At 33.0% G+C, this 57,671-nt stretch carries 51 protein-coding genes and 2 pseudogenes (2 of these 53 only partly in view); 37 read left to right on the forward strand and 16 right to left on the reverse strand.

What is annotated here, in order from left to right; all coding sequences use genetic code 11:
* Positions 1–744, reverse strand: the 5' portion of a protein-coding gene (locus P700755_RS17275) for an HD domain-containing protein (RefSeq protein WP_015025903.1). 3 nt of this gene lie to the left of the window's left edge; only the first 744 of its 747 coding nucleotides appear in the window; its start codon is at positions 742–744; its stop codon lies off the left edge, out of view.
* Between the two features lie 819 nt (positions 745–1,563).
* On the opposite strand from P700755_RS17275, the gene P700755_RS17280 reads away from it, so the two are divergent.
* The 6 genes from P700755_RS17280 (at position 1,564) to P700755_RS17305 (ending at position 7,202) form a co-directional block, all read left to right on the forward strand.
* A complete protein-coding gene (locus P700755_RS17280) occupies positions 1,564–3,573 on the forward strand; it encodes a M13 family metallopeptidase (RefSeq protein WP_015025904.1) in 2,010 nt (669 codons plus the stop codon).
* A gap of 332 nt (positions 3,574–3,905) precedes the next feature.
* Positions 3,906–4,175: a DUF6922 domain-containing protein gene (locus P700755_RS17285; RefSeq protein WP_425357623.1), complete on the forward strand. Its 270-nt coding sequence runs from the start codon at positions 3,906–3,908 to the stop codon at positions 4,173–4,175.
* Positions 4,168–4,758 carry a nucleotidyl transferase AbiEii/AbiGii toxin family protein gene (locus tag P700755_RS17290; RefSeq protein ID WP_015025906.1) on the forward strand — a complete coding sequence of 197 codons (591 nt, stop codon included), beginning with the start codon at positions 4,168–4,170 and terminating at the stop codon, positions 4,756–4,758. Before P700755_RS17285 ends, P700755_RS17290 begins: the two co-directional genes overlap by 8 nt.
* A gap of 482 nt (positions 4,759–5,240) precedes the next feature.
* Positions 5,241–6,272 carry a DUF2235 domain-containing protein gene (locus P700755_RS17295; protein ID WP_015025907.1) on the forward strand — a complete coding sequence of 344 codons (1,032 nt, stop codon included), beginning with the start codon at positions 5,241–5,243 and terminating at the stop codon, positions 6,270–6,272.
* Between the two features lie 22 nt (positions 6,273–6,294).
* Positions 6,295–6,903: a hypothetical protein gene (locus P700755_RS17300; protein ID WP_157609333.1), complete on the forward strand. Its 609-nt coding sequence runs from the start codon at positions 6,295–6,297 to the stop codon at positions 6,901–6,903.
* 5 nt (positions 6,904–6,908) lie between these two features.
* Entirely contained in the window at positions 6,909–7,202 is a 294-nt protein-coding gene (locus P700755_RS17305) for a hypothetical protein (RefSeq protein ID WP_015025909.1), read from the forward strand.
* Between the two features lie 215 nt (positions 7,203–7,417).
* On the opposite strand, the gene P700755_RS17310 is transcribed toward P700755_RS17305, so the two are convergent.
* On the reverse strand, positions 7,418–8,512 hold the full coding sequence (locus P700755_RS17310) for an IS4 family transposase (RefSeq protein WP_041758497.1): 1,095 nt from the start codon (positions 8,510–8,512) through the stop codon (positions 7,418–7,420).
* Between the two features lie 493 nt (positions 8,513–9,005).
* Between P700755_RS17310 and tnpA the strand changes: the two genes are divergently transcribed.
* The 6 genes and pseudogenes from tnpA to P700755_RS17345 all read left to right on the forward strand — a co-directional run bounded on the left by tnpA (position 9,006) and on the right by P700755_RS17345 (position 13,545).
* The gene (tnpA, locus tag P700755_RS17320; RefSeq protein WP_015024194.1) at positions 9,006–9,284 is read left to right on the forward strand and encodes an IS66 family insertion sequence element accessory protein TnpA; all 279 of its coding nucleotides are present in this window, start codon (positions 9,006–9,008) and stop codon (positions 9,282–9,284) included.
* Positions 9,284–9,625, forward strand: coding sequence for an IS66 family insertion sequence element accessory protein TnpB (gene tnpB / locus P700755_RS21410; protein ID WP_015024193.1), 342 nt, complete (start codon positions 9,284–9,286; stop codon positions 9,623–9,625). Before tnpA ends, tnpB begins: the two co-directional genes overlap by 1 nt.
* 75 nt (positions 9,626–9,700) lie before the next feature.
* Positions 9,701–11,209 (forward strand): IS66-like element ISPto8 family transposase, encoded by a 1,509-nt coding sequence (locus P700755_RS17325; protein ID WP_015024343.1) that lies wholly within the window; start codon positions 9,701–9,703, stop codon positions 11,207–11,209.
* Between the two features lie 848 nt (positions 11,210–12,057).
* Positions 12,058–12,531, forward strand: coding sequence for a hypothetical protein (locus P700755_RS17335; RefSeq protein WP_157609334.1), 474 nt, complete (start codon positions 12,058–12,060; stop codon positions 12,529–12,531).
* Between the two features lie 162 nt (positions 12,532–12,693).
* Positions 12,694–13,248 (forward strand): annotated as a pseudogene (locus tag P700755_RS20920) (DUF3732 domain-containing protein).
* A gap of 12 nt (positions 13,249–13,260) precedes the next feature.
* Complete coding sequence (locus P700755_RS17345) at positions 13,261–13,545, forward strand: hypothetical protein (protein ID WP_041758500.1); 285 nt, start codon at positions 13,261–13,263, stop codon at positions 13,543–13,545.
* A gap of 363 nt (positions 13,546–13,908) precedes the next feature.
* Here P700755_RS17345 and P700755_RS21415 read toward each other — a convergent pair.
* Positions 13,909–14,067 (reverse strand): annotated as a pseudogene (locus P700755_RS21415) (IS30 family transposase); the annotation flags it as partial.
* A gap of 1,780 nt (positions 14,068–15,847) precedes the next feature.
* Between P700755_RS21415 and P700755_RS17350 the strand changes: the two are divergent.
* Together P700755_RS17350 and P700755_RS17360 are read left to right on the forward strand one after the other, a co-directional pair.
* Positions 15,848–16,285: a nucleotidyl transferase AbiEii/AbiGii toxin family protein gene (locus tag P700755_RS17350; protein ID WP_245535964.1), complete on the forward strand. Its 438-nt coding sequence runs from the start codon at positions 15,848–15,850 to the stop codon at positions 16,283–16,285.
* 407 nt (positions 16,286–16,692) lie between these two features.
* The gene (locus P700755_RS17360) at positions 16,693–17,271 is read left to right on the forward strand and encodes a hypothetical protein (protein ID WP_041758504.1); all 579 of its coding nucleotides are present in this window, start codon (positions 16,693–16,695) and stop codon (positions 17,269–17,271) included.
* A gap of 1,316 nt (positions 17,272–18,587) precedes the next feature.
* On the opposite strand, the gene P700755_RS17365 is transcribed toward P700755_RS17360, so the two are convergent.
* Positions 18,588–19,100 (reverse strand): YceI family protein, encoded by a 513-nt coding sequence (locus tag P700755_RS17365; protein ID WP_041758506.1) that lies wholly within the window; start codon positions 19,098–19,100, stop codon positions 18,588–18,590.
* Between the two features lie 703 nt (positions 19,101–19,803).
* On the reverse strand, positions 19,804–20,373 hold the full coding sequence (locus P700755_RS17370; RefSeq protein WP_015025919.1) for a Crp/Fnr family transcriptional regulator: 570 nt from the start codon (positions 20,371–20,373) through the stop codon (positions 19,804–19,806).
* Positions 20,374–20,488: 115 nt separating this feature from the next.
* Between P700755_RS17370 and P700755_RS17375 the strand changes: the two genes are divergently transcribed.
* The 7 genes from P700755_RS17375 (at position 20,489) to P700755_RS17405 (ending at position 30,099) form a co-directional block, all read left to right on the forward strand.
* A complete protein-coding gene (locus P700755_RS17375; RefSeq protein ID WP_015025920.1) occupies positions 20,489–20,941 on the forward strand; it encodes a hypothetical protein in 453 nt (150 codons plus the stop codon).
* Positions 20,942–21,141: 200 nt separating this feature from the next.
* On the forward strand, positions 21,142–23,295 hold the full coding sequence (locus P700755_RS17380) for a TolC family protein (protein ID WP_169314470.1): 2,154 nt from the start codon (positions 21,142–21,144) through the stop codon (positions 23,293–23,295).
* Positions 23,296–23,318: 23 nt separating this feature from the next.
* Positions 23,319–24,404, forward strand: coding sequence for an efflux RND transporter periplasmic adaptor subunit (locus P700755_RS17385; protein WP_015025922.1), 1,086 nt, complete (start codon positions 23,319–23,321; stop codon positions 24,402–24,404).
* Positions 24,405–24,421: 17 nt separating this feature from the next.
* On the forward strand, positions 24,422–27,535 hold the full coding sequence (locus P700755_RS17390) for an efflux RND transporter permease subunit (RefSeq protein ID WP_015025923.1): 3,114 nt from the start codon (positions 24,422–24,424) through the stop codon (positions 27,533–27,535).
* A gap of 147 nt (positions 27,536–27,682) precedes the next feature.
* A complete protein-coding gene (locus tag P700755_RS17395) occupies positions 27,683–28,633 on the forward strand; it encodes a lipid A deacylase LpxR family protein (RefSeq protein WP_015025924.1) in 951 nt (316 codons plus the stop codon).
* Positions 28,634–28,677: 44 nt separating this feature from the next.
* Positions 28,678–29,769, forward strand: a complete 1,092-nt coding sequence (locus P700755_RS17400; RefSeq protein WP_015025925.1) for an adenylate/guanylate cyclase domain-containing protein — start codon at positions 28,678–28,680, stop codon at positions 29,767–29,769.
* 24 nt (positions 29,770–29,793) lie between these two features.
* On the forward strand, positions 29,794–30,099 hold the full coding sequence (locus P700755_RS17405; RefSeq protein ID WP_157609335.1) for a transposase: 306 nt from the start codon (positions 29,794–29,796) through the stop codon (positions 30,097–30,099).
* 464 nt (positions 30,100–30,563) lie between these two features.
* On the opposite strand, the gene P700755_RS17410 is transcribed toward P700755_RS17405, so the two are convergent.
* Positions 30,564–31,139, reverse strand: coding sequence for a DUF4251 domain-containing protein (locus P700755_RS17410; RefSeq protein WP_015025926.1), 576 nt, complete (start codon positions 31,137–31,139; stop codon positions 30,564–30,566).
* A 56-nt stretch (positions 31,140–31,195) separates the two neighbouring features.
* Positions 31,196–32,440, reverse strand: a complete 1,245-nt coding sequence (locus tag P700755_RS17415; RefSeq protein ID WP_015025927.1) for an NAD(P)/FAD-dependent oxidoreductase — start codon at positions 32,438–32,440, stop codon at positions 31,196–31,198.
* A gap of 65 nt (positions 32,441–32,505) precedes the next feature.
* Between P700755_RS17415 and P700755_RS17420 the strand changes: the two genes are divergently transcribed.
* Positions 32,506–32,973: an arsenate reductase family protein gene (locus P700755_RS17420; protein ID WP_015025928.1), complete on the forward strand. Its 468-nt coding sequence runs from the start codon at positions 32,506–32,508 to the stop codon at positions 32,971–32,973.
* A 133-nt stretch (positions 32,974–33,106) separates the two neighbouring features.
* Positions 33,107–34,201: an IS4 family transposase gene (locus P700755_RS17425; RefSeq protein ID WP_041758497.1), complete on the forward strand. Its 1,095-nt coding sequence runs from the start codon at positions 33,107–33,109 to the stop codon at positions 34,199–34,201.
* Positions 34,202–34,265: 64 nt separating this feature from the next.
* On the opposite strand, the gene P700755_RS17430 is transcribed toward P700755_RS17425, so the two are convergent.
* Positions 34,266–36,230, reverse strand: coding sequence for an aconitate hydratase (locus P700755_RS17430; RefSeq protein ID WP_015025929.1), 1,965 nt, complete (start codon positions 36,228–36,230; stop codon positions 34,266–34,268).
* Positions 36,231–36,367: 137 nt separating this feature from the next.
* Here P700755_RS17430 and upp point away from each other — a divergent pair, with 137 nt between their 5' ends.
* Positions 36,368–37,021 (forward strand): uracil phosphoribosyltransferase, encoded by a 654-nt coding sequence (upp, locus tag P700755_RS17435; protein ID WP_015025930.1) that lies wholly within the window; start codon positions 36,368–36,370, stop codon positions 37,019–37,021.
* A 907-nt stretch (positions 37,022–37,928) separates the two neighbouring features.
* Here upp and P700755_RS17440 read toward each other — a convergent pair.
* On the reverse strand, positions 37,929–38,363 hold the full coding sequence (locus P700755_RS17440) for a DUF2452 domain-containing protein (protein ID WP_015025931.1): 435 nt from the start codon (positions 38,361–38,363) through the stop codon (positions 37,929–37,931).
* Positions 38,364–38,552: 189 nt separating this feature from the next.
* On the opposite strand from P700755_RS17440, the gene P700755_RS17445 reads away from it, so the two are divergent.
* The 5 genes from P700755_RS17445 (at position 38,553) to P700755_RS17465 (ending at position 41,557) form a co-directional block, all read left to right on the forward strand.
* A complete protein-coding gene (locus tag P700755_RS17445; RefSeq protein ID WP_015025932.1) occupies positions 38,553–38,987 on the forward strand; it encodes an FKBP-type peptidyl-prolyl cis-trans isomerase in 435 nt (144 codons plus the stop codon).
* A 103-nt stretch (positions 38,988–39,090) separates the two neighbouring features.
* Positions 39,091–39,636 carry a carboxymuconolactone decarboxylase family protein gene (locus P700755_RS17450; protein WP_015025933.1) on the forward strand — a complete coding sequence of 182 codons (546 nt, stop codon included), beginning with the start codon at positions 39,091–39,093 and terminating at the stop codon, positions 39,634–39,636.
* A gap of 119 nt (positions 39,637–39,755) precedes the next feature.
* The gene (locus P700755_RS17455; protein WP_015025934.1) at positions 39,756–40,142 is read left to right on the forward strand and encodes a hypothetical protein; all 387 of its coding nucleotides are present in this window, start codon (positions 39,756–39,758) and stop codon (positions 40,140–40,142) included.
* Positions 40,143–40,571: a hypothetical protein gene (locus P700755_RS17460; RefSeq protein ID WP_245535965.1), complete on the forward strand. Its 429-nt coding sequence runs from the start codon at positions 40,143–40,145 to the stop codon at positions 40,569–40,571. It abuts the gene before it with no gap.
* A gap of 119 nt (positions 40,572–40,690) precedes the next feature.
* A complete protein-coding gene (locus P700755_RS17465) occupies positions 40,691–41,557 on the forward strand; it encodes a sigma-70 family RNA polymerase sigma factor (protein WP_015025936.1) in 867 nt (288 codons plus the stop codon).
* 71 nt (positions 41,558–41,628) lie between these two features.
* Here the strand turns inward: P700755_RS17465 and P700755_RS17470 are convergent, their stop codons facing one another.
* A complete protein-coding gene (locus P700755_RS17470; protein WP_015025937.1) occupies positions 41,629–42,342 on the reverse strand; it encodes an SDR family oxidoreductase in 714 nt (237 codons plus the stop codon).
* Positions 42,343–42,466: 124 nt separating this feature from the next.
* On the opposite strand from P700755_RS17470, the gene P700755_RS17475 reads away from it, so the two are divergent.
* On the forward strand, positions 42,467–44,770 hold the full coding sequence (locus tag P700755_RS17475; protein ID WP_015025938.1) for a transglycosylase domain-containing protein: 2,304 nt from the start codon (positions 42,467–42,469) through the stop codon (positions 44,768–44,770).
* 213 nt (positions 44,771–44,983) lie between these two features.
* Here the strand turns inward: P700755_RS17475 and P700755_RS17480 are convergent, their stop codons facing one another.
* On the reverse strand, positions 44,984–45,835 hold the full coding sequence (locus tag P700755_RS17480) for an SdiA-regulated domain-containing protein (RefSeq protein WP_015025939.1): 852 nt from the start codon (positions 45,833–45,835) through the stop codon (positions 44,984–44,986).
* A gap of 68 nt (positions 45,836–45,903) precedes the next feature.
* On the opposite strand from P700755_RS17480, the gene P700755_RS17485 reads away from it, so the two are divergent.
* The 3 genes from P700755_RS17485 to P700755_RS17495 all read left to right on the forward strand — a co-directional run bounded on the left by P700755_RS17485 (position 45,904) and on the right by P700755_RS17495 (position 49,090).
* Positions 45,904–47,184: a mechanosensitive ion channel family protein gene (locus tag P700755_RS17485; RefSeq protein WP_015025940.1), complete on the forward strand. Its 1,281-nt coding sequence runs from the start codon at positions 45,904–45,906 to the stop codon at positions 47,182–47,184.
* Positions 47,181–48,392 carry an MFS transporter gene (locus P700755_RS17490; protein ID WP_015025941.1) on the forward strand — a complete coding sequence of 404 codons (1,212 nt, stop codon included), beginning with the start codon at positions 47,181–47,183 and terminating at the stop codon, positions 48,390–48,392. Before P700755_RS17485 ends, P700755_RS17490 begins: the two co-directional genes overlap by 4 nt.
* A 77-nt stretch (positions 48,393–48,469) precedes the next feature.
* Positions 48,470–49,090 carry a YqaA family protein gene (locus tag P700755_RS17495; RefSeq protein WP_015025942.1) on the forward strand — a complete coding sequence of 207 codons (621 nt, stop codon included), beginning with the start codon at positions 48,470–48,472 and terminating at the stop codon, positions 49,088–49,090.
* Here the strand turns inward: P700755_RS17495 and P700755_RS17500 are convergent.
* Positions 49,087–50,700, reverse strand: coding sequence for a BCCT family transporter (locus P700755_RS17500; RefSeq protein ID WP_015025943.1), 1,614 nt, complete (start codon positions 50,698–50,700; stop codon positions 49,087–49,089). The genes P700755_RS17495 and P700755_RS17500 overlap by 4 nt on opposite strands.
* A 65-nt stretch (positions 50,701–50,765) precedes the next feature.
* Positions 50,766–52,265: a DEAD/DEAH box helicase gene (locus P700755_RS17505; RefSeq protein WP_015025944.1), complete on the reverse strand. Its 1,500-nt coding sequence runs from the start codon at positions 52,263–52,265 to the stop codon at positions 50,766–50,768.
* 232 nt (positions 52,266–52,497) lie between these two features.
* On the opposite strand from P700755_RS17505, the gene P700755_RS17510 reads away from it, so the two are divergent.
* Together P700755_RS17510 and P700755_RS17515 are read left to right on the forward strand one after the other, a co-directional pair.
* Positions 52,498–52,875 (forward strand): hypothetical protein, encoded by a 378-nt coding sequence (locus P700755_RS17510; protein ID WP_015025945.1) that lies wholly within the window; start codon positions 52,498–52,500, stop codon positions 52,873–52,875.
* Positions 52,876–52,883: 8 nt separating this feature from the next.
* Complete coding sequence (locus tag P700755_RS17515) at positions 52,884–53,594, forward strand: YebC/PmpR family DNA-binding transcriptional regulator (RefSeq protein ID WP_015025946.1); 711 nt, start codon at positions 52,884–52,886, stop codon at positions 53,592–53,594.
* Positions 53,595–53,649: 55 nt separating this feature from the next.
* Here the strand turns inward: P700755_RS17515 and P700755_RS17520 are convergent, their stop codons facing one another.
* Positions 53,650–54,132, reverse strand: a complete 483-nt coding sequence (locus tag P700755_RS17520; protein WP_015025947.1) for an Lrp/AsnC family transcriptional regulator — start codon at positions 54,130–54,132, stop codon at positions 53,650–53,652.
* 85 nt (positions 54,133–54,217) lie between these two features.
* Positions 54,218–55,369 (reverse strand): M14 family zinc carboxypeptidase, encoded by a 1,152-nt coding sequence (locus tag P700755_RS17525; protein ID WP_041758507.1) that lies wholly within the window; start codon positions 55,367–55,369, stop codon positions 54,218–54,220.
* Positions 55,370–56,166: 797 nt separating this feature from the next.
* On the opposite strand from P700755_RS17525, the gene P700755_RS17530 reads away from it, so the two are divergent.
* Together P700755_RS17530 and P700755_RS17535 are read left to right on the forward strand one after the other, a co-directional pair.
* On the forward strand, positions 56,167–56,577 hold the full coding sequence (locus P700755_RS17530; RefSeq protein WP_015025949.1) for a helix-turn-helix domain-containing protein: 411 nt from the start codon (positions 56,167–56,169) through the stop codon (positions 56,575–56,577).
* Positions 56,578–56,629: 52 nt separating this feature from the next.
* Positions 56,630–57,001: a hypothetical protein gene (locus tag P700755_RS17535; protein ID WP_015025950.1), complete on the forward strand. Its 372-nt coding sequence runs from the start codon at positions 56,630–56,632 to the stop codon at positions 56,999–57,001.
* Here the strand turns inward: P700755_RS17535 and P700755_RS17540 are convergent.
* A protein-coding gene (locus P700755_RS17540) for a DNA gyrase/topoisomerase IV subunit A (RefSeq protein WP_015025951.1) crosses the window boundary here: on the reverse strand, positions 56,998–57,671 show its 3' end. 1,918 nt of this gene lie beyond the right edge of the window; 674 of the gene's 2,592 nt are visible here — the last part of the coding sequence; its start codon lies off the right edge, out of view; it ends in the stop codon at positions 56,998–57,000. The genes P700755_RS17535 and P700755_RS17540 overlap by 4 nt on opposite strands.

The raw sequence follows: 57,671 nt of genomic DNA on the forward strand, positions 1-57,671 counted from the left end.
GAAATCGGTATCCAATGTATTCTTATTCGCAAGCTTTTTAAATCCCATTTTAAAAAGTATATCCGCTCTAGTATTTTCTTTGTGATTTAATGTTTCCATAGATTGTATGATGTCTTGCTTAAAATTAATCCTCGAATATTCGTTTTGCGTCTTATTTATAAACGCATTAGGAAGTTGAAAAGAATGAGATCCAATTACATCTATAGCAGCTCCTTTTGATAATAAATAAGATTCATTACCAAACTTTTTCTTATCTACATCAGGATATAAATGCATATCGATTGCCCTTTTAATAAGGTTAGCTTTATTCATATTAATCCCTTTATTAAGAACAAAATCTTTAGCGTAATCCCCTCCATAATTTGCGAAACATTGACTACTACACACAGAATTATGTTTATCTGTTAAACCAGAATCATGCAATATAGATGAAATAAAGATAAGTTCATTATCTGTTTTTATTCCTTCTGAAATAGCTATTCCGGCACTCCAAAAGAAAGTCCGATAACAATGTTTTAAAAGTATAGGGGTGTAAATATCATTTGCCTCTTCGATGGCTAAAAGTGCTAATTTTGAATCAGGGATTTTTACATCCTTAAAATTGAATTTCGCATAAGAATTCAAACCTACCTGACCTAAAATTTTCTTTAGATTTTCATTTAGATTAGATTTTATGAGTGAAATCTTAAATTTTGAAATTTCACTTTTATTCATGATTCCTAAATCTGTGATTGTATTTGACATGCTGTTTAGATATTTATAGTGCAAATATATAAAAACATACTAACAAGTATGTTTTGTGATGCAACTTGTTTTGTATCATAAAAAAAGGACATTAAAGAGTCTATTTCTCCAGTAATAAATTTTATAACTAACTGAAAACGCAACTGATATTTTGATGATACTATTTAAACAAATTATGAGTTGGCAAACTGACCCCTATTATTTTGGCTAAAACAAGCCTTCGACCAGTGCCTAAGTTTTTAGGCTATCCAAATGCAATTATCCTGTGAAGGATTGTATTTCTATATTTTGCACAATCCCCTTATAGTTATCAAATAAACTGATCTCATAAAATACCAGAGGATAGTAGTTGTCCTATACTGTTATGCGTGACGTGTGTCGTGTATTTTCACTTTGGGATTGCTCTGCTTTAGTGCACACATTTTTTTTTTTGAGTTCATGAAGTGTGTTCTTCAATTTTGTAAAAGCAATAGTTACTATTATCAATTCATTATAAAAAAATTTATTCTAATACCAAATTATATTTATAATGCCGTATGAATAAATTGAATTATTTTTTGATTGATTGAAATCAAAAATAACTAGCATAGCCTTAGCTACGGTAATTATTTTTGATGAAAAGCAGGCGAAAAAGAAACGATTTATTGCTTCATTATAGGTCTAATTTGGTATAAAAGGTTCTTTTACGATTTTAATGGAGTGCTCTATTTATGAAATAAAATGAGGAGTGAAGTGCAAACTGTGTCAAATGAATTTAAATAGGTATCTTCCTGACGAATATTACATTTTTATATACTTGTTAAATATCTGTTTTAAATTATGAAAAAAGCACTCTATCTCTTTACACTTTTATTGGTTATATCTTCCTGTCATACCGAAGATAAAGCATCAAAAAATAAAATTGATTTTTATGGAATTTCTGAAACTATAAAACCTGGAGATAACTTCTTTGAACATGTGAATAAAACTTGGCTAGACACTGTAGTTATTGCAGATGATCAAGCGGGAGTAGGTTCCTATAGTTTTTTAAACATTCCTCAAAAAAAGTTGCTAGAAAATATTTTAACAGAAGTTTCCGCTAGCACCCATAAGGACGGAAGTATAGAACAAATGCTGGGTGATTTTTATGCTTCGGGTATGGATACCGCGCATATTAATACACGTGGTTTTGAACCCTTAGAAGCGATTTTTACCAAAATTGAAAGCATTGATGATATTGCTTCTATAATGAAGTTTGTCACTGCTGAACTTAGTTTAGGAAATGAATCTATCATCAGCATGTATGTGTCACCAGATAATGAAAACAGCAGTGTTAATATGTTGCATTTTGGTCAAACTGGATTGGGTTTACCAGATAGAGATTACTATTTTAAATCAGACGCCGCAACACTTGAAATTCAAGATGCTTACAGGACATACCTCGTCACATTATTTACTCTCTCGGCACAAAAAGAGGCAGAAGAGAAGGCATTAACGGTGTATGATATTGAAACGAAGTTGGCAGCAGCACACAAAACGAGAGTTGAGCGCAGAAATGTAAAAGCCAATTACAATAAAATAGAGGTGGCTAAGGTTTCTAAAAATCAGTCTAATATTGGCTGGACCAACTTATTAATGCAGTTAGACCTAAGTGTGGATTCGATTGACATTAAACAAATAAGATATTATGAAGAACTGAATTCCCTGTTGGGTTCAATTCCAGTTTCAGACTGGAAAGTTTACTTAAAAGCCAAAACACTCATTACTTATGCAGATGTATTGAGCACCCCTTTTGAAGTTGCCGATTTTGAGTATACCAAGGTTTTATCTGGACAAACGACCCAGATTACCCGTGCACAAATCATGGTTCAAAAAGTAGATCGGAAATTGGGTTTTGCACTTGGAGAGTTGTATGTAGAGAAATACTTTAATGAAGATGCGAAAAAAAGAGTGTTAGATCTGGTGAATAATTTGCAAAAGGCATTTGAAAATCGAATCGATCAATTAGACTGGATGAGTGCAGTCACAAAAATACAAGCAAAGGAGAAATTATATGCTATTACAAAAAAAATTGGATATCCAGAGGTTTGGAGACCATACCATGCGGAGATTCAAAAAGGGACTTACTTTGAGAACATCGTTGCTTTAAATAAAAATGCATACGAATATAATACTGCAAAACTAGAGCTGCCACCAAATCGTGATGAATGGGGAACAACACCAGCTACGGTCACGGCATATTACAATCCGCCATTAAATGAAATTGTTTTTCCTGCCGGAATATTACAGTTTCCTTATTTTGACATCACGGCAGATGACGCGGTTAATTATGGTGGAATTGGAATGGTGATTGGCCATGAATTAACCCATGCTTTTGACGATCAAGGCGCACAATTTGATAAAGATGGAAATGTAAAAAATTGGTGGACAGACGAAGATTACACAAAGTTCGAAGCCAAAACACAACAGATGATTGACCGCTATAGTTCTTTTACCGTTTTAGACACTCTGCATATCAAAGGGGCTTTAACTGTTGGAGAGAACACGGCAGACAACGGGGGAATTTCAATTGCCTACGACGCTTTTAAATTAACAGAACAGGGCAAAGGCAATGTTAAGATTCAAGGGTTTACACCAGATCAGCGTTTCTTTTTATCAATTGCTAGAATATGGCGTGTTAAAACTAGAGAGGCCTATTTGCGCAATTATATCAATACAAACTCACATTCACCTGCAATTTGGCGTGTAAATGGACCTTTAATGAATTTTGCACCATTTTACGACGCATTTGATGTACAGCCAGGAGAGAAAAATTACAAGTCTGTTTCTGAAAGAATTAAGATTTGGTAAAAGAAGCGGTAACACATGGAATAGAATTTACTCCAGTTCTTTGAAAATAGGCGTTGTTTATCACAAGTCTAAGGGTAGAAAGTGGCCTTTATCGAGCGCAGTCGAGATGATGTAGGAGGGAAGCATATTAAATGTGGAATAGTAATTGGTATTTTGTTATAACTCATTGATTTGTAATACTTTTTGACAATTTTATAGGGTATAGAATAATTAGTTTTTTCAATGTAAAGAATTAAATTAGTATTACATTTGTGTAAATGAATAGTTTATTTAACATATCTAGCAGATTCAAATAAGGTAAATATAATTTATCTGACCTATATTCTCGTGTAATATTTTGGGATGTGAAAATGGAAGATTTATCTATTAATAGAGATAAAGATTTTATTATACAAAGAGTATTGTCAAGACATATGAATAAAATTGAAAATTTAGAAAATTTAGAAAATTTAGAAAAACTATATTCAAAAAATAGTATTAAATTATATGCCAAAAATAGTTCTGAAATTTTCGGTAATGAAAATATTGAATTTGTAGCAAGTCGCTATGGACTAAACCCTAGAGGTTTTAAAAAATATCTCCCCAATATAAAACATGCTTAAACAAGGTGTTTCAGATGAATTATTTAATGTAATTCTGAAACTAATGAATGAACCTTTACTCGAGGATTTCCTCTTGGGTGGAGGAACCAATCTCTCAATTAAATATAATCATAGATTATCAACGGATATAGATTTGTTTTCTACTACAATTATTGGGACTAAAAAACTAAGTTTGATATGTAATTATATTGAAAATGAATTTGGCAATAATAACGTTTTAATAAGCAAGCAAAATTTTGCTTCAGAACAATTCGCTTGGCTTCAAATAAGCTTAATTAAGGAAGAGATTAAAATTGACATTATTCAAAATCTAAAATTGTTATATGGATTTGAATTAAAGGATGGTATTCGATTAATAAATGATCTAGATATTGGTGCTTTAAAGTTATTAGCAGCATCAGATAGAGGAAATCAAAAGAATTTCTACGACCTTTATCTTTTGACCGAAAAAACTGAATTAGAAATATATTATGATACTCTTCAAAGAAGAATAATTGAGTTTTCAAAAGAGCAGGACAAAACAATTTTTGACATTCAAGTGGGAAAGCCAATTAATAGATTAGAAAAGAGTCTAATTTTTTAAAGATGGTGAGATTGAAAATAATAAAAATGAAATCGCTGATACTTGCACACGTAAGTGAGTGGAGCTTTAAATTTTAGGCTATCTAAATACATTTATTCTGTGGATGATTGAATACAGATATTTTACACACTACTGTTATAGCAATCAAATAAACTGATCTCATAAAATACAAGACGTTAGTAGTTGGCCTATACTGTTATGCGTGGAGTATGTCCTAAGCGAGGAACGAGTTGGAGTCTTAGTTTGCTTAGGGACAAAGAAAAGGGTATTCACTAATTTTTTTATTTTTTTTTTTACTAGTGTTTTCTTTTTTGGATGGTAAAGGAACATGCCTTTTCCGAAACGAGCTTAGTAGAGTAGGGGAACTGATAAAACTATAATTCATTAATGTATTATCACTCTAACTAATTAATTTTCAATAAAAAAGGAGTTTTTTTAAATATTAATTAGTAATTTTAAATATAAATAAAATTATTATTGCCATGAAAAGAATAATTATTTGTTCTGATGGTACTTGGAACGGTCCTGAAAAACTGAACAAAAAACAATATCCAACAAACGTCATAAAATTTGCAAGAGGTATTGCACCAAAAGATGAAAATGATGTAAAACAAGTCGTTTTTTATGATTGGGGTATTGGTTCTTATCATGATTCTGCGCTTGGAGGAGCATTTGGAAAAGGTTTAGAAAAAAATGTAATGGATGGTTATCGTTTCATTATGCATAATTATGAGCCTGGTGATGAACTATTTTTATTTGGTTTTAGTAGAGGTGCTTATACGGTGAGGAGTTTATGTGGACTTATAAACAACTGCCATATACTAAAGGGAGAATACTCAGATAAGGTAGAGGAGGCCTTTGCATTATACAAGAATTCAAAACACGCTCCAAACGGAGATCATTCTAACGAGTGGAAAAGTAATTATTCCATTCCAAGCAGTGGTGATGTTAAGTTTATTGGTGTCTGGGATACTGTTGGGGCAATGGGATTACCATTTTCTTTATTTGGTCTAATCAAAGACAAACATCTTTTTTATGATAAAAAACTGGGAAGTAATATTAAGATGGCAAGGCACGCGCTGTCATTAGATGAAAAAAGAAAAGATTTTGAACCTACTATTTGGGAACCAAGAGAAGGAACCGACTTAAAGCAAGTTTGGTTTGCAGGTTGTCACGCGGATATTGGAGGAAGCTATGCTCCTGATAAGGATAAAACTTTTTTATCAGACATCCCTATGATGTGGTTGCTAAAAGAAGCCAATGTATTTGGATTGCAATTTGAATCTTTTTTAAAAGTCACGGATTTGAACCATAATTCTAAAAAACATAATGAATACAAAAGAACATTTAAGCTTTTGGGAAGATATGATAGAGAAATACCCGAATATAGAAAAGTACCAACGGAAGTTCACAGTAGTGTAAAGAATAGATATGATGATATTACTTATAAAAGTATCCCCATAGAAAACTATCTAAAATTGAATGGTGGAGAATGGCCTCCAATTGTTGAATAAATACAAACTAAAATTAATTGTTATGAAAAAAGGAATTTTTTATTGGATGCTAATCGTAAGTTTTGGTATTAGTAGCTGCGGTATCTCAAAAGAAGTAAGAACAGCATCAGTAAATTTAGTTGAAAAGCAAAAGCAATCTTTGGAAGCACACAAAAACTTTCATAAAGGTGTCATTAATGCTTTGAGTGTGATTTTGGATGCTGAGTTAATAAATTCTAAAAAGGTCTATGATGCTTCTATTTATGACCAAAATTTAGCCATAATAGAAATAATTAGAGAATTAGATAAAGACCAAAATCTTTCTGATTTAGAAAAGAGAATAGAGGAAGAAAAAGCTAGACAGAAGATCAATGCTAGAATAAAAAAAGCGCAAACAAATTTCCTTGTAAGAAATGAAACTTTGACTAATGCTAAAAACAAGTTGAAAGAAGCGTCATCAAGTTTAATTGAAGCTGAAAAGTACAAATCAACTGCTATTGAGAATCTTAATAATTATTTACAGCAAAAAAGACCCTCAGAAAAACTCCTCGAAATGATTAATATTGATCTTTCTCAATATACGAGATATGTAAACGATGCAAACAAAGCTTTATTAGAAGTGGATGATTATATGGATAAATCTAAAAAATAAGAACTATGACACTACAATATTATGACAAAAAAATCAGTGAATTAAAAATAGTTAAAACCAAAGCTACAGCAATGCGCAGATCTGACTGTGCCCAATTAATTGACGATCTAGAGACTAAGAGGGTATTATTTATTGCTAACATGGTTGGCGATATAGGTCACGGACTTTCTCAAAATGATTTAGATGAATTAACTCAGATAGCAGAAGCATTTAGTAATGCCTCGGGAGAGTTGCAAAACCAAAACAGCTTAATTGATAATGCAATCCGTATTGGATCAAAGTTGCTTGCATTAATTTAGACTTAAAATCTATGTATTCTTGCCTAGCCGCAATTAGTTGGACAGAGAGATAAAAAATATACTCTTAAAGAAATGATATAAGCAGATGAGAGCTATTCAACTGTTGAGCTATCAGCATTTGAGAGAGGCGAACAGAAGGTGGGGCGTGGCATAAGACCTTTTTAGGGAATGTTGACCAGGAGCTTTGGCGTAATAGGTTTCTTTATTTTTTCTTGCTAAGTACATGACAAAAAACGAAATATATCAGTATCCTCTTGATTTTCAGAGTTTAGTAGAACATTCGCTAAAAAAGTTAGTCCATATTTAAAAATACTTTTAGCCTTTCTACCATGTTTCTTAATTTTAATTGGATTTATTTGATGCAGATATATGCCAATTTTATAACACCACACAAAGGCTATCATAACAAGTAATATTAATTTTTCTATTCTTTGAATATCTTGTAAATGTGTTTTTTCAATATCAAATCCACTAGACTTCATTGCTTTAAAACACATCTCAATTTGCCATCGTTTTTGATAATCTTGTTGTGCATTTTCAGGTTTATTAAAGGATACGATGATTAAAAATTCTTGTTTTAAGTTCTTTGGATTGAGTTTACAGCCTGACAAATAGCAAAGTTCTCCATTTACTCGTACAATCTTATGATAATACACAAACTCATTGGTTTTAAATCTATTAAACAAGTGAGATGCTTTAATTTCTTTGTTTTTGTGCGGTAGAAACACCTTGAAATTATTGCGGATACGAATGTAATATCTAATCTCATTTCTGTTTAAAAATGCTAACCAGTCTTTACCTACAAATTCTCTATCTGCAACAACAGATTCAATAACGTGCTTACCAAAAAGACGTATAAATCTATTGAGTAAATCAATCCGTTCCTGACTATTAGAATTCCCTCTTTTATCAAGCATCGTAAACAATAACGGAAAGGCAACACCTTTATAAACAACACCAAGCATGAAAATATTAATGTTCGTTTGTCCAAACTTCCAGTTCGTTCTATCAATACTTAAAATAAGTTTATCTCGAGAGGGAAGTAGATTAAAAACAAGGAGCGCAATGAGATCAGAATCCAAACTATAGCTTGCTATAAAGCGCTGTATGCGTCTCAAGGACGACCCTGAATCTGATTGGCTGTTAAAAGCATTCGCAAGCTTTTCAAAAGTAACTGTTTGCACTTTACACAAAGCAATGACAAAGTGTGAAATGAGTTTGAGTCTTGCTAAATTAATTTTTCCTTGTAAATGAGTGTTCAGGACTGAAGTTAATTCACTATTTTTAGTGAATGCATTGGTTTTCTTCATTAGAAAATAAGTGAGATTATTCATCTAATATACTGAAAATCAATGCTTTATTCTAATTTATTGACACCTAATTTGTTGGTTTTCAATGAATTATATTTTTGTCATGTACTAAATTAACTTCGTTAAAATTTATGCCATCTGAAACAAATTTCGCAATCTTACTTTTTTTTCTCTTTCCTTATTTCATATGTCTCTAGTTTATTTATTATAAGGTCCTCTTGCTCCAACAACTCAATAAGTTTATATACGTTCGCTAAAGAACGCATATATTTGTAATTATTTAAAATTTCTCTTTTTCCTTTTTCAGATTTAAAAGCATTACCATTAAAGAAGCAATTAAAAAAATTAACAAGCGACTTTTTTTTATTTTCAAACATTATTTTTTCGAAATAATTTTCCTCTTGGTTTAATGATTTTAGAGTATCCACCCCACCAACCACATATTGACCACCTGACTTTCTCTCGATAGCTTTGCTCTAAAATAATATTTATTATGAGCAAACACGAAGAAATGTACAAATTGGTAACGGAATATCAAAGTAGTGGCCTTTCGTCAAAAGCCTTTAGCAAAGAAAGAGGGATCAGCCCTTCTACTTTTAGTTACTGGATACGCAAAAAGAAAGAGGAAGATCACCCGGGCGGTTTTGTGGAAGTAGACACTGGATTGAAATCTTCAGCCAGTGCCATGGAATTTATTTACCCCAATGGGGTCAAGCTTCAAATGAGTTCACCGGATCTGGCATTAATTGCAAGGTTAGTAAAACTTTACTAATGTTCTCGCTAGGTTCTTCCCATTGTTATCACTTTTACCTCAAGCCCTGTGATATGCGTAAATCCTTCCATGGCCTAAGCGGACTGGTAAGAAATGAACTGAATAGGGAGCCCACAAGTGGCGATGTGTTCGTTTTTCTTAACCGGAATCGCACCCATCTGAAGCTCCTTCATTGGGAACGGGGCGGCTTTGTTTTATACTATAAACGCCTGGAGCGGGGAAGCTTCACTCCACCTGCAATAAGGGAAGGCCAGACTAGTTTCAGCTGGCCGCAACTGGTGCTGATGATCGAGGGTATTACGGTTAAAAAAAGTGTTCAGAAACTGCGCTATTCACACTAGGAAATAATCGTATTTTATCAGTAAAAACAGGGGTTAACGCTAGGTTCAAAGTATCGGTTTTTGTATATTTATCCTATGCAAAATGCCCTGGAAAACCTTACTAAAGACCAACTTTTGAGCCTACTTCAGAAGAAGGGAAAGGATGTTGAAAAGGCACACTATAAGATCTTGGATTTGGAGTTTCAACTGGCTCAGTACAAACGGATTGTTCACGGACAGAAAAGAGAACGCTTCGAGGGTGATAAGGATCAAATGAGCCTTCCCTTTGAGATGGAGCCAGAAATAGCACAAAGGCAGGAAGAAGAAGTAAAGGAAAAGCTTACCTATGAGCGCCGAAAAAGGAAATCTGCTCATAAAGGTCGAGTACCGCTTCCGCAGCATCTTCCCGTGGAAGAAATCAAGATCTACCCTGAGGGCGATTTAAGCGATATGGTCTGTATTGGAGAAGAAATCACCGAGGAATTAGAATATGAGCCTTCCAAATATTACATCAAACGCTACATCCGCTATAAATACGCTCCTCGGAATAAAGAAGGAGTTGTAATAGGAGCGCTTCCAGAGCGAGTTATTGAAAAAGGAATACCGGGAGCCGGGCTTTTAGCTTCCATTCTGGTCGATAAGTATGAAGACCATCTCCCTCTTTACCGCCAGCTTCAGCGTTTTAAAAGAGCTGATATTCCTATTGCCTCTTCCACTTTGGAAGGCTGGACCAGGCAAAGCCTTAAAATATTGGATATTCTTTATCAGCATTTGCTGGAAGATATTCGGTCAAAGGGGTATCTCCAGGCCGATGAGTCCCCCATCAAAGTCATCGATAAGAAAAAGAAAGGCACCACCCATCAGGGATACTACTGGGTGTACCATTGTCCTATAGATAAAACGGTGCTTTTTGATTATCAGTCGGGGCGCAGCGCCCAGGCTGCAGCGCATGTATTATCAGGATTTAAGGGCTACCTGCAAAGTGATGGGTATTCTGTTTATGATAAAATTGGAAAACGCGAAGGGGTTACTCACCTTAATTGCTGGGCTCATGCCCGAAGGGAATTTGATAAAGCCCGGGACAATGATAAACTAAAGGCAGAGATAGCGCTTACTTTTATCCAGAAGCTCTACAAAGTCGAGGCTAAGGCACGGGAGAATAATTTAAATCCAAAAGAGCGAAAAAAGCTTCGGCTGGACGAGTCCTTGGGGATCATTGATGAATTTGGAAAATGGATGGTAAACCAGCTAAAGGATCACCATATCCTGCCAAAAAGCACAATAGGTAAAGCTATGAGTTACAGCCTGAACCGGTGGGACCAGCTCAGTGCCTATTTATATGATGGGGTTCTCGAGATAGATAATAATCTCACTGAAAATGCTATAAGAAAATTAGCTTTGGGACGTAAGAACTATCTCTTTGCAGGCTCTCACGATGCGGCACAACGAGGGGCAATTATGTATTCCTTCTTTGCAATCTGTAAAAAACACGAGGTGAACCCTTATCAGTGGTTAAAGTACACTTTGGAAAATATTATGTCCATCAACCACAAGAATATTAAAGATTTGTATCCCCAGAATTACAAAAAACTACAGAATACATAAGAGAAGTTTTTTACCCGGAATTACCTGATAAACATAATCAGTTTGACTTGCTATATGTAGTTGGTGGGATGGATACATTTTAGAAGTGTATAATCTCCTTTAATAACACTATCGAAATTATCAGATATAGCCGTTATTAGTACCTTTTTTGAAAAATTATTACTAGCCTTATTTATTGTGCAAGTCTCATCGAAAAAAGTATTACCATTAAAGCCACATATCAAAAAATTATCATAGTCCTCAATAGTAGAATTTGAAAAATATAAATCAAGTCTTAGGTCCATTGATTTGAATGGACTTAATAGATAGAAGTTGTTAATATTACCAAAATCATCAAGAAAAATATTAGTCATCATTTTCTTTATTGATAAATCATCGTTGCAGCATTGACATAGTAAAATAAAAAGATTAGAAATTGCTTTTTCTTTTTTTGATTTTATAGTTGGAAGGTTTTTAATTTGACCAATTAGAATTTTAATGTTAGATATAAAACTTTCTAGTTCATCTTTAATTTGAGGTAAAATATTTATTGAAATTTGCGAATTGTAGTCAAGTGATTCTGAAAACAAATCAATAGATTCATTAATAGTGTTTATGTTTGGATTTCCAAGTATAGATTTAATTTTTATAGATTTGAGGATTTCAACAAACGTAAGACAATAGTTGAAGTATTTCCTGTTCTATTTGGTGCGGTAGACGAAACTTATTATGATTTAACTAGAAGGGCAAAAGAACTGCAAACAAAGATTAAAGCTGAAAGAAAAATTATAGAGGTATTAAATAAGAGAAAAGAGGATGAAGAAACTAAATTAAGAGAAATAATTCAATTGTATTATACAATGCTTGGAATGACATTACAAGGAGATTTGACTCTATCTGAGTTAAAAAGAATAGGTAAAAATCTTCCTTTTCCGCCAATTATTATTGATGGTCAAACAAAACTATATAAAGAACTTACGAAATTTGAAAAAGAAATAAATGAAAAATATTATGAACGTTCTAAGATTGAAAAAGCAATATCAAGTATACAAGATACAAATGATGAAAGTATAGATTATAAAGAAGAGCTAATAAAAATTCACTCAATACAAAAAGATGACATTAAAGAGCATTCTATGATAGAATGCCCATTATGCAATAATACTGTTAGTGAAATAAGTGATAATTTAAACAGACTCGATGATTCTAAAAATAAACTTTTAGAAGAACTTGAAAAACTTGGAGCCTATTCTAAAGATAACACTGAAATTGTCACATCGTTTAGATTGAGAAAGAAAAAAATAAACAATGAAATTAGTAAAATATCAAGAAATATAACATAGTTTACTTAGCAAAGTGAAGAAATTAAAGAAGGACTAAATAAAAGAGAGAAACTTATCTTTCAACGCGGTGTAATCCAAACAACAATCGAAAATTTTCTAGCAAGTAATCGAATAAAAATTGAAAATAGAGATTTAAAAGAATTAAAACAAAACTTAAGAGATATAAAGGCAAAACTAGCCAAATTTGATATTGAAGATTTTTATAAAGATTCAGAGGCTATTTTAAAATCTAACATGGATAGAATTGCGAATAAGCTAGATTTTGAAAAGGAATTAAAACCAATAGATTTCAATTTTAATTTAAAAGATTTCTCTTTCTATCATGAAAACAATGGTAAAATAAGACTGGATGAAATGGGAATTGGCGCGAATTGGCTTGCATGCCATTTGTCTATTTTCCTTTCTTTTTTAGATTTAAGTTGCTCAAATAGCAAATCAGTAATTCCAAATTTTTTATTTTTTGACTAACCAAGTTAAGTATATTTCCCAAAAACAGCAAATAAAGCTGAACTAGATGGGGAAGATGAAGAAGAGTATGATGAAAATATAGAACAGGTTAAGAATTTATTTAAAGTAATAAATGAAGAAATTGATTTGATAGAAAAGAATACAAAAATAAGACCTCAAATTATTGTATTAGAGCATGCTAATGATGATTCTTTTAAAGAATACATACTTAAAGACTGGGATAAACGCAAAAATGAAGGGTTAATTTAATTGGAAAAAAACATGGAAGAATTTACTTTAGAAGATTTAAGAGGCATATGGCTAGGCGAGGAGTTTAATCTAATTGTCGGATGCTTTGATGATGGTAATTATGGTAATTTAGTTAATAAAGTAGAAGAGAGAATAGTAGAGACTAGACATTTAAATCTTGATTCTATTTCTGCTCAGGGAACAAGAATATTAAATTTTGGTGATGAATTTTCAATTGAAATATGGCAATGGAATAAGCCTGATATTATTATTAGAATTGACAATAGCAACTATAATTTAACATATAGAGGTTATTAATATACTGTAAAAAAGAATTTGAATGTTTAGCTCGGCCTCATAAATTTTGTCAAAACAAGCTTTCTACAATTGCTCCAGACAAGTAGGAGAGAGGGAAGTCCATATTTTCGACTATACGAATCCTATTATCCTGAGGAAGGTTGCATTAGGATACTGATATTTTATATAACGCCATTATAACTATCAAAGAAGCTGATCTCATAAAATACCAAATGTCAATATATTGTTTTATACTGTTTTGCATCTCCTATCTTCAGCTAGGAACGAGTCGAAGGCTTAATTTGCTTTGGTTAAAAGCAGGACAGTGCCTTATGGGACAGAATAAAAAAGGGCATGACTTTCTTTTTAAAAGATACGCCATGTTTAACCCATAAGTTCAACACACTTATTATTTAGGACTTTAATAGAATTATTATAATTAAACATACTAATAGGTCTGTAATTTAGTAATTGTTCTATTTCTTTTATTCTCCTGACTGTGGCTTCTCTAAGGTCTGTTTTCTTGGAAAAAAGCCTCCTTATAAAAATCTTCGTATTCTTTGACTAACGAAAGTTTTTTCAATGTTCCATTGAACCAAATGGTTTCTAAAAGTTTCTTTTACCTTAATTTTTTAATGAAATCCGGGTAGTGTGTGGTAGACTTATTATCAAATAATAAGTCTAGTGTGGTTTTTCTCAAAATGGGTTAGTTTTTTATAAAATACGGGGTAACAAACTTTCTTCTAACTTTATTTTTTTGCAAAATGAGACGATCGTTGGTCAATGACCCTTTCTAAAAAAAAACGTCCTTTGAATTTGCAGGAGCATTACATGAATCAAAAATTATTCTCACCATCTTTTTTATCGCTTAATAGAGTTAAGTCAGCCGGCATATTACCGGAGTTTGAAATTTCTAACATTTTTTCGTGTGCGAAGCAAATCATAGACCTCTCCTAACTCTCTTTTACCCTTTTGATTTTTTGGCCAACTTAATTTCATTTTTTTGTCTTTAAGATTAATAGTTGATACAAATTTAATTGAGTAGGGGGTAGGTTTAAAATTTCTGCAATACTGCAATGATCATTTTAGAAGATGAAAAAATGAATAAATCGATATAGATAGGTTAATTCAAGAAGTATCTTATGTCCTTATTTAAATTCACCTAAAAAATAAGCTCTCTAAATTTTCAAACTTAGAAGGATTTAATTTTGGTATGATTTATTTGTAGAATCAATGCTTTTAACGCCATTATAGCTAGGCTTATCAGAAAAACTGATACCAGCTAATAGACCTACATTTAAAGGTCAGTGCATTTAGTATTATAAGAAAAACTGATACCACATTTTAGGCCTATATTTCAACCTAATTATGGCTACATTTATAAGAAAAATTGATACCATCTAATAGACTCATATTTTAAGGTCATTACTACTGTACTTATAAGAAAAACTAATATTGAATTATACACTTATGTTCCAATGTTATTATGGCTAAATAATACTCATAACAGGCTATATGTGAATATTTTAACATCACCATGACTAGTCGCATAAGAAAAGCTGATACTAGCTAATTCGCTCTTATTTTGAAGTCATTATGACCAATAATATAAGAAAAAATGATATTGAATTACAGACTTACATCCTAAGATCACTTTGGCTAATAAAAATTCGTAATAACCTGTATACAAACATTTTAATACTATCACGACTAGTATCATAAGAAAAGCTGATACTAGCTAGTGTGCTCTTGTTTTAAGTTCATAGTGTCTCGTATTATAAGAAAAACTAATACCATTAAATCACCTATATTTTGAGGTAATTATGAGTGTATTTATAAGAAAAACTGATACAAGATTATATGTCTACGATTTGAACATATTTTGACTAAGACTATAAGAAAAAATGATATTGAATTATACGCTTATATTCTAATGTCATTATGGCCAAGAAAGACTCATAACCGCTTACATACCTATGTTTTAATACCATTATAACTAGGCTTATAAGAAAAACTGATACCCGGTTTTGCGCCTATATTTTAATGTTTTTATGACTATGCTTATAATAAAAACTGATACCAGTTAATGCGCTTATATTTCAAGGCCATTATGACTAGTATTATAAGAAAAATTGATGCTAGCTTGTGCACTTATATTTCATAAGAAAACAGATCAATTCTTATTTATTCCTGATTTTTGAAATAGTGTAGTAGAATTTCCGACGTTCTGCACTGTCTATATTTACCCTCTTTTTTAATTTTAATATAGCAACTGATTCAATTGTCTAGACCTCATCTTTTTTTTCTAGACAATTTCGCTTTTGTGGATACCAGATATAAACTGCCCTTTGATTTTGAAATGATTAAAGGGATTCGGTGTTATGATGTAAAAGATATAGGAGCATTTAAACTAGTAAGTTGTGCAAGTCGCCCAACGAAAAAGGATATTTATGATTTAGATTATATTATTCAATCTGAAAATTTAATAGATTTATATAGTTTATTGAAATCTAAAAAAGAAAAGTTTGACAAAAATATAGATAGGAATATTTTTGATTTAGATAACGATCCAGACCCAATTGATGATCCACATTTATTATTGCTTTTTGATAAAAGAATGGCTACAAAACAAAAAATGAGACATTCACACGATAATATTTTAAATATTGAAGGCAGTAAAACTTGGCATGAAGCAAGTATACAGTGGAGAATGAAAGTTAGGCGTTTGTATCAATCATTAGATGTAAAATACCCACTGTAATGAGGCTTCATAACTTTTTACAAAACGATCCAGAGCTTGCCGAAGGAGAGGAGAGGAGTGAGATTATCTTGAAATATTTTTTGTAATATTTACTTAATTCACTCATAATTAGTCATTAAACTCTCCATTTTAAGATGTGATAAAGTCACTGTTACTTATTCTTTTATCCATGTACTTCTCCTTTTCGTCTTGAATACTATTTTTTACATAATAGTACGATGCTCCATGCCCTAGTTATAATTTCAGAAAATTTAAACCTCATTATTATAAAGCAACATCCATTTTGGCATGTGAATTGGTAATGCTTTTTAAGATTTAATAACCTAAAATAAAACGGATGTTCCTCTAGCATGTCTGCGTCATCATTAAGGAGCTCTCCGTTAAATAAAAAAATAACCATAAAAAAAATGAAGACTTACAAGATCACAAAACTATTTTTTAGCCTATGTTTCCTTTTAGCATTGGCAAGCTGCGAATCTGACGATGATTTACAAGCGATAAGAGCTACAGATTTTACTAAAGCTGAATTGATGAAACTTCATGGAGGATCTGATAAATCGTGGAAATTAACAGAAATAATTATCCCTGAAAAATTCAGAGATGATCCAGCTTTTATGAATACGACTTGTGTTGCAGACGATATATATACCTTTTCAGTTCCTACTTCAGAACTATACGAAAGTACCATAGAGGTTAATATTGATTTAGGAGATGTTCGTTGTTTTGAAACCTACAGTGATGCAGAAAGTTTTGAAGGTAAATTATTATATGACCCCTATACACTGAATGGAGTAGAGGTGTTCAAGACTACTTTTTTCTTAGATGAATGTAGAATCACCAATAATGTTCCCGTGGGGACAACAACATGGTGTTTTGAAGATAATTACCCTTTGGTTGAGCTCACTGACGATAGAATGGTTTTTTCAAATGCTATATTTATAGGAGAACAGACTTTTGGTTTTGTATTTGAAAAAATAAATGAATAGAACTCTTAAAAAGACCATTGCTAAAAACGTCTTCTACCATGTTAATTGAATACGCTTTGTATGTGCTTGTTTTAAGCTGAGCGCAGTTGAGATGATATAGGGGTGAAGTGGTATGTGTGTGAAATAGGATTAAAAAGTATAATGAAACGCGCTTTTTAGAAACGATCCAGAGTTTGCAAAAGGCTAGGAGCAAAGCGGCATGTGTGTGAAATGGAAATAAAGAGTATAATGAAACGCGCTTTTTAGAAACAATTCAGAGTTTGCCAAAGGCTAGGAGTGTAGTGGTAAGTATGTGAAATGGAAATGATCCAGAGTTTGCCAAAGGCTAGGAGCGAAGTGGCATGTGTGTGAAATACGAAGTGATATAGAAAGTCGCTTTTTAGAAATGATCTAGAGTTTGCCAAAGGCTAGGAGCGAAGTGGTATGTTATGGAAACGACCCAAAGCCTGCCAAAGGCTAGGAGTGTAGTGACATGTGTGTGAAATGGAAACGATCCAGAGTTTGCCAAAGGCTAGGAGCGAAGTGGTATGTTATGGAAACGATCCAAAGCCTGCAAAAGGGCAGGAGTGTAGTGACATGTGTGTGGAATACGAAATGATATAGAAAGTGATATAGAAAGTCGCCTTGATTGGATTCTTTTAAAAATGTCCTTAGGAAAGGGAGGTTACTTTTAAACTGGAAAAAAACTATTTATTGTGCAATTAGGAAACTGCATATCGTAGACAAGAGGGTATGAGAGCTCGTTCCTGTCGAAGTATTTGCAGCAATTCTTTCCAATAGTTAATAGAACTAAGGGTAAGCCATTAGGAGCTAAAAAATTGAAGACTTGATTGGTTTTTATAAAGATTTTTATTTTTTACGGAGATTTTTTAAAACTATCAATGGCGTATCGAATACTATTAAATCTGTGGTGACAGGATTTAATAAATTTAAATAAAGCACAAATCAACCGGCGTTTTAAAAAAAAATTTCAATCCATTAAAACTTCGTGAACAATTTCGCCCGAGGCCATTTTATACAGGACAAAGCTTTGGTAAAAAATACAGTCCATCTAGCATATCAACGTCCTTATGATCCCTTACTCAAAAGGACTTTTTTCTCTGTTGATTCGTTAAAAACGCATCTTTATCTACTGGATTTAAATTGTCCTTTCCACTGGTATGTCTGCTCTTCTTACATTTGGAGCTTTACTTGTCTCTCCGAGTCTAACAGTGCCTCATATTAAATTTTACCTGCCTTTACCTGACAAGACTCTATCTTAAAAAAAAAAAACCACTGAAAAGAATCATCAGCCTTATCTTACACTTCTAATAAAACTACTCTTTAATAAATTGGAGATCAATAATTAATTTGATAGTATCACTTACAACGATATTGCCTGCTTCTATTAGTGCATTCCAAGTAAGATTAAACTCTTTTCTACTGATAGCCCCTTTGACTTTAAAGCTTGCTTTGGTTTGCCCAGTAAGGTCTGTTGCGACATCGCCAAAATCTACATCTAAAGAAATCTCCTTAGTGATGTCTCTTATCGTTAAATTTCCAATTAGCACATTGCCGTCAAATGATTTAGAGGTAAAGACTAATTCAGGATAAGCTTCTACATTAAAAAAATTGTCTGCCTTTAAATGGCTATCTCTTTTGCTGTTTTTTGTAGTGATAGAATTTGTTTGTGCTGTAAAATTAATTTGTGAATGATTAAAGTTTTCAGTTTCAGATACACTGGTTGCCTTAAAATCTTCAAAATGACCTGTTACTGCTGAAATCATCATATACTTTGCTTTAAAGCCAATTTCAGAATGCGTTTGGTCAATGTTCCATTTTGTTTTCATTTTATGTATTATTTTAAAGTTAGTGTTTGATTTATGCATTTCGATAGCCGAAATTATTTAAATCTTAGTTCATTTTGTTCTGTTTTATGCTTTACCTGTTTAATAATTTCTTTTTGTTTAACCATCAATTGATTTAGGAGATGAGTTCTACATCTGTAATTTCAAAAGAGGATAAAAAGTGAATAATTTATTTTGAAGAGAAATCTGTAGCACTTCAAATTGAAACGGGCTCACATTCGCTAAAGACGCGTATTGTAACGTATGGTTTAGATGTTATTAGTCAATCTAGTTTTTATAAAAATTTAATGGACAACACTCAAACCATTGCTCAGGTGGGTTGAAGTTAAGTCTCCAAGATGGTTCACTAATCACAACAAGTAAGGCTTTAAAATTATTTGATATACAAGATTATGACTAATAGAACTGAAAATGCTCTATCCACTTGTTTTATAAAATGCAAATATCTTGTCCTATAATGTTCTGCGTGGAGTTTATCCTGAGCGCAGTCGAAGGGTCACTTTGCTTTGGTAAAAGCGAAAGTTCAATACACCTTTTCCTTTATTTTTTCTTGACTAATGTTTCTTCTGAGATGTTAATGGAACACTTCTTATGCGAAGACGCAGTAGGGAAGCGTAATGTGTGTGGAATGGTAAGCTAGTTAGAAAATGTAAGTAATTTACTCAAAATTTAATTTTACCAATCGTCAAGAGTATTTCCTAATTCTACTGAGTGTTTCACGAGTAATTCCTAAAAACTTGGCGAGTTCTTTTTGAGGAAGGTCTTGAATGAAATAAGGCATGTTCTTTTGTAGATAACTATATTTTTCTTTAGCAGTTAATGCCTGTAAAAAAAATACACGTTCTTCGGATTGTATTAAATATATTTCTAACATCTCCCGAACAAATGTTTCTACTTCGTGATACATTTCAACTAACTGATAACATTTATCTCGAGGTACCTTTAAATAGGTGCAATCGGCTATCACTTTAATCCCTTCGTTTGTAGGTGTACGTTCTACGAAACTACGAAAAGCTGTGACTAAGTCCCCTGCAAAATTAAACCAGATAATATGTTCAGTACCATCTTCCTTATCTCTAAACTGTTTTGTAATGCCCGATTGTAAAATATACAAATACTTACAGGTCGAGTTTGAAGGTTCTAAAATCTCACCTTTACTGGCAAAGCCTTGTTTGAATGCCTCATTAAAATCTTGGTATGCTTGACTATTTTTTAATTTTAAAGCTTCCAACTTTTGGTTTAAGACATCTTGCATAAGTACTTTCCTTATAAAGATAAGCAAAGTATCTAGATCTCAAAGTACGTAATTGACAAATGTCACACATATCCATAATGCCTCGCTATAGATTTGTACAGAAAATAAATCAATTATGGAGCAACAAACAAGAATACCATTATTCCCGATATTCTCTGGAGGGACATTTTATCCTGAGACCTTAAGTCGAATTCTATCGGCCTTTTACGTTTCTAATCAAAAACAATTAACCATAAGAGAGCTTCGAAATAAGACCAATCTAACCAATAAAGAAATCCTTACAGGGCTTCAATTTTTAAGTGGTTTGGGAGAAGTAACTAAAATGTCAAAAGATAAGCTAAGTAGTGATTATTTTTCTTTTAATGTTCCTGGAAATATTGAGAATCTAAAGGGAAACATCAAGAAAAGTAAAGACTTACTAACTGTGCTTGAGCAAATTCTTGATACGAGAGATTCTTCCAATCAAAAACTCAACACCTTCATTAAAGACACCATTGTTTTTTATAGTGAAGTACTTGATTTTATGGACATAAAAATCAAAGAACATTTTAAATCTACGAATTTTTAATCATTATGAAAAAGCACATCATACTCATTTTTTGTTTTTATTTTTTTCAGTTTTTATCTGCACAGCAAAAGACTTATAACATAGGGATTTTGTTAGATACAACTTCAGAAGAAACAGAATTGTTAGTTAAGAAATTAGAAAACGAAATTAAAGCAACCGTTGGACAAGATGCCATCATCAATTTTCAAGAAAAAAAGCGATTGGTAAATAATTACAGCCTAAGTATTGCACAACAGCAATACACACAACTTTTAAACGATGACACAGATATTATTTTGGCACTTGGAGTAGTAACTGGGCAAATGATTAATCAGCAAAAATCATATATAAAGCCTACTATTTTATTTGGTGTCATAAATGCAGATATAAATATTTTAAAAACGAATCAAATAACCTCAAACGTTAATAATTTCACATATATACTAGAACAAGATTCTTATAAAAAAGACTTAGAACAACTAAAATCGCTTACCAATTTTAAAAAAGTAGGTGTACTTATAGAGCAGGCTTTTATAGATGTACTCCCAATAAAAACTACACTTGATGCTATTTTTAAAGATCTAGACGCTAGTTATGTTATTATTCCATTAAATGAAGCAACAAACACTTCGTCAGCACTGAATGCTGTAGATGCCGTTTATTTGGCTGGCGGATTTACTATGCAAGATACCAACATCAAATCATTAGCTAAAACACTTATCGAAAAAGGATTACCATCCTTTACTATTAACAATTCTACACAAGTGGATTTAGGCATTATGGCTACAAATAATTCTCTAAATGATTACAATCAAATAATAAGACGATTGGCACTAACAGTAGAAAGTTATACAAGTGGGAATCCGCTTTCTGAGATGAAAGTGTTAATGACTTCAAAAGTAAAACTTTCTATTAATTACAATACTGCTGAAGCAGTAGGAGTACCTATAAAATATAGCTTAGTAAATGAAGCGGCGTTTTTAGGAAAGTTCGATAATGTGGTTCCTGATGAAAAATATACCCTTGTTGAGGCCATTAATAAGGTGCTAAAAAAAAATATTAGTATACAGGCTGTTAAAGAACAGGTGAAATTATCTGGTCAAGATTTGAAAACAGCTAAAAATAATTATTTACCGGAAATCGTAGCAAGCGGCGCAGCGACTTATATAGATCCAGATGTTGCTGAGTTAGGTTTTGGACAAAGCCCCGAATTTCAAACTTTAGGAAGTATTAATTTACAACAAACTCTTTTTTCAGAACAAGCAAATGCTACTATTAATATCAATAAAAACTTACAAAAAGCAGAGCAACAAGTATTAAAAGCAGAGGAGTTAAATATCGTTTTTGAAGTATGCAATGTGTATCTCAATATTTTAATTCTTAAAGTTAATGCCGAATTACAACATAGCAATCTTAAAGTAACAAAAAAAAATTACGACATCGCCGAGCAAAATTTTGAAGCAGGATTTTCTGGGAAGTCGGATATGTTTCGTTTTAAAAGTGAAATTGCCCAAAATACACAAGCATTGGTTGAAGCGGTAAACCAAATAGAGCAAGAAATTATTCAACTGAATCAGCTTTTAAATAATCCCATTGATGCTAAAATTGATATTGAAGATGCCTCATTAGAGTTAGCGTTGTTTAATGCGGTTGAATATGACACCTTCAAAACATTATTAGATAGTCCAGTAACCAGAAGACCTTTCGTTCATTTTTTAATAGAACAAGCCCAATTAAATGCACCAGAATTAAAAGTAGTTGATTATAATATTAAGGCTATTGAACGTACAGTTAGCCTTAATGGAAAAGGGCGATTATTGCCTACCATAGGTTTGCAGGCACAGTATAATACCGTTTTTAACAGAAACGGCGTAGGAAGCACCTCGCCAGAAGGTTTTGGTTTTACGCTTCCAAATACTAATTATAACGTAGGTGTAACGGTTTCTATACCTATTTTTAATAGAAATCAAACACAAACAAATAAGCAAACCGCTCTTATTCAAAAAGAGCAATTAACCCTTAATCGCGAAAATAGTGAACTGGCTATTAGCAGTAATGTGAACACTAATATACTAAATGTAATTAACCGAATGACAAATATTGATTTGTCTCGAGTATCAGCAGAAGCAGCAAGAGAATCTTTATCGCTGACACAAACGTCATATTCTAACGGTGCTATAAATATTGTCCAGCTCATAGATGCGCAAAACAACTATTTAAATGCACAATTAAACAAAACAACGGCAGTATATAGTTATTTGCTAAGTACTCTTACCGTAGAGCGTTCTATTGGGCATTTCTTCTTATTAAATGATACCAAAGCAAATGCTGCATTCACTTCAAAGTTTTTAGAATTTCAAAAAAATCACAACTAATAACATATTAAACCATAAATAAAATGAAACAGTTTATCAAAATAGTGAGCCTAATTATCCTCATTTGTGTACACATTTCGTGTTCTGAAAAAACAGCAGAAAAACAGCGCCAACCTAAATTGGTTAAATACCAACAAATCGGTTTATCTATCACTTCAAATAATATAAGTTATAGTGGTGTATCTCAACAAAATTTAGTTATCGATTTAAGTTTTAGAACTAATGGTACGATTACCAAATTAAATGTAAAACTAGGTCAACAGGTAAAAAAGGGAGAACTATTGGCAACCTTAGACAATGTAACTTCAAGATTGTCGTATGAACAAGCTTTAAATAATAAAAACGCAGCAAAGTCTAGTTATAATACCGCAAAATCTAGTTTAGATAGAGCACGAACTTTATACGAAAAAGGAAGTACTTCTTTAAGTGATTTTGAGCAAGCAAAAAATGCATTCAGTACTGCGAATCAAAATTACGAATCATCAAAACGTGCGATAGGTATTCAGCAAGAACAAATTAACTATGGCTATATCTATGCGCCACAAGATGGTGTTATTGCTGCAGTTCTATCTGAAATTAATGAGAATATAGCTACAGGACAATCAATAGCAACTTTAAACGCAGGTGATTTGATGGAAATTAAACTGGGCATACCGGAAAGTAATATTAATAGGATTCATAAAAACGATAAGGTTGATGTCGTATTTTCAGCAATTCCTAATCAAACATTTAAAGGGTTTGTAAGTGAAATTGCACCCGCTGTTTCAGCTGAAGCTTCTACATATCCTGTTCGTATTACATTAAATGAATCAATATCAGCTATAAAAAGCGGTATGGCTGCTTCAGTTCGCTTTCAAGAAAACAATATAAAAGCTATTCAAAAGTCTTTAATCGTTCCTCCACAAGCCGTAGGAGAGGATTACAGTGGTAAATTTGTGTTTCTTATTGTAGAAAAGGACAGCACATTTAGTATAAAAAAGCAGACTGTTAGTATTGGCAAATTAGTTCAAAATGGATTTGAAATTCATTCAGGAATTAATACAGGCGACCGCATTGCTGTGGCTGGTTTGCAAACACTTCTAGATGGTCAAAAAGTAAGATTACAATAGTCTAAAACCACAAAATTATGAACATAGCAAAGTTTTCCATCAAAAAAAGCAGGATTACCTTAATGGCTTTAGGAACCATTATTTTATTTGGTATTTCTATATATTCAAGCCTATCAAGAGACAGTATGCCGCCTTATACGGTAAGGGTAGCAAATATTATAACCGAATTTCCTGGTGCGAGTCCAGAACGTTTAGAGCTTTTGGTAACGGATAAAGTTGAAAAAATATCGCAAGAGTTACCAGAGCTTAAGGATGTAAAAAGTACTTCTAGAACAGGATTATCTGTTGTTACAGTAACATTAAAAGAAGAGGTAAGTCCAGAAGAACTACAGACTGTATGGAACAGTTTACGACGAAAACTAGATGGGATGGAAGGTTTACCTAATAATGTAGCTCCTTTTTTAGATGATGACGGTATTGGCGATGTGTATGGTATTGTTGTAGGTTTAGTTTCAGATGGTTTTTCATATGCCAAGATGAAACCCTATGTCGATGCAATAAAAAATGATTTTATTAGATTACCAGATGCTGCTAAAGTTGTATTAGGAGGTGTGCAAGAAGAACGTGTTTTTATAGAATTTGACAACACACGCTTAAAATCTTACGGTCTATCTACCATAAAATTGCAGCAGATTGTTCAAAATACTAATATTCTGTCTTCAGGAGGGGAAGTTAATTTGGGTAACGAGCGTATTATTTTAGAACCTACAGGAAATTTTGAAACCATAAGTGATATTAAAAATATGCTTGTTCCAATAAACGATAAAGGTTCGCTTGTAAAACTAGGGGACATCACTACCATTAGTAAAGGATATATAGATCCATCGGAACAACGTGTGAGAATTAATGGAAATGATGCAATTTCACTTCACATTAATCTCAAAGAAAATTCAAATATTATTGAGTTAGGAAATGAGGTTAACAGTATCATTCAAAAATGGCAAGATAAATTACCTGTAGGTTTAGAGATACAACGTGTTTCATCTTTAGATACCTATATTGACGATAAGGTAAGTGGTTTTGTTATTAATTTATTACAATCTATTGGTATTGTATTATTAGTAATGCTCGTATTTTTAGGATTCAGAACAGGATTAATTATCGCTAGTTTAATTCCTATTGTAACGATCATGACTTTGCTCATAATGGGGTTAATGAATATAGGTTTAAATCAAGTAACCCTAGCTGCATTGATTATGGCGTTAGGAATGTTGGTCGATAATGCCATTGTAGTTGCCGAAACTGTTATTGTAAAAATGGAAGAAGGGCTATCGGCAAAAAAAGCAGCAATAGATGCCTGTTCGGAGCTATTTACACCACTACTTATTTCAACATTAACAACTTCGATTGCCTTTCTTGCGTTTTATTTATCGCCTACAAATATGGGAGATATTGTGGGTCCTATTTTTATAATAGTATCCATTGCATTGCTATCTTCTTGGGTTGTTGCATTAAGTGTTATTACCACATTTTGTTACTTATTTTTAAAAGTAATACCTAAAAAAGAACGTAAACAGAGCAGCATAGATAAGGTTATCAATAATTTAAAAAAACAGTACAAAAATATTATTATTAAATCATTACATCACAAATGGAAAGTGGTTAGTGTTATTGGTATTGCTTTTATACTATCATTAGTAGGTTTTACTCAAATTCCGTTTTTATTTTTTCCAGATAGTGACCGTAATATGATTACAGTTGATGTTAATTTACCTGAAGGAACCAAAATTGAAGCAACCACAGCTGTGGTAAAAGAATTAGAGCAGTATATGAAAGATTCTTTACAAGTAAATAATAAGCGAAGCAATGGGATATTAGATTGGTCTTCATATATCGGTCAAGGTCCAGAATCTTATGATTTAGGATATGCTCAGGATGAAGCCAACTCAAACTATGCACATATTATGGTAAATACCTCTTCATTTGAATTTAATAAAAAGATGATAGCCAAATTAGATGCTTTTGGATATGATAATTTTGCAAATGCAGATATTCGTGTAAAAGCGCTAGCAGCAGGAGGAGGAACGGTTCCTATTGAAATAAAGCTTATTGGAGAAAATTCAGATGAACTAGCCAAAATAGCAGCGGCAGTAAAAACGCGTTTGTCTAAGATTTCAGGAACAAAAAATGTAAAAGATAATTGGGGGCCAAAAACTAAAAAATTCATTGTTCAAATAGACCAAAATAGAGCACTCAAAGCAGGTGTTAATAATCAAGATATAGCCATTTCACTTCAAACCAATCTAGATGGTTTTCAAACTGGAGAATATCGAGAAGACGATAAATCAATTCCTATTTTAATGCGTAATGAAGTGAATAAAAAACAAACATTAACGTCTTTAAAAACACTCAATATTTACTCGCAAACCACCGGTAAAAGTGTTCCTTTATTGCAAGTAGCCGCTATTTTACCACAATGGCAATATGCATCTATAAGACGTTATAATCTTGATAAATCTATTAGTATTACGAGTGAACTGCGGGAAGGTGGTAATGCAGCTACTATAACTACTGAAATTGCATCTTGGTTAGCATCACAAAAAGAAAACTGGCCAACAGATTATACCTACGAATTTGGTGGAGATGAAAAAGAAACCAACGAAAATATGGGTTCTGTCATTAGTTATTTGCCACTTTCAGGGTTTATAATTGTATTACTACTTATTATTCAGTTTAATTCGTTTAGAAAAATGACTATGGTCGTATCTACCATTCCTTTAGCACTTATTGGTGTCGTGATAGGTTTATTAATTTTTAGAGAACCTTTCGGGTTTATGCCTTTTTTAGGAACTATTTCTTTAGCAGGTATCGTTATTAATAATGCCATCGTGCTTATTGACCGAATGGAAATTGAACAAAAAAACCTGAATAGAAGGGTAGAGGATGCCATAATCACAGCTTGTTTACAACGCTTTAGACCTATTCTACTAGCAACTTTTACGACAGTTTTAGGATTAATTCCACTGTATTTAAGTGGTGGTGAACTCTGGGAAGGTATGGCGATAAGCATTATGATTGGGTTACTTTTTGGAACAGTTATTACACTTGTGTTTATTCCCACGTTATACAGTATTCTATTTAAAGTAAATTATAAAGACTACACCTTTGATGACCGTTTATTAGACGACTAAATTGGGAATTAATTTACAGTTTATTAAAAGCCTGTAGCGTATAAAAAGCATTACAGGCTTCTTTAATTGATATATGTCACAGATTTTTTTTACATATGGATATGACAACTTTGTATGGTACAAAAATAAATGCCTAAAAATTGAGTCATGAAAACTATTATAATCGATACATTATTAATCTTAAGTTTTATTACTGCATTTGCTCAAGAAAAAGAAAACAAACACTATACGTATGAAGTTGAATTAGGAACAGACAATGATTTTTTAATTGCACATAAATCCACGGATAAATATTATACTTACGGAATTAATGCTTCTTTTAGATGGCACCCAAAAAGCGCTAATTTTTTAAATAAGCTCTTACCAAATAAAAGGGGGTATTTTCAAAGTTTAGGTATTAATATTGAGGGATATACTCCAGATTATAAATCTAAAAATTATGAAACAGATAGACCTTATGCTGGTTGGAGTTATGTGGAATTCCAATCTACGTACGGTTTTGAAAAGTCATTTCTTCGTCTGGGAATAGATATAGGTATTCTGGGACCAGATTCTAAAGCAGGTGTTGTTCAAAATTGGTTTCACGAACATATAAGTCGTGATCAAGTTTTAGATGGTTGGGAAAATCAAATAGACAATCAGTTAGGAATAAATATACGTGCATACTATGCACAGATTCTTTTTGAGTCTAAAATATTTGATGTTTATGCTTCAGTAGATGCCGCTGTAGGTAATATTTATACCTATGTTAATCCTGGTATTAACTTTCGTTTCGGCGTATTCAATCCAGTATCAAAAAGTATTGCATTTAAAAATACCATACTTGCAAACAAATCTAACAAAGAGGTGTATGTAGATGCTGGTGTTGCTACCAAAATTTCAGCTTTTAATGCGACCATTCAAGGTTCAAAAATCAGTGAAATCAACTTAATTAATAGTAAAGAAATTAACAACTTCTTTTTTAATAGTCATATAGGTGTTTATTATGCTTTGAACAGATGGGCAGTAGGAGCTAAACTCATGTATTCAAGTGGGGAATTAAAAGATAATGATAGTCAACAATATACTATGATTAGTGGTTCTTATAGGTTTAATTAACTGTACCAAAAAAAATAACAATTTAAAAACTGAAAAGCACACAAATGCAAACTACAAAAAGAAGTATAAAAGAATACCTAAAACGATTAATAAGGTCTACTTTTTTTTGGACTATTAGCATGGCGCTATTTAGCATTTTTAGATACTTTGCATTAGTAGATGAACCGGGTATTAGTATTAATATTGAATATAAAGGCTTTTATAATTTTAGAGCTCATATTTTAAGTTTTGCTCTAGGTGGATTTTTGATAGGAATATTATATGCTACTATTGAATTTTTAATTGATAAGTTTATTGCTAAAAGAACATCACTAGTATTCACTATTATACTAGAAATTGTTTTAACGTTTGTAAGTATTATCAGTATTTCTAATCTAGTTTTAAATTGGTGGGTAAATTTAGAAAACATTCCTTTTATTATAACATCTAACTGGTGGTATAAAGATAATTCTTTTCTTCCTGCACTAATTTATGTAGGTATCAGTATCATTTTGTATTCATTAATTACCATTGTTTTTGAGAAATTTGGTAAGGGCGAATTTTTTAATATGCTTCTTGGTCGTTATAAGCAACCACAGGAGACCAAACGTATTTTCATGTTTTTAGATTTATCAAGTTCAACTACTATTGCTGAACGGTTGGGGCATTACAAATACAGTCAATTTATTCAGGATTTCTTTTATGATTTAAACGAAGTTTCTGTAAACTATGAGGCGGAAATATACCAATATATTGGCGATGAAGCCGTGCTTAATTGGTCTTACAAAAAAGGGATTTATAACAATAACTGTATTCATTTTTTTTATGCATTCAAAGAAAAAATACAATCTAAATCTAAATATTATTTAAAAAAATATAATGCCATTCCAGAGTTTAAAGCAGGCATACACGGAGGCACTTTAATGGTAGCCGAGGTTGGAGTGGTAAAAAAAGAATTGGCATATCATGGAGATGTAATTAATACCGCTGCTCGTGTTCAGGCAAAATGTAATGACTATAATGTGTCTATTTTAATAACAAAAAATCTTTTGGACGACCTAAATATTCAGGGGGCTTTTTCAACTACAAAAATGGCGCAGGTATTTCTAAAAGGAAAACAGGAAATAGCCGAATTGTATACACTTAACTTGTTTTAATATTTTTAAAAAAAAATAGAATTATTGATATTCTTTATAATGGAAGCTCATAACATCATTGTTAAAAAGAGGATCATAGTCGATTCTAATGTCATCTATACCAGACCTTTAACGCGTTGGGAGAGGAAGTTCAATACATTAATGGGCAAGACAAGATTCAAGGTAGAGCGTACACTTGGAGGAATAAAAAGATGGTTTAACGGAGGATTAGCAAGATATCGAGGAATAGAAAAAATGCATACCCAAAATCTTATGGAAGCCATGTGTTACAATTTGTATCAAAGTCCAGGTATAATAAATCTAATTGTAAAATTTAGGAGAAAACAATAAGAAAAGTAACTACAAAGGCTAGAAATAGAATTTAAAAAGAAGATTTTAGAAAAAACATCAAAAATAATCAGCATTAAAAATAGATTATTGCGAAATCATTGGATTATGCAACGGTCTTTGTTTTTGTGAAGATTGTTTGGATATACACAAATTTTTAATTTACACGTGTTGACGAACGTTAAAACGCCCACAGACTAATTGTTATTGAGAGGTTTTAAAGCTTTCTGGGATATTTCACATTATAGAGGGTTAAAACTTATCATTTAGTATAAGCTTAGATCTCAAAATGTCTGACACATAATCCTTTATAGATTTAAAACCGACACAACGAAATTATGGATAATAGTATCGACAATGTTCCATATACTTGTTTTGTAAATCGTCAATATGTTGTCCTATAATTTATATTATGTAAAATAGAAGTACATAAATTTAAGTTGGACTATAAACATCCTTATTATCTTTTACTCTTCTTTTGGTTTTGTAATGGCTTTAAGTGTTCCATTATATTGAATGGTATTCCGTTGAGATGACCAAATATTAATCATAGCACTTAAACTTGGGTATACGGTTAAACTTACATCATAGTTTTCATTACTGTCCTTATCCCTGACGTTAAACTCCATAAGGTAGTAATCTTTATCCTTATCTTTGGTTAGCGTTAAGTCTTTGGGAGTTGATTTAAAGTCAATACCACCTCCAGCAGAATTACATCCACCGCCCATTTGGCGTTCTCCGTAATACGGTAAATTGGCAGAAACGGTATCGTTCTCGAATTTAAATATATTCTGATTGCCCTGTAAGTTTATCTGTGAGGCATTGTCTCCTGGTCTAAAAAGTCCAGCATTGACCAACTGATTCAAACTGTTGGTTGCCAAAGGTCTGGCCCATTGGAGTTCTATTTCAAAATTCTGATTCGTAATTAGTTTTTCTAAGCTTGCCTTTTCTTGAGCCGTGTACACCTTTGAAGATCCACAGGAAACGATGCTCAACAGTATAACTATTGAGGCAAAAAATACTAATGGTTTATTGGTTTTCATGATAATGGATTTATGATCTAAACACAATGTCAATACCATGTTGGTGTTCAACGCGTTTAGCCTAGATTTATAAAACCATCTTTAATTTTGGAAATCACCGCTTGCGCTGCAGACTCTCCATTTAACATTGCTGCATTAATCGAACCATTCGCTAACTGATCCCCCGCTAAAAAGATCTGATCTTTTAATTGAGTCTCCGACTTTGGCAGCATATAAGTCACTGTTTGCATAATTGGTAAAGCTTTCTCAATATGGTAAAACCGCTTAAACTCTAAGGGGTCTATGCCTACATAGGTTTTTAAATCTTCTGTAATTTTATCCTTGAGTTCTTCTTGCGATAACTCATGGGGTTTAACGATACTCACCGATAATAAATGTTCCTCAGCTTTTGGTTTGGACACGTAATAAAAATTATTCACTAATGCCTCATCGTCTGCAATCAAGCCAATCATCGGTTCTTCAAAGACGCGTTGCTTTACGCTTAGGTAATAGTTATCAACGCTTTTCCAGAGCGTATGCTGATTATTTAAATTAGAGATAAGGTGAGAAGCCTCAGTGGCGATAATCACAAAATCGAACTGCTCTACTCCTCCATTTTTAAATATAACTTGCTGATCTTGAATAGATTCTACAGGTGTATTAAAGTGAATTTTAGTCTGTTTCAATTGAGCCATCAGTTGATTTGGAATGGCTTGTATGCCCTTTTTGGGGATGGCAGCACTTCCTTTACCAAACATCTTATAAACAAATTCAAATTTTCTGGACGAGGTCTTTAACTCGTGCTCTAGGAATATTCCTGTAAAAAAAGGTTTGAAGAAATTATGAATGATGTCTGATGAAAATCCGTAATCCTGAAGATAGCGTAAAGTGGTTTTTTCTTCAGCTAAAAAAATATCATCAAAGCTTTTCTTTTTAAGCTCAGTATTGAGTTTTAAGATTTTAAGTTTATCGGCGAAACTTCCTATTTTTGAGGTTAAGGTTGGAAACAATAAGCTTAATTGTCGCAAGGGATCTCCTATCTTGTCTTGCTTTCCTTGATTGTATATGACAGCGCCAGGGTAGAATTTCTCAAGTTCTAACAAGTCGTAGTTTAAGTATTTTTGAGTTGCTGGATATTCGGTGAGCAAGACTTGAAAGCCATGATCGAAGGTATACCCTTCTCTATAATCTGTTTTCACTCTACCTCCTGCTCGATCTGTAGCTTCAAAAATTTCTGGTTGAAAGCCTGCGTTTTCCAGATTAATAGCAGCAACGAGGCCGCTCAATCCCGCTCCTATGATAGCGATTTTTTGATCTTGCATTGATGTATTGTTTTGTCCAATAAGGTCTAAATTCTCTATAGATATAAACCTCAAAATATTACTAAATGTTTCTGATCCCCAGCATTAATTCTTACTTTAGAAAAAACACGTTAACCACAAGCAACAAAGATATGGGAGTTATAGCAAAAAGTAATCGCGAATTAAAACTATATTATCATCCAGATAGTAGGATTGCCGTACAAAGTATTGCGATCGCTGAAGCCACCAAAGCTCAAAAAGTATTGATTAACCTTATCGAAGTTAAAGTGACTGAAACTCAGTGGGCAGAACTTTCTAGACTTCTGAATAAGCAACCTTCAGAATTAATAAATACCGATCACCCTTTTATAAAAAAAACCTTGAGTGACCATCCAAAATTAGATGAAAACCAAGCCTTAAAGGTATTGGCTAAAAATCCAGAAGTCTTGATGCATCCCATTGCCATGCGTGGTGAAAAAGTAATTGAAGTAAAGGGAATTAATGATTTGATGGCTTTACAAGAAAACGATTCTAAAGACGCTAAACTGCCTTAGATATAAATAAATACGTAGACTTTAGTACATGACAAAAATATAATTCATTGAAAACCAACAAATTAGGTGTCAATAAATTAGAATAAAGCATTGATTTTCAGTATATTAGATGAATAATCTCACTTATTTTCTAATGAAGAAAACCAATGCATTCACTAAAAATAGTGAATTAACTTCAGTCCTGAACACTCATTTACAAGGAAAAATTAATTTAGCAAGACTCAAACTCATTTCACACTTTGTCATTGCTTTGTGTAAAGTGCAAACAGTTACTTTTGAAAAGCTTGCGAATGCTTTTAACAGCCAATCAGATTCAGGGTCGTCCTTGAGACGCATACAGCGCTTTATAGCAAGCTATAGTTTGGATTCTGATCTCATTGCGCTCCTTGTTTTTAATCTACTTCCCTCTCGAGATAAACTTATTTTAAGTATTGATAGAACGAACTGGAAGTTTGGACAAACGAACATTAATATTTTCATGCTTGGTGTTGTTTATAAAGGTGTTGCCTTTCCGTTATTGTTTACGATGCTTGATAAAAGAGGGAATTCTAATAGTCAGGAACGGATTGATTTACTCAATAGATTTATACGTCTTTTTGGTAAGCACGTTATTGAATCTGTTGTTGCAGATAGAGAATTTGTAGGTAAAGACTGGTTAGCATTTTTAAACAGAAATGAGATTAGATATTACATTCGTATCCGCAATAATTTCAAGGTGTTTCTACCGCACAAAAACAAAGAAATTAAAGCATCTCACTTGTTTAATAGATTTAAAACCAATGAGTTTGTGTATTATCATAAGATTGTACGAGTAAATGGAGAACTTTGCTATTTGTCAGGCTGTAAACTCAATCCAAAGAACTTAAAACAAGAATTTTTAATCATCGTATCCTTTAATAAACCTGAAAATGCACAACAAGATTATCAAAAACGATGGCAAATTGAGATGTGTTTTAAAGCAATGAAGTCTAGTGGATTTGATATTGAAAAAACACATTTACAAGATATTCAAAGAATAGAAAAATTAATATTACTTGTTATGATAGCCTTTGTGTGGTGTTATAAAATTGGCATATATCTGCATCAAATAAATCCAATTAAAATTAAGAAACATGGTAGAAAGGCTAAAAGTATTTTTAAATATGGACTAACTTTTTTAGCGAATGTTCTACTAAACTCTGAAAATCAAGAGGATACTGATATATTTCGTTTTTTGTCATGTACTTAGTACGTAGACATATAAAAAGCGCTCTATAAAGAGCGCTTTTTTAGTATATAATAGTTTTGAAGATTTATAATTTTTCTTTGAAATCGTTGATGATTCCACCTTTCACAATAACTTGAATTTGTCTATCACTTAATGTATGCTTCATCTCAATGATTTTGGAATCGCCATTAGATTTGTGAATTATCACTTTTATGTTCTCCTTAGATTTCACAGATTGAATGACATCTTTCAATTCTATATCATCTCCTTGTTCTATGCTGTCATAGTCGTATTCATTGATGAACTCGAGTGGTAAAATCCCAAAGTTTGCCAGATTTTGCCAAGCGATTCTAGCATAACTCTTTGCTAACACTGCCACTTGACCTAAGTATTTTGGAGCTAAAGCAGCATGTTCCCTACTGGAACCTTGTGCATAATTTTCGGCAGCTACCACCACGTGACCTCCTTGAGACTCTCTTGTCGTCATAGCTCTATCATAAAAACTATCATCGATTACCGTAAAGGAGTATTTGCTTATTTCTGGAAGATTACTTCTGAAAGGAAGTACTTCTGCCCCAGCCTTTAAGATCTCATCGGTCGAAACATTATTGCCCATTTTTAATAATACAGGAACCCGGTAATGGTCTTGTAGCTCAGGAATTTCTGGTAAAGCTTTAATATTTGGTCCTTTTTCAAGTTTCACAGATTTATTATCCTCTACAGGTGCGATAAGCATATCCGTATTGATCATTTCATAGATTGGATATTCAAATTTTGGATAAGTCATACCAAATTCTTTCTCCAGATCTCGGGGATCCGTAATTTTTCCCATAAGTGCAGAAGCCGCTGCGGTTTCTGGACTACACAAATGAACCTGATCGTCTTTGGTTCCACTTCTGTCTGGAAAATTACGTGGCATAGTTCTTAAACTAATAGTTCCACTTGCTGGAGCTTGACCCATACCAATGCAGCCCATGCAACCTGATTGATGAAATCTTGCACCCGATTTTATCAAGTTTCCGAATGCTTTATTATCAATCATATTCTGCATGATTTGTCTAGACGTTGGGTTGACATCAAAACTCACCTCAGGATTGATACTCTTGTCTTTAACTAGTGCACTAGCGATCCAAAAATCACGTAATCCAGGGTTGGCTGAAGAGCCAATAACCACTTGACTTATAGATTTACCCGCTACCTCAGAGACTGGAACAACATTCCCTGGACTAGTTGGTAAAGCGATTAAAGGCACCAAATCATCTAAGACAATTGCATCATGAAATTCGTATTCGCAACCTTCATCGGCTAACAATTCAGACCAATCCCCTTCTCTATTCTGAGATTTTAAAAAGCGTTTAGTTTCTTTGTCACTAGGAAATACTGTGGTAGTAGCACCAAGTTCTGCTCCCATATTGGCAATAACGTGTCTATCCATAGCACTTAGCTCGTTAAGACCATCGCCGTAATATTCTATCACTTTACCAACCCCTCCTTTCACATCATGACGCCTTAGCATTTCGAGCACAACATCTTTAGCACTCACCCAATCGGGTAATTTACCAGTGAGCTTTACCCCCATTACTTTTGGCATTTTTACGAAATACGGCTGACCTGCAATAGCTGCTGCCACATCCAATCCGCCAGTTCCAATAGCAAGCATACCTAAAGATCCTGCAGCGCAAGAGTGAGAGTCGGATCCTACAAGGGTTTTACCCGGTTTCCCAAAGCGTTCCATGTGTACAGGATGGCTTACCCCATTTCCTGGTCTACTGTACCACAACCCAAAGCGTTGAGCTGCAGATTTTAGAAATTTATGATCATCGGCATTTTTAAAGTCAGTTTGCAGAAGATTGTGATCAACATATTGAACAGCAACTTCGGTTTTAGCTCTATCCAGTCCCATGGCCTCTAGTTCCAATTGAACCAAAGTCCCTGTGGCATCTTGAAGTAAAGCTTGATCTATTTTTAATCCAATCTCTTCGCCAGGTATCATTTTTCCCTCGATTAGGTGAGATTGAATAAGTTTCTGAGTAACATTTAGTGGATTCATATAAATATATATTAGAATCTTAAAGTAGAAATAATTTAAACAACTCTAAACAGAATTAACGATACTTTAATGCCCCTGCTTCTTTCGAATTAGGTTTGAGACTACAATTAAAACTCCTATTTTTGAAAAAAAAACTTATGGAAGTTCATAATTTAAGTCAAACTCATTCTGTCCTCAATCACTTCATCCACCAATTGAGAGATGAGGCTGTACAACAAGATCGGATGAAGTTTCGAAGAAACATTGAACGCATTGGAGAAATCTTGACTTATGAAATGAGTAAAGCTCTGACCTATACTCCCTATAACTTTCAAACTCCCCTAGTTGCAACCACTTCTCATTTATGCGAGGATGAAATAGTAGTCTGTTCTATATTAAGAGCAGGTATTCCCTTACACAATGGTATTCTTAATTATCTAGATGAAGCGGATAATGCTTTTATTTCTGCTTATAGAAAAGTGGAAAGCAATGGGAAAGATTTTGAAATAGTAGTTGAATACTTATCTTCTCCCAGCTTAGAAGGTAAAACCTTGGTCTTAGCAGACCCCATGTTGGCTACAGGCAGGTCTATGCTAAATGTCTACAAAGCCTTGGAGAAATTAGGTCAACCCAAACAAATCCATATCGTATCTGTTATTGGCGCTCAGCCAGGAGTTGACTTACTCGAAGAACACTTCCCTGAAGATACTCAACTTTGGATTGCTGCCGTGGATGATACCTTAAATGAGAAGGGATATATCATCCCTGGATTGGGAGATGCAGGTGATTTAGCTTTTGGAGAAAAAATGTAATCTTTTTGAAAAAACATCTGCGTTTAATTTAAACACTCAAAACTAAAACAGCTTCACTTACAGTTTTATTTATTGGTCTGATGAGCCCGTGTATTTTTAATAAAAAATTGAACTAAGTTGAGATTCAAAAATGGCCTTATACCAATTTAGTTTTTAAATGATGCATTAAAAATTTGAATTATACTACGACGTAGCTCAGCACAGGTTTTTTACTTAGTTGAGGAAAAAAATATAAGCATAGCAATAGTTACGGTTCTATTTTATGACGATTAGTAAGTGAATAAGAAACTGATTTTATACGGCATTTGAATGCTGAATTGGTATTATACCAAATTAAACCTATATTGTCTATATAAAGATCTTTAAAGAGTAGTCCCCTTTTTACCCGCATTTTTCCATTGATTTTTTATCATAAGTTGCTGAAAGATTTAATTCATTACATAAACTACCAGTCTTTTTATCGGTAAAGGTTTGCATCACCTCTTCATATGCAATATACTCATAATCAGCGTTGAAAACATCTGACTGAAATTCGTATATTTTTTCTTAGTCATCCCTTATCACTATATCTCCTCCCCCATTTTGAATTAAAAGTTTGGCTTTCAAATTTTCATTTGGCATAACTAGCAAACCAAATTCACTAGAAAAGATAGTAACATCAGTTCAGAACAATAATCCCAAGTCAATTATCTGTTGTAGGAGTATTTTTGGAAATATATCAGTTTAACATTATAGAGTCTGAGGCTTGGTAGGAAATTTTATTTTCTCTTCTCTGAGTCGAATTTATTTCTTGAATTTCTTGGACATTCTTTTATGAAGTGTCCTCTTTTTATTAGATTTTCAGGTAAATATTATTCAGGTCAGTGGAAATTATTATTTCCACTGACCATTTTTAACAGGCTTATAATTAAGGGGTTAAAGTGAGTTTTCCTTTAGAATCTAATCGAACCCACATTTTGTCTTCATTGAGCTTAAAACTTCCTTTAAAATTAAAATTACACTCATAAGGGGATATAATAGATAAAAATATCTTTCCCTTTTTATTTTCATATAAATGATAAACCTGACCTACAATAGGTTCAAAACTAAACTCAGCGCTGTAAATAAGATTATTATATTCGTATTGTACCATCAACTTTTCATACTTCTGCTTTAGTTCTTCGTACTCTGTTTTGATTTGATGATTAACTTTACTCACATTGGAGTTTTTCCAACCTGTTAAATCTGTAGGGGTGATTTTGGGAGCACTAGAATTAGTAGCATAAGGTAATAAACCCGCTTCATATTTATTGGTATCTTCATTGTAAACTACCTGATCTGGCTTTTTGGAGTTGTTGCCCATTTTAAAAATTTAAATAATTTAAGCGAAATTATGTTCAATTATTTCAATAGCTGCCCTACTTAAGGTTAAAATTCCATTAAAAAAGTGAATTAATAACCGATATAATTGGGTTTGGTTATCTAAATGATACCTTTGTAATTATTGTTAAATAAAAGTTCTAATTAATTAGAAATCAATAAATTAATATTTATGAGTCAAGTTAAAGAAAAAGACACAGTAAAAGTTCATTACACAGGAAAGCTAGCAGCTAGCGGTCAAGTTTTTGATAGCTCTCTAGAAAGAGAACCTATTGAATTTACTTTAGGTGAGGGAACAATTATTCCAGGTTTTGAAACTGGTGTTCTTAATATGAAAGAAGCTGAGAAAAAAACTATAGAAATTCCTAAAGAAGAAGCTTACGGTGAGGTCAAAAAAGACCTTTTCCAACAAGTTGGTAATGACCAACTTCCTGAAGATATGAAACCTGAAGTAGGTATGGGATTAGTATCTCAAAATCCTGATGGAACTGAACGTCAATTAAGAGTTGCAGAAGTGAATGAAGATCACATCATTGTAGATGCAAATCACCCACTTGCTGGACACGATCTTACTTTTGAATTGGAATTAGTTGAAATTAAGAGCTAAATCCACTCAATTTTAGAATTTAAAAACCACTCTTTACGAGTGGTTTTTTTTTGTAAGCTCATTTACTTTTAAACGACTATTAGATCGAATTTAAAATAAATATATGAAACCTATTGAAATTAATGAAGCCCAAGAACCTGCAAAAAGCATTTTAGAAGCTACAAAGTCCAAGATGGGTGCAATTCCTAATATGTTTAAAATGATGGCTAACAACCCATCTCTTTTAAACGCTTATATGAAAGCAGATGAAACGTTTAGAAAAGATTCTGGTTTTACTCCTCAAGAACAAGAAGTGATTTTGCTTTCCGTAGCTGTTTATAATGAATGTGAGTATTGTGTAGCGGCACATAGTTTTATTGCCAAGCATCAAAGTAAAGTTTCTAAGGACGTTATCGATGCTTTACGAGATCGTAAAGTAGTACCAGAGGCAAAATATGAAGCTCTTTCCAAGTTTGCTGTATCTATTGCCAAAGAGCGTGGCTTCCCTACTCAAGAGGCTACAAATGCCTTAAAAAAAGCGGGTTATACAGATCTACATGTGGCTGGTGTTATTACTGGGGTTGGCATGAAGACGTTTAGTAACTATATCAATCATATTTCAGAAACTGAAGTCGACGATATGTTTGCTGAATTTAAATGGGAAAAATAAAAGATAATTTTTGCTATTATTTAAAAACGCTCAAGTCTTTAAAACTCTGAGCGTTTTTTTATATAAATTATTTTAATAAAATCTAAAGTTATTATGATGGCTTATCTACTTTTGCACTTATGAAATTAACATTAAAATTAGCAGCTATATATAATATCCTCTGGGGTGCCTGGGTGGTTATTTTTCCAAATCATTTTTTTCAACTTGTGGGTATGGAACTTCCTACCCAACCTATGATCTGGCAAGGTATGGGAATGGTTATTGGAGTTTACGGTATAGGATATTGGTGGGCCTCTTTCAATCCTCTAAGACACTGGCCTATTGTTGCCGTTGGATTTTTAGGAAAGATTTTTGGTCCCTTGGGTTTTGTGTTTAATTATTATGAGGGCAAAGTTCCTTTTGAGTTTTTTTATACGCTTATTACCAATGACTTTATTTGGTGGATTCCTTTTTTCTTGATTTTGAAAAAAGTTCATCAAGATTACAACTGGAAACTAACCGACTAAGTGAACAGTATACTCGAACATCTTTCGATGATAAGGCTTTTAGCCGATTTTGGACTTGTGGTCTTGATTTGGATGGTTCAACTCATTGTATATCCAGGATTCACCTTTTACTCTGAAGAACTTTTATTGAAATGGCATAAAACTTACACACCCAGAATTACTGTTATTGTTGCTCCACTCATGTTCGTACAAGTGTGTATAGCACTCTACCTATGTGCCTTTGATTTTTCAATAGTCCATTTGATATATTTGATTTTGGTTTTTTCTACTTGGATCAGCACCTTTATTTATTTTGTACCGTTACACCATAATATCGAAGCCGATAGAGATATAAAGTCATCGGCTAACAGGTTAGCCAAAGGGAATTGGATACGCACCATTCAATGGACTTTTATCTTTATTTACGGTGTAATTTGGCTTTCTTCTTAAGGGTATTATAAAATATTGAATTTAAGACATGTTTAAAACAATAATACTTGACTTTATCAGTTAAAAGTCGTATTATAGCCAAATTTCAGTTATTTATTATTATTATATAAAAACTATATATGAGACAGCTTAAAATTACCAAACAAGTTACCAATCGTGAATCTAAGTCTTTAGATAAATATCTACAAGACATTAGTAAGGTAGATTTGATCACAGCTGAAGAGGAAGTTGAACTAGCTCAACGGATTCGGGAAGGTGATCAAGCAGCTTTGGAAAAATTAACTAATGCCAATTTAAGGTTTGTCGTCTCAGTTGCAAAACAATATCAAAATCAAGGTTTAAAATTGCCTGATTTAATTAACGAAGGTAATGTTGGTCTTGTTAAAGCAGCCAAGAGATTTGATGAAACCCGTGGTTTCAAATTTATCTCGTACGCTGTATGGTGGATTAGACAGTCTATCCTTCAGGCTTTAGCAGAGCAGTCACGTGTAGTAAGACTTCCTTTAAATAAAATTGGAGTCATCAACAAAATAAACAAAACCTTTTCTCACCTAGAACAGGTCAATGAACGTCCACCATCTGCTATTGAAATTGCTAAAGAGCTTGACATGAGTGAAGCTCAAGTAAAAGTAGCTCTTAAAAACTCTGGTCGCCATCTTTCTATGGATGCACCCTTTAAGGAAGGTGAAAACGATTCTAACTTATATGATGTATTAAGTTCTGCAGAATCTCCTACTCCAGATGATCAATTGATGAGAGACTCTTTGAGTATCGAAATCAATAGAGCTTTGGAAACCTTATCTCAAAGAGAAGCAGATGTTATTCGCCTAAATTATGGAATTGGCAATCAGCCAGCGATGACACTTCAAGAAATTGGAGATACGTTCGATTTAAGTAGAGAGCGTGTAAGACAAATTAGAGAAAAAGGCATTAGACGATTAAAACATCAATCCAAAAATAAAATGCTTAAGAAATATTTAGGCTAAACCTAAATACTTTACAGATATTAAAAAAGCCATTCAATTCGAATGGCTTTTTTTATGAATTTGAATTCAAATTATTTTTTTGGAGGTTGAGAAGGCCTTACCTCTACTTTACTCGGTAGGGTTCTAGGATTCATTTTAAACAAATCAACAACCAATTCTCCTAAATCTTCAGGTTGAATTTTCCAAGCATCACTTTCATCTGGCGTATTTCCATTAAAATGAGAAGCTACAGAACCTGGCATGATGGTAGACACATTTACACCGTAATCTCTTAAATCCATCATCACAGCTTGTGTAAATCCTGTTAACCCAAATTTACTAGCATTGTAAGCAGACCCCTTAGCAAAGAAATTGGTTCCTGCTAGGCTGGATATGGTTATAAAATATCCTTTGCTCTTTTTTAAAGCCTCTACGGAAGCTTTAATGGAAAAGAAAACTCCTGTAAGATTTGTGTCTATAGTTTCTTTCCATTGGGTCTCAGTCAAATCTTCTATACTATGGTAGTGCCCCATCCCAGCATTAGCAATAACGTAGTCGAGTTGACCAAATTCACTTAGAATTTTTTGCACTGCTTTTTCTTGATGCTTCAATTCTCTTACGTCTGATTCAATACCAATAGCTTTTGCATTGGGATTGGAACTTTTAAGGACCTTTACAGCTTGGTCAGCAGAAGACTGCGTTCGGCTAGTAATAGCGACATGAACTCCTTGTTTCATCAAGGCATCTGCTATACCAAAACCTATTCCTTTACTTCCGCCCGTTATATAAGCAACTTTATTTTTCATGTTTTCTAAATAATTTTTCAATTCCTTTAAAGTTAATATCTAGGCGTTAACTTCCTCCTCATTTTTTAAACTTTTAACGTCATCCTTTAAAGTTTAAAATTACTTTTGAACTTAATTAAAAGTCATGGCAAAATCAAAAAAGAAAAAAAACACTAGCTTATTCAGACTTTTTCTTTGGGGGATGACGATTCTTATTGGAAGTTTTTTCATTTTCTTCGGGAGCATTTATATAGGGCTATGGGGGAAAGTGCAGACAGAAAGTGATCTTCAAAATATAAAGCAGTCGGAAGCCACAGAAATTTTAGATTATAAAGGAGCGGTCATTGATAAATTCTATAAATACAATAGACAATCTATTTCATATTCAGCTTTCCCAAAACACCTTATTGAGGCTTTAGTAGCTACTGAAGATGCACGGTTTTATGAACATGATGGTGTGGATAATTATAGTCTTTTACGGGTGTTTTTTAAAACTATCCTCTCTGGTGATAAGTCTTCTGGCGGAGGAAGTACACTTACACAACAGTTGGTCAAAAATATCTATGGAAGAAAATCTTATGGCTTTTTTAGTCTACCCGTTAACAAGTTAAAGGAAAGCATCATCGCTAAAAGGATTGAAAATGTGTATTCTAAAAAAGAGATTCTAGAATTATATCTCAATACGGTTCCTTTTAGTGGTAATACTTATGGTATTGAGAGTGCTGCTAATCAATTTTTTAATAAAACCACATCAAAATTATCTGTTTCTGAGTCGGCGACCTTAGTAGGAACCCTTAAAGCTAACCATTCTTATAATCCAAGACTTTTCCCTGAACGAAGTCAGTTGAGACGTGATGTAGTTCTTTCTCAAATGCAAAAATATGGCTACCTGTCTTCAGAAAAAGCAACTTCCACTATGAGTGTATCTATTCAATTAAAACTCTCTAAGCGGAACTCCTTTCAACGTCAATTTTTCGTTGACCTTATCAAGTCTGAAGTTGAAGCTATCCTCGATAGTATCAATTCAAAAAATGATTACACATATAATATAGAAGAAGATGGCTTAAAAATTCACACTACGTTAGATCTTGAGCAACAAAAGCTTTTAGAAGCTTCTGTTAAAAAGCATATAGGCAATTTACAACCTCAGTTCGAAGGAGAATATAGAACCGATCTCCCTTGGAAAAATAAAGCATTGCTTTTAAGAATTGCTAAAAATACCAAGGTCTATAAGAGATTAAAAAGGTCTAAAATTTCTGAAGAGCAACTTCTAGATAGTCTCCAAAAGAAAAGACCCATTGAAATTTTAAAAAATGGAGAATCCACTGTTTTACAGCTATCTACGTTAGATAGTATAAGCCATAGCTTAAAGCAATTAAATGCGGCAAGCCTTAGTGTAAATCCAAAAACTGGAGCCATATTGGCCTACGTTGGTGGTGTGGATTACAGAACTTCAAAATTTGATATCATCAAAAATTCTAGACGCCAAGTGGGGTCTACTTTTAAACCCATTGTGTATGCTTCTGCTATAAAAGCTGGACTAAAGCCATGTGATTATTTTTCAGCAAAAGAAATCACTTACTCTAACTTTAAAGACTGGAAACCACAAAATTCATCTCATAAAGAAGAAGATCCTTACCTTAATTTTTCGATGAAACATGCCCTTACCCACTCTTTAAATACGGTAAGTGTAAAAGTTTTGGAAAGGGCAGGAATTGAAAATACAATTACACTAGCGAAGAGTATGGGAGTTACATCCCATATTGTTAGTGAACCTTCTCTAGCCCTAGGAGTTGCAGAATTGAATATGAAAGAATTAGCCAAAGTATATTCTAGTATAGCCAACCAAAGTAAAGTTCCAGAGATTCATTTTATAACAAAAATTACATCAAAAACTGGCGAAGTGATTGCTGAATTTACTCCTGCCCAATCCAAACCCTCAGAACTGGGGGTTGATCAAAACCGAATATTATTGGCCCTATTAGAGAATGTTGTTGATGAAGGAACAGCCAGTCGATTACGAACAACCTTCAGACTTCGCCAAGATCTGGCTGGGAAGACCGGTACAACTCAAGGAAACAAGGACGGTTGGTTTGCCGCGATTACTCCAGAGTTGGTCAATATTACATGGGTAGGTCATAATAACCAAAGCATCAACTTTAAATCTACTCGACTAGGTCAAGGTGCAAATTCTGCATTGCCCATTTTTGGAACCATGTATCAACAGATGGTTAAACAGGATCGTTTTAATGAGATCACTAGAGCGACATTCCCACTACTTTCAGAAAATCAAAGGGAAGCTTTAAATTGCGACGATATAAAGCGTGATGGTTTTTTCAAACGCCTATTATCAAAAGACGAAATCGAAAAGAATTTTGACGATGAAAAGGAAAAAGAGGATAATAAAGAAGGCTTTTTTAGTCGCCTTTTTGGTTCAAAAAAGAAATAATATCAATTTTGCCTATTATGTCGCAATAAATCGTTTTACCGAAACGAATTCGGAACAGACTTTTTTCGACCTCTTTTTATTAAAAATAAATACCATAACTAAGGCTATGCTAATTATTTTCAACTTCTATCAATCAAAAAACCCGTGCTGAACTACGTCGTAGTATAATTCATTTGATTCATACGACATTATAAATTTAATGTGGCATAAGACTCACTTGAATTCTATAAGTTGAATGTTTTGTTTCTGAAAGTTCCCCTCCTCATTAGAAATGTAAATTTTGCCTTCAGAATCGAAGGATAAACCTTCTGGTTGTTGGAACTTTTCAGGATCTAAAAAGTGCATTTTTTTCGGTGTCCCATCTGGCTTTAATATAAGAATTCTTGGAGTTTTTGAATCTAAAATATAAATCTCATTCGTCGTTGGATGAATCGTCAATTCTGAAGGAAAGAAATTTGTTTCCATGAACCAAGAAACATCTACTTCAAATATGGGATCTCTGTAACTTAAATTAGTAAAGTAGTTTTCTTTTATGTCAAATGTAGTGGGGTTTAATTCATAAATAAGAAAGCGATCTCTAGTGGATAGAAGATTATTTTCTTTGGGAATTGTAAGAATTTCACCCGTAGTTTTATTGATATCAAAACTTTCGATATCATGTTTTTTTGAAAATCCAGTTTGAAAGATTTCGACTCGTCGACTTTCGAGTTCAAAATTTTTAATTCTGAAAAGTTGTCCACTACTATCCATGACGTAAGCTGTAGAATCAATAACTCTAATGGCTTCATAATCTCCTCTTGGTCCAAATTGAATTTCTTCTACGATACTTCTGAGTGTAAGATCATAAATATAGATAATTCCTTTTTCATCCTGAATACAAGCAAGCTTCGAATCGTCTATATGACTAATTCCAGAAACTTCTTTTAAAGACTTAGGAAGCTCCCATGTTTTCAAAATGCGCAGTTCACCTGTGAAGGAATAATTGGGTTTTAAAACCGAATATGTTCCTGCCACGACACACAGTATACCTGCAATTATTAAAAAGACAATTAAATTCTGCTTCACAGCTTATTACTTATGGTTTAGGAGATCAAAGATGTAAGTTTATATGTAAATTTGCAAAAATTTTGATTATGGATAAGTCAACGGTCGCTAAATACTTTTATAATCTCCTTAAATCTAGTGGATATTTTTCAGATTCTGCAGCCATTTATTTAAATGCTGCCCTCAACTTTTTGGTTATCATGATCTTAAGTTTTTTTTTATTTAAAATTTTGAGATATACAGCGCTAAGTATTTTACACAACTTAGCCACTAAAACCAAAACCAGCTTCGACGATTATTTGATTAAAAATAGAGTCTTTGTATATGTGTCTAATCTAGCGATCTTATTTGTTATATACGAACTTATACCTATCGTTCTTGTTGATTTTTCTGATTCTGAAATTTATTTAGAAAAATTTATTGAGATTCTTATCACTTTTGTTGGGGTATGGATTGTAAGAAGTATCTTATTGACATTTAAAGATTATTTAAGAACCTTTAAATCTTTTAAAGATAAACCTATAGAGAGTTATATTCAAGTCTTTATGATCGTTATCTGGATCTTGGGAACTATAGTTGTATTATCAAAATTAACTGGAAAATCTCTTGATGGATTTTTAACCGCCCTTGGTGCATTTTCTGCTGTATTGCTTTTGATTTTTAAAGATACAATCTTAGGTTTTGTAGCGAGTATACAAGTGACTGTAAATGACACCGTAAGACTCGGAGATTGGATCACCATGGAAAAGTATGGTGCAGATGGGGATGTTTTTGAAATTAATCTAGCGTCTGTAAAAATTAGAAATTTTGATAATACCATTACTACAATACCCACTTATTATCTGATTTCAGATTCGTTTAAAAACTGGCGAGGAATGAGTATTTCTGGCGGAAGACGAATAAAACGCTCCATTTTAATAAAAGCAAATAGCATTAATTTTCTAAATGAAGATGATATTGAAAACCTAAAAAAAATTAGACTTATTACAGACTATATCCAAAATGTACAACAAGAAATTGATGAGTTTAATACCTCTCATGCCATTGATAAATCTATATCCATCAATGGCAGAAACCAAACCAACTTTGGCGCTTTTAGAGTTTACGTGGATCGCTATTTAGAAAATCATCCAGAAATCAATAAAGACATGATGATGATGACTCGACAATTGGCCCCTACAGCTGAAGGTATTCCTTTAGAAATTTATGCCTTTTCAAAAGATAAAGTTTGGAAAAATTATGAGCATGTGATCGCCGGAATTTTTGACCACTTACTTGCTTCAGTGCCGTATTTTGATCTAGAATGTTTTGAATCTCCAACAACCAAAGATATTCAAAAGTTATCACCAAATTTTAAAGCTTCTAAATGAGAGACTTTATCTTCTTTATAAAGGGGAATTTTAGAAAATTGAGTTTTGGCTGGATGCTTACCTTCTTGTCCAGTTTTGGTCAAACTTATTTGATATCCCTTTACGTGACAGAAATTTCGGCTGAATTTGCCATTACAGAAGGAAACTTTGGAGCTATTTATGCTATTTGTACAGTTGCTGCTTCTTTTATCATGTTAACTGTAGGACATACCGTCGATCATATTTCTGTAAAAAAGGTGACGACCTTTACGGTTTTGTGCTTGGCATTTTCCTCGATATTGATGGGGCTCTCCTACCATATCGCTTTTATATTTATAGGCTTAATTGGTTTAAGGCTTACGGGACAAGGGATGTTAAGTCATATTAGCATGACAATTTTGTCTAAATTTTATGATGAAAATCGAGGAAAAGCTATCAGTTTTTCTACGCTCGGTTTTTCTTCAGGTGAAATTGTTCTACCGCTATTGCTTACTCTATTTATTGGCTGGTTTAACTGGAGATGGGCAATGATTGGCTCTGGTATCTTACTCATTTTGTATTTAATACGATTATACTTTACAGACCTTACTCATTTCAATAAACAACTAAGCAAAGGAAGACCCTCTTCCTTAAGTCTGATTAAAGATTTTGGAAGCATTGTTAACGACAAGCGATTTTTGATTTTAATGCCCACGAGTTTTGCTATAAGTTTCACCGTTACCGCTGTGATATTTTATCAATATGTTTTTGTAGACCTGAAAGGGTGGTCTCCCCAGTTATATGCAGCTTTTTTTACAGGATATGCTGTAACGAGATTGCTTTTTTCATTAGCAGGAGGAGTTTGGGTAGATAAATTCTCAGCTAAGAAGATGTTTCGGTTTTATTTAATACCTCTTACTTTAGGTTTATTGGCTTTTGCGCTGATCAATAGCATTACCGGAGCGTTAATATTTTTGCTATTGATGGGAGTTACAGTTGGGATGTCAGGAACTATTAAGTCCTCCATATTAGCCGAAGTATACGGCATTGAAAAACTTGGTGCTATACGAAGCTTATTTACTATGTTTATGGTAGTAAGTACAGCACTGGGTCCTCTAATTGTTGGATTGATGATTGACAGTGGGTATAGTATAAAAACTATAATGTTAAGCTTATTTGGGTTCTTAGTCGTCTGTGTACTAAATGCTCAGCGTATAAAAGGGATACAAACGTCCGGAGTTACAAGATAATTTAACAAATACTTAATTTATTTGATTAGTTAAAAGTATGGTACAATTAAGCATAAACCTTACTTTTATCAGTTATTATGAGCATGAAAAATAAAAAAACAAATCGTAAATCTCATTGGAGATTATTACATCAGTATTATACGTACACAGGATTTTACAGTTTTTTAGGGAGGAGTTTGATAAAAGCAGCTCCTCCTATTCTTATTTTCACAGCCATCCTTTTAGGTATTCATTTTTTTGTAATCGATGTCAATACTATGTTGATTTACGTGACAGATAATTTCCCCCCTATTGGAGTATTTGCCATTTTCTTTGGTTCAGAATCTTTTCTAGGGCTTATTCCACCAGAAATCTTCATCGCCTGGTGTGGAAAGTCAGCTTATCCATTATGGTTCCTTAGTGTACTCGGGATTTTATCTTATTTTGGTGGGATCATTTCGTACTTTTTAGGTCGAGGAATTGCAAGTATTCCATCTGTTTTCGTGTTCTTGGAAGTGAAAATGTCCAAACAAATAAAAAACATGAGGAAATGGGGTGGGATTCTTATTATTGCTGGCGCACTTCTTCCTTTGCCTTTTGCTATTGCTAGTATGTCTGCAGGGATAATCAAATTTCCTTTTGGAAGTTATTTGCTGTATGGAGTTTTAAGATTACTCAGGTTTGCTGTTTATGGTGCACTCATCTTCGGAACCCTTTAATAATTCTTCGAAAATTTATCATCGGTCTTAAGAGAATGTTCCAGCCCACGTTCATTATTTCTTTTTGAATTAGCTTTCTTTTCCTTTTTTATAAAATCTTCTTTTAAACCTAAAAATAAAGAATAACACATTACAAATAAAATTACTGTGAAAGGAAGAGCTGACACTATAGAGGCAGTTTGAAGAGCTTCTAGCCCTCCTCCTATTAGTAATACCGCAGCTATAGCTCCTTCTGTTATAGCCCAAAATATTCTTTGACCCACAGGAGCATCTATTTTGCCCCCACTCGTTAAGCTATCTATAACCAGCGACCCTGAATCTGAAGAAGTTACAAAAAAACTAACTATTAAAATTATAGCTACTAAGTTGAGAACTAGTGTAAAAGGATAATTTTCAAAAAATGCAAATAGTGAAATATCAACATTGGTATTGACAGCTTCCAAAACTAAATTATCTCCTAATAGAACATCATTAATCGCAGTGCTACCAAAGGCTGTCATCCAAAAAAAGATAACAAGTGTAGGTAGAAATAAAACACTAAAAATAAATTCTCGTATCTGTCTTCCTTTAGAAATTCTAGCGATAAACATGCCCACAAAAGGAGACCAAGCGATCCACCATCCCCAATATGTAACTGTCCAAGACATTTGCCAATTGTCCTGTGAATAGGTTTCTGTCCAAGTGGATAGCTCAATAAAATTTCCTAAATAAGCTCCAATATTTTGCACATAAGACTTGAAAATAAAAAGAGTTGGACCAAGGAAAAGGACTAAAAGCAAAAGTATTAGCGCTATTATAATATTCCACTTGCTTAGTACTTTGATACCCTTATGAATACCTAAGACTACAGAACCTGTGGCAATAAGTGTTATTGCTGCTATCAAGATGACTTGTGTGGTAATCGTATCTGGAAAATCAAATACATAGTTAAGTCCTGCAGAAACTTGCTTAACGCCATACCCTAAAGATGTAGCCAAACCAAAAAGCGTGGCTAGAACAGCAAATATGTCTATAAGATCTCCCCATATTCCATATATTTTCTCTTTTAAAAAGGGATAAAACACAGAGCGAAGAGTTAGCGGTAACCCTCTTGTATAGGTGAAATAAGCAAGGGAGAGTCCTACTAAAGCATATACAGCCCAAATGTGAATTCCCCAGTGCAAATAAGTATACTGCATAGCTTGCCGTGCTGCTTCTGCATTTCCTCCTTCGCCAAAAGGTGGATTAGAAAAATGGGCTAAAGGTTCTGAAATACTGAAATATAGCAAGCCTATTCCCATCCCCGCACTAAAAAGCATAGAAAACCAAGACAATTTTGTAAACTCAGGTTTAGCCTGTTCTCCCCCAATTTTTAAAGTTCCATATTTACTGAAGGCGATGTATAGGATAAAGACAAGAAAAAAATTAACCCCAAGGATATAGAACCAACCACCATTTTCAGTCACATAAAGCTGAGTAGTATTGAAAAAAGATTTCGCGGAATCCTTATAAATTAAGGTCAAAGCAATCGATAGGAAAATTAAAAAAGCTGATGTAAAAAATACTCGGCCGTTGAGTTTCAATCCAAAAATTGACTTTTTTTCATCACTCCTTTCAACTTTATTAGACATTTGATCAGGTTTTAAAATAACTAGAGGCTATGTTGTCACGTAGCCTCTAGTTTGTCGTTTTGCAATTAATCCATAAAATGGTCATTTATTTTCACTCTCAGCTTACGCACATAATCTTCGTAGAGCCAATCTCTGTAGTTTTTTGTATTGTTAATGATACAATTAGAATAACGCTTTATCCGATCTTTGATGTCGTCTTTAAGTTCTCTAGCTAAAATTCTTGCATCAAAAACATCTTCAGAATTTTCTGCACACATTTTAGCATGTTGCATCATGGACTCTTCTAGGACAAGTTTAGATTTATCTCCATTATTGACCGTTTCATTATACGTTTTCCTAATGTCGAAGGTAATGTTTTCAGAATTTTTGAACATCTGCCTTATTTCATCAGGCATTTCATATTTAAAATTGAGCTCAATATCTTCATCCGAAACCATATTATCTAAGAAATAATCTGGATTTTCGAAAATAAGCTGCCAATCTACTGAAGCGTTCCAAGGTCCAAACCTTGCGATATTGTTACCGAGATCAATAACATTGAAGGTATCTTTATATGGAAGTTTCCGAGACCCACGTCCAATCATTTGGAAGTATAAGGTTAGAGATTTTGTGGCCCTATTAAGGATGATATTTTCTACAGTAGGTTCATCAAAACCTGTTGTAAGAATACTCACCGAAGTAAGAATGGCATCTGGTTTTACTCTAAACCACTCTAAAATTGCTTTTCGCTCTTTTCGATTATGTGTATTATCTAAGTGCTTTATTTCGTAACCAGCATCTTTAAAGGTTTGATATACATACCAAGACGTGTTAATTCCGTTATTAAAAATCAATGTTTTCTTTCCCTTACACTTTTCTTCATAAGCTTGGATAAGTTTCTCTTGCATATCCAGATTGGTGTAAAGGTCTTCAGAAGATTTAACGGTGTAATCTCCTGTAATTCCAACTTGAAGGGAACCAAGACCAACGTCGTAATTGAACATTTTAGCCTCGGCCAAAAAGCCTTGTCCAATAAGTGATGAAATGGAGTTACCAACAATCAATTCCTCATAATTCCTATGCATAGGAAGCTTAATGTTGGAACTTAAAGGGGTGGCAGTTACTCCAAGGATAAATGCTTTTTCTAAATATCTAAAAAGCTTAGTAAATGAATTGTAGTGAGCTTCATCAATAATGGCTAAACCAACATTTTTCATATTTAACTTCTCCTCGTTCAACCTGTTGTTTAAGGTTTCTACCATGGCAACAAAACACATGTATTCGTTATCATCGGAAAGTTCTTTGACTTTAGAGTTGATAATTTTATTTCGCACCCCAAAGCCTTGCAACATATCTGAGGTTTGTTTACAAAGTTCTATTCTGTGGGTAAGGACAATGACTTTCTTTCCAGTTTTTTCAATATATCGTCTTACGATTTCAGAAAAAACCACAGTTTTACCTCCACCAGTAGGCAATTGATACAAGAGGTTGAAGTTATCTGGACAGTTCTCTATTTTATCAAAAATAGTTTGTAGATCACTTTCTTGATAGCCATATAAACTTTTTTCAGCAGTATTTTCAAGCATAAAATTACTTAAGTTGAGGGGTGATTTAAATTTTAAGATTCGCAAAAATAAGGAGATTAAAGGGTTTAAGGAAATTTTTTAGCAGTTTATAAACTAAAATCAAGCACTTTTTACCTTTCATCAGTCTTCTGATTTATCTTTAGGTCAAGTTATTTTCAAAAATAGTATTGACAAGCACTCATATATATAAACTAAAAATTATTTTTGCATAGCAACTCTAAAATCAAAAACCTTGGAAAATAAAAAAGCAACAAAACTTATTGAATCTATTGTAAAGGATCTTGAATCCAATCAAATCATTACAGATGATGTGGTAGAAATGGTAAAACAACTAAGACCATTTGCAGTTGAAGAAAGTTTACCAGTAGTTGCTAAAACACTTAGACTGGTGTATGAGCACATTATAGAAAACGAAGTTTTCGCGATACCTATACCTCAGGATGAGCCCTTAACAGATGAAGAAACAGGAGAGGAAGCTGAAGCTTATGAAATTATCACAGGTTCTGATAGCTTACTCTATTTAATAAATTTGATTAAAAAGTCTGAAAATCCTGCAAACAAAATTGAAATAAGAGAATATAATCGCAAAATGGAAACATTTGCTGAATAAGACTTGGCATGGGAAGAGCATTTGAATTTAGAAAAGCTAGGAAGATGAAACGGTGGTCTGCTATGGCCAAAACGTTTACACGTCTCGGAAAAGATATCGTTATGTCTGTGAAAGAGGGCGGCCCAGATCCGGTGATTAATGCCAAGTTGAGAGCTGTTATTCAAAATGCCAAGACGGCCAACATGCCAAAGGAAAATGTTGAGCGGGCCATAAAAAGAGCTTCAGATAAAAGTTTAGGTGATTATAAAACAGTGCTTTACGAAGGTTACGCCCCTTACGGCATTGCCATTTTAGTTGAAACAGCTACAGATAATACCAATAGAACGGTAGCCAATGTACGGTCTTATTTTAACAAGTGTAATGGAAACCTGGGAACATCTGGATCTGTTGAATTCATGTTCGACCATACTTGTAATTTTAGAATAAGCTCTGAAGGTAGGGATGTAGAAACGCTTGAATTAGAAATGATTGACTTTGGCGCTGAAGAAGTTTTTGAGGATGAAGATGGAATAATAATTTATGCTCCCTTTCAAAATTTTGGAGATATCCAAAAACATTTTGAGGAGAGTCATATTGAAATTCTCGCCTCTGGATTTGACAGAATTCCTCAAGTCACCAAGGGTTTAAGTGAAGAAGAAAAAGAAGATGTTGATAAACTTTTAGAAAAGATTGAAGAAGATGAGGATGTTCAGAACGTTTATCATACTATGGAAGAATAATAAAAAAGGCTAGATAAATATCTAGCCTTTTTTATTATTATACAAATTGAGTTCGTTACATATTTTCAAAAATAGATTTCATCAACCTAGTTTTATCATTAAGACTTTCCTCCATAGAAATCATTGTTTCTGTTCTGCTTACTCCCTCTATATCATCGATAAGAAAGATGATGTTTTTGGCATGCTCAGTATTTTTAGCCCTAATCTTGCAAAACAAATTGAATTTCCCAGTAGTCACATGGGCAACAGTTATATTTGGGATTTCTTCAATTCTATTAAGCACAAATTGAGTTTGGGATGTTTTTTCTAGAAAAATACCGACATAAGCTATAAACGTGTAGCCTAATTTTTTATAGTTTAAGGTTAACGAAGAACCAACGATGATCCCACTTTCCTCCATTTTTTTGACTCGAACATGTACAGTTCCTGCAGATATATCTAATTTTTTTGCAATATCAGTAAAAGGCGTACGTGTGTTATCAATTAGCATATTAAGGATGTGATGATCAGTGTCGTCTAACTTGAGTTTTCCTTTCATTTGTGTATTATATTATATTTAATAAAAATCAAAAATAATGAATATTTCTGATTAAAAATGAAAGATTATTGTAAATCTTTATTAATTAGATAACGAAAACGTTATTGTTGACTTTAAATGATGATAAAACATCACCTACTTTTAAGGAGCAGTGCTTTTCCAAAATCAAAGATTGTTCATCTGCATTGATTTCACGGTGAGCAAAAGAAGGTATATTTTTTTCAATTTTTTCAATAAACGGAACAAAGTTTATATGATCATTTTCCAGCACTTCCTTATATTGAATAACAATATCCTTTATAGTAGAATCTTCACTTTTCACATTTCGTACAATCACATCATTAAAGAGTTTTTCATTCTCAGGAATTTCAAAGTAGGCTTCAATTAGTTCCTCTTTAACATCAAGGCAAATATCTTGAACCATCTTTAGTAAAGCCATAAAAATATATTTTCTGGTTTCTTCGCGCTCATAGTCATTAGGAAAGTGTCCAGCCTCAAACAAGACTGTTGGAGTCCCTTCAGCCTGAAAAAAGTCTCCTATAAAGTTTGAATTGAAACTATCATCGTAGCGTCCTATTTGATTTGGAATAAACTTCTGTAACATCAAGTTTGCAGATGCAATTAAACTCATGGACTTCTTTCTAGTGACATTGAGTTCTCTTTCTTCATTAAAGGAAGGAGATAAAAAAGAAACCGATGCAGGAAAAGAATTATTACCTGCACTAAAAATAGTCCTTTGATCATGCATATTTAAACAAAAATCAGGTTGAAACTCAGTGTAGACTCTGTTCAATAATTGACTTTCTAATTGAGTCCGGCTAGAGGCATCACGATTTAAATCCACCAAATTAGCATTAGCTCTCGTATATCTTAAAGCACCATCTGGATTCAAAACAGGAATAATAACAAAACTACACAGGTCAAAAATAGAATCGGTAATATTTTTATAGAGACTAAAGAAATTAAGCAAATCCATAACAGCCTTTGTTGTTGTCGTTTCATTACCGTGCATTTGAGACCAAATTAAAATCTTTCTAGATCCATGACCTAGATGAAACGAAGAGATAATTCTATCTTCTTCAGAATAGCCTTCGTTTTTAATTTTAAATTTATGAGAGATGGCTTTAAACTCTTTAATTAAATCCTCCTCTTTTAAATATCGACCCCGCAGAGACGAAACTTTGAAATGAGAATAATCTTCTAATAACTGTGAAAAGTCTAATGTGTCTAATTTCATGTTCACAAATGTATAAAAACTAAAATATACATTTGTAAACATTCTAGATTTTTAATAAGTTTACATTTGTAACTGCTGTTCTTTAGATTAACCTTCGTTTTTAATCTCTATTGGGTTTAATTCCCCGAGGCTTACCTCGTATTTTAAGGAAAGTTTGAAAACGGATGGTTGTCATTAATCAAAAACGACCATCTAAATGCCTCGTGGGCTTGCCCAGAGGATTATTTAATCTCTGTTTGGTTTAATCCCCCGAGGCTTGCCTCGTGTTTTGAGGAAAGTTTGAAAGTGGTTGGTTTTCATCAATCAAAAAAAGCCCTTTAAATGCCTCTTGGACTTGCCAAGAGGATTATTTACTTTATAATTTATGAGTGATGGTCTTGAACTCTCTTATTAAATCTTTCCTCATTTTAAATATCGACCCTGCAAAGACGAAACATTGAAATGAGAATAATCTTCTAGCAACCGAGAAAAGTTTAATGTATCTCATCTCATGTTTACAAATGTATAAAAGCTTTAATATACATTTGTAAACTGAATAAATTTTCCGATAGTTTACTTTTGTAACTTATTATTTAGAGCTCTATCTATTAAATAATGGTTTCTAATAGATAGTATTGGAAATATTCCTATAGGCCTTTTTATTAAAAATAAAATGCCTATTTACAGTAAGTTATGCCTTTTTTTAGAACAATTACTTTAAGCTATAAGTAACTTGTAAACATGAGGATGACCTCTCTTTCAGTTTATTTGTTTACATTCGTATAAGCATAAACCGGTTAAATTAATTATAGTTTACAATGGTAAACAGTTTAGATTTTACAAAACGACTCAAAGAAATCTTTGAGTATTACGACTTATCTGCCTCTTCATTCGCAGACCGAATTGATGTGGGTCGAGCTTCTATTTCTCATATTATATCTGGACGTAATAAACCAAGTTTAGATTTTGTAATGAAGGTAGTATCCAACTTTAAGGAAGTTGAGCTCTATTGGCTTTTAAATGGAAAAGGGTATTTCCCTTCTTCTAAAGACAATAGGAATGTCATAAATGCTAAGGAAGAGTTCGTCGATGATATAAAACCAGAAGAACCAAAGACTATTGAACCTCTATTAAATGATAATTCAAATCAGGTTTCACACCCTAAAAAAGAAATTCAAAAAGTAATTATATGTTACACCGATGGTAGCTTTGAATCTTTTCAGAATTAGTTGTTATAGTCTACTATAATAACTTTTGATTTAATTATTTTTGCTCAAAAACATGCGCTACCTCACTGCATTAATTTTATGTCTTCTTTTTATATCCTGTTATAATCCTGAAAGAAATTGTGAAGATTTTAAAACAGGAACCTTTGAGTTTGAGGCTTATTTAGAAGGAGATTTAGTGAAGACTACTTTTATTAGAAATGATTCGATAGAAATCGAAATTTACAAGGACAAAAGAGACACTGCATCGATCCGCTGGATTAATGACTGTGAATACGTCTTAAAATCGTTAAATCCCAAAAATTTAGCTGAAGAAAAGCCCATCCACATGAAAATTATATCCACCAAAAACAACTCCTATACTTTTGAGTATAAAATTGTAGGGAAAAATAAGAAGCAAAAAGGACGGGTCGTAAAAGTCGATTAATCAAACAAAGAGGATTGTTGGTTATCCTCCTTTTTATCTTCTGTTTCAGGGACTATAGCTTCCTCGGATTCCTTATCAGAGGGTAATGGTTCTATAAGATCAATCTGCTTGATTAGATCTGAGGTGAGTTGATTACCTTGAGCTTTAATTCCTTTAATAGATATAAAGTCTTCTAGATTTACTACTTCATTAGATCTTCTATCTTTTCCTCTAGTCTTTTTAAACTCAATTTCAATTCGAGGAATATAGTCTGTAGAGACTACTTCCAGCTGAGAGTTAGGATGTTCAGTGATAATTAATTCCTCCTTGTCAGCGTTATCAATTTGAAAGCGCTTGACGTAGTATTTTTCTTTCTCTCCCTCCCAGTATACAAGCGAAATTGGTTTTTTAGAATTCCATTTCTCCATAACTATGATGTCGTTTTCAAAACGGGTAGTAAGTTCAGGAATAATGGTTTTAGCAATTCCATTTTGTCTAATAATCAGTAACCTATCCTCACCTTTAAAAGCTCCCAAGAGTTCTCCTCTTTCGTCCACATTAAGACGTCTTACCGCTTCATCGAACCATATTTTTCTTGGTTTTAAGGTAGAGACTCCTTCTTCTTTAAGATCAACACTTTTAATGGGCATTTTGGAGACTAAATTTCCCTTCACATTTCTGCCTTTAATAG

It is taken from the genome of Psychroflexus torquis ATCC 700755 (assembly GCF_000153485.2).
Taxonomy (GTDB): domain Bacteria; phylum Bacteroidota; class Bacteroidia; order Flavobacteriales; family Flavobacteriaceae; genus Psychroflexus; species Psychroflexus torquis.

Excerpts from the sequence above, each read along its gene's own strand:
- P700755_RS17395 (WP_015025924.1), top strand. The coding sequence starts at position 27,683 with ATGAAAACTATTATAATCGATACATTATTAATCTTAAGTTTTATTACT.
- P700755_RS17310 (WP_041758497.1), bottom strand. The coding sequence starts at position 8,512 with ATGAAGAAAACCAATGCATTCACTAAAAATAGTGAATTAACTTCAGTC.
- P700755_RS17500 (WP_015025943.1), bottom strand. The coding sequence starts at position 50,700 with ATGTCTAATAAAGTTGAAAGGAGTGATGAAAAAAAGTCAATTTTTGGA.
- P700755_RS17390 (WP_015025923.1), top strand. The coding sequence starts at position 24,422 with ATGAACATAGCAAAGTTTTCCATCAAAAAAAGCAGGATTACCTTAATG.
- P700755_RS17375 (WP_015025920.1), top strand. The coding sequence starts at position 20,489 with ATGGAGCAACAAACAAGAATACCATTATTCCCGATATTCTCTGGAGGG.
- P700755_RS17525 (WP_041758507.1), bottom strand. The coding sequence starts at position 55,369 with ATGAAATTAGACACATTAGACTTTTCACAGTTATTAGAAGATTATTCT.
- P700755_RS17520 (WP_015025947.1), bottom strand. The coding sequence starts at position 54,132 with ATGAAAGGAAAACTCAAGTTAGACGACACTGATCATCACATCCTTAAT.
- P700755_RS17490 (WP_015025941.1), top strand. The coding sequence starts at position 47,181 with ATGAGAGACTTTATCTTCTTTATAAAGGGGAATTTTAGAAAATTGAGT.
- P700755_RS17335 (WP_157609334.1), top strand. The coding sequence starts at position 12,058 with ATGACATTACAAGGAGATTTGACTCTATCTGAGTTAAAAAGAATAGGT.
- P700755_RS17485 (WP_015025940.1), top strand. The coding sequence starts at position 45,904 with ATGGATAAGTCAACGGTCGCTAAATACTTTTATAATCTCCTTAAATCT.
- P700755_RS17295 (WP_015025907.1), top strand. The coding sequence starts at position 5,241 with ATGAAAAGAATAATTATTTGTTCTGATGGTACTTGGAACGGTCCTGAA.
- P700755_RS17515 (WP_015025946.1), top strand. The coding sequence starts at position 52,884 with ATGGGAAGAGCATTTGAATTTAGAAAAGCTAGGAAGATGAAACGGTGG.
- P700755_RS17280 (WP_015025904.1), top strand. The coding sequence starts at position 1,564 with ATGAAAAAAGCACTCTATCTCTTTACACTTTTATTGGTTATATCTTCC.
- P700755_RS17430 (WP_015025929.1), bottom strand. The coding sequence starts at position 36,230 with ATGAATCCACTAAATGTTACTCAGAAACTTATTCAATCTCACCTAATC.
- P700755_RS17440 (WP_015025931.1), bottom strand. The coding sequence starts at position 38,363 with ATGGGCAACAACTCCAAAAAGCCAGATCAGGTAGTTTACAATGAAGAT.
- P700755_RS17410 (WP_015025926.1), bottom strand. The coding sequence starts at position 31,139 with ATGAAAACCAATAAACCATTAGTATTTTTTGCCTCAATAGTTATACTG.
- P700755_RS17475 (WP_015025938.1), top strand. The coding sequence starts at position 42,467 with ATGGCAAAATCAAAAAAGAAAAAAAACACTAGCTTATTCAGACTTTTT.
- P700755_RS17535 (WP_015025950.1), top strand. The coding sequence starts at position 56,630 with ATGCGCTACCTCACTGCATTAATTTTATGTCTTCTTTTTATATCCTGT.
- P700755_RS17305 (WP_015025909.1), top strand. The coding sequence starts at position 6,909 with ATGACACTACAATATTATGACAAAAAAATCAGTGAATTAAAAATAGTT.
- P700755_RS17420 (WP_015025928.1), top strand. The coding sequence starts at position 32,506 with ATGTTTCTGATCCCCAGCATTAATTCTTACTTTAGAAAAAACACGTTA.
- P700755_RS17325 (WP_015024343.1), top strand. The coding sequence starts at position 9,701 with ATGCAAAATGCCCTGGAAAACCTTACTAAAGACCAACTTTTGAGCCTA.
- upp (WP_015025930.1), top strand. The coding sequence starts at position 36,368 with ATGGAAGTTCATAATTTAAGTCAAACTCATTCTGTCCTCAATCACTTC.
- tnpB (WP_015024193.1), top strand. The coding sequence starts at position 9,284 with ATGTTCTCGCTAGGTTCTTCCCATTGTTATCACTTTTACCTCAAGCCC.
- tnpA (WP_015024194.1), top strand. The coding sequence starts at position 9,006 with ATGAGCAAACACGAAGAAATGTACAAATTGGTAACGGAATATCAAAGT.
- P700755_RS17445 (WP_015025932.1), top strand. The coding sequence starts at position 38,553 with ATGAGTCAAGTTAAAGAAAAAGACACAGTAAAAGTTCATTACACAGGA.
- P700755_RS17505 (WP_015025944.1), bottom strand. The coding sequence starts at position 52,265 with ATGCTTGAAAATACTGCTGAAAAAAGTTTATATGGCTATCAAGAAAGT.
- P700755_RS17530 (WP_015025949.1), top strand. The coding sequence starts at position 56,167 with ATGGTAAACAGTTTAGATTTTACAAAACGACTCAAAGAAATCTTTGAG.
- P700755_RS17290 (WP_015025906.1), top strand. The coding sequence starts at position 4,168 with ATGCTTAAACAAGGTGTTTCAGATGAATTATTTAATGTAATTCTGAAA.
- P700755_RS17415 (WP_015025927.1), bottom strand. The coding sequence starts at position 32,440 with ATGCAAGATCAAAAAATCGCTATCATAGGAGCGGGATTGAGCGGCCTC.
- P700755_RS17465 (WP_015025936.1), top strand. The coding sequence starts at position 40,691 with ATGAGACAGCTTAAAATTACCAAACAAGTTACCAATCGTGAATCTAAG.
- P700755_RS17370 (WP_015025919.1), bottom strand. The coding sequence starts at position 20,373 with ATGCAAGATGTCTTAAACCAAAAGTTGGAAGCTTTAAAATTAAAAAAT.
- P700755_RS17450 (WP_015025933.1), top strand. The coding sequence starts at position 39,091 with ATGAAACCTATTGAAATTAATGAAGCCCAAGAACCTGCAAAAAGCATT.
- P700755_RS17400 (WP_015025925.1), top strand. The coding sequence starts at position 28,678 with ATGCAAACTACAAAAAGAAGTATAAAAGAATACCTAAAACGATTAATA.
- P700755_RS17360 (WP_041758504.1), top strand. The coding sequence starts at position 16,693 with ATGAAGACTTACAAGATCACAAAACTATTTTTTAGCCTATGTTTCCTT.
- P700755_RS17470 (WP_015025937.1), bottom strand. The coding sequence starts at position 42,342 with ATGAAAAATAAAGTTGCTTATATAACGGGCGGAAGTAAAGGAATAGGT.
- P700755_RS17495 (WP_015025942.1), top strand. The coding sequence starts at position 48,470 with ATGAGCATGAAAAATAAAAAAACAAATCGTAAATCTCATTGGAGATTA.
- P700755_RS17365 (WP_041758506.1), bottom strand. The coding sequence starts at position 19,100 with ATGAAAACAAAATGGAACATTGACCAAACGCATTCTGAAATTGGCTTT.
- P700755_RS17425 (WP_041758497.1), top strand. The coding sequence starts at position 33,107 with ATGAAGAAAACCAATGCATTCACTAAAAATAGTGAATTAACTTCAGTC.
- P700755_RS17345 (WP_041758500.1), top strand. The coding sequence starts at position 13,261 with ATGGAAGAATTTACTTTAGAAGATTTAAGAGGCATATGGCTAGGCGAG.
- P700755_RS17300 (WP_157609333.1), top strand. The coding sequence starts at position 6,295 with ATGAAAAAAGGAATTTTTTATTGGATGCTAATCGTAAGTTTTGGTATT.
- P700755_RS17455 (WP_015025934.1), top strand. The coding sequence starts at position 39,756 with ATGAAATTAACATTAAAATTAGCAGCTATATATAATATCCTCTGGGGT.
- P700755_RS17385 (WP_015025922.1), top strand. The coding sequence starts at position 23,319 with ATGAAACAGTTTATCAAAATAGTGAGCCTAATTATCCTCATTTGTGTA.